This window comes from Dehalococcoidia bacterium (genome assembly GCA_035574915.1).
In the GTDB taxonomy this organism is placed as follows: domain Bacteria; phylum Chloroflexota; class Dehalococcoidia; order DSTF01; family WHTK01; genus DATLYJ01.
In genome coordinates this window covers 1-48,888 of record DATLYJ010000071.1, presented here as the reverse complement: position 1 = coordinate 48,888, position 48,888 = coordinate 1, and the positions used below count along the sequence as shown (strand labels likewise).

Annotated in this window: 46 protein-coding genes and 2 tRNA genes; 25 read left to right on the top strand and 23 right to left on the bottom strand. The window is 67.8% G+C overall.

Translation table 11 applies throughout. The annotated features are described in order from the left end of the window. Window positions 1–379: hypothetical protein (locus tag VNN10_06765; protein ID HXH21712.1), on the top strand; the 379-nt coding region annotated here is incomplete at its 5' end. Between the two features lie 357 nt (window positions 380–736). Here VNN10_06765 and VNN10_06760 read toward each other — a convergent pair. Continuing rightward, window positions 737–1,519, bottom strand: coding sequence for a fumarylacetoacetate hydrolase family protein (locus tag VNN10_06760; protein ID HXH21711.1), 783 nt, complete (start codon window positions 1,517–1,519; stop codon window positions 737–739). 260 nt (window positions 1,520–1,779) lie between these two features. Between VNN10_06760 and VNN10_06755 the strand changes: the two genes are divergently transcribed. Then, window positions 1,780–2,349, top strand: coding sequence for a hemerythrin domain-containing protein (locus VNN10_06755; GenBank protein HXH21710.1), 570 nt, complete (start codon window positions 1,780–1,782; stop codon window positions 2,347–2,349). Window positions 2,350–2,441: 92 nt separating this feature from the next. On the opposite strand, the gene VNN10_06750 is transcribed toward VNN10_06755, so the two are convergent. Next, window positions 2,442–3,143 carry an SRPBCC family protein gene (locus tag VNN10_06750; GenBank protein HXH21709.1) on the bottom strand — a complete coding sequence of 234 codons (702 nt, stop codon included), beginning with the start codon at window positions 3,141–3,143 and terminating at the stop codon, window positions 2,442–2,444. A 234-nt stretch (window positions 3,144–3,377) separates the two neighbouring features. Between VNN10_06750 and VNN10_06745 the strand changes: the two genes are divergently transcribed. Next, window positions 3,378–4,529, top strand: coding sequence for a PAS domain-containing sensor histidine kinase (locus tag VNN10_06745; protein HXH21708.1), 1,152 nt, complete (start codon window positions 3,378–3,380; stop codon window positions 4,527–4,529). Window positions 4,530–4,537: 8 nt separating this feature from the next. Here the strand turns inward: VNN10_06745 and VNN10_06740 are convergent, their stop codons facing one another. From VNN10_06740 to VNN10_06725, 4 genes are all read right to left on the bottom strand, one after another. After that, window positions 4,538–5,068, bottom strand: coding sequence for a DinB family protein (locus VNN10_06740; protein HXH21707.1), 531 nt, complete (start codon window positions 5,066–5,068; stop codon window positions 4,538–4,540). Window positions 5,069–5,148: 80 nt separating this feature from the next. Then, window positions 5,149–6,960, bottom strand: a complete 1,812-nt coding sequence (locus VNN10_06735) for an ABC transporter substrate-binding protein (GenBank protein HXH21706.1) — start codon at window positions 6,958–6,960, stop codon at window positions 5,149–5,151. Between the two features lie 100 nt (window positions 6,961–7,060). Then, window positions 7,061–8,104 (bottom strand): LacI family DNA-binding transcriptional regulator, encoded by a 1,044-nt coding sequence (locus tag VNN10_06730; GenBank protein HXH21705.1) that lies wholly within the window; start codon window positions 8,102–8,104, stop codon window positions 7,061–7,063. A gap of 134 nt (window positions 8,105–8,238) precedes the next feature. Further along, entirely contained in the window at window positions 8,239–9,516 is a 1,278-nt protein-coding gene (locus VNN10_06725; protein HXH21704.1) for a PLP-dependent aminotransferase family protein, read from the bottom strand. A gap of 257 nt (window positions 9,517–9,773) precedes the next feature. Between VNN10_06725 and VNN10_06720 the strand changes: the two genes are divergently transcribed. The 5 genes from VNN10_06720 to VNN10_06700 all read left to right on the top strand — a co-directional run bounded on the left by VNN10_06720 (window position 9,774) and on the right by VNN10_06700 (window position 13,729). Beyond that, window positions 9,774–10,259, top strand: a complete 486-nt coding sequence (locus VNN10_06720) for a flavin reductase family protein (protein ID HXH21703.1) — start codon at window positions 9,774–9,776, stop codon at window positions 10,257–10,259. 187 nt (window positions 10,260–10,446) lie between these two features. Next, window positions 10,447–10,522, top strand: a tRNA-His gene (locus tag VNN10_06715). A 35-nt stretch (window positions 10,523–10,557) separates the two neighbouring features. Next, window positions 10,558–11,595: a hypothetical protein gene (locus VNN10_06710; GenBank protein ID HXH21702.1), complete on the top strand. Its 1,038-nt coding sequence runs from the start codon at window positions 10,558–10,560 to the stop codon at window positions 11,593–11,595. 161 nt (window positions 11,596–11,756) lie between these two features. Further along, window positions 11,757–11,833: transfer RNA gene (locus VNN10_06705), tRNA-Arg, on the top strand. Window positions 11,834–11,941: 108 nt separating this feature from the next. Further along, window positions 11,942–13,729 (top strand): DUF2207 domain-containing protein, encoded by a 1,788-nt coding sequence (locus VNN10_06700; protein HXH21701.1) that lies wholly within the window; start codon window positions 11,942–11,944, stop codon window positions 13,727–13,729. Window positions 13,730–13,786: 57 nt separating this feature from the next. Here the strand turns inward: VNN10_06700 and VNN10_06695 are convergent, their stop codons facing one another. From VNN10_06695 to VNN10_06675, 5 genes are all read right to left on the bottom strand, one after another. Further along, on the bottom strand, window positions 13,787–14,143 hold the full coding sequence (locus VNN10_06695; GenBank protein ID HXH21700.1) for a septum formation initiator family protein: 357 nt from the start codon (window positions 14,141–14,143) through the stop codon (window positions 13,787–13,789). A gap of 78 nt (window positions 14,144–14,221) precedes the next feature. After that, on the bottom strand, window positions 14,222–14,797 hold the full coding sequence (locus VNN10_06690; protein ID HXH21699.1) for a hypothetical protein: 576 nt from the start codon (window positions 14,795–14,797) through the stop codon (window positions 14,222–14,224). 25 nt (window positions 14,798–14,822) lie between these two features. Beyond that, a complete protein-coding gene (locus VNN10_06685; protein ID HXH21698.1) occupies window positions 14,823–15,344 on the bottom strand; it encodes a hypothetical protein in 522 nt (173 codons plus the stop codon). A gap of 65 nt (window positions 15,345–15,409) precedes the next feature. After that, entirely contained in the window at window positions 15,410–16,105 is a 696-nt protein-coding gene (locus tag VNN10_06680) for a hypothetical protein (protein HXH21697.1), read from the bottom strand. A gap of 101 nt (window positions 16,106–16,206) precedes the next feature. After that, the gene (locus VNN10_06675; protein HXH21696.1) at window positions 16,207–16,590 is read right to left on the bottom strand and encodes a limonene-1,2-epoxide hydrolase family protein; all 384 of its coding nucleotides are present in this window, start codon (window positions 16,588–16,590) and stop codon (window positions 16,207–16,209) included. A gap of 412 nt (window positions 16,591–17,002) precedes the next feature. Between VNN10_06675 and ileS the strand changes: the two genes are divergently transcribed. Continuing rightward, on the top strand, window positions 17,003–20,299 hold the full coding sequence (ileS, locus tag VNN10_06670) for an isoleucine--tRNA ligase (GenBank protein ID HXH21695.1): 3,297 nt from the start codon (window positions 17,003–17,005) through the stop codon (window positions 20,297–20,299). 63 nt (window positions 20,300–20,362) lie between these two features. Here the strand turns inward: ileS and VNN10_06665 are convergent, their stop codons facing one another. Continuing rightward, window positions 20,363–21,418, bottom strand: coding sequence for a hypothetical protein (locus tag VNN10_06665; GenBank protein HXH21694.1), 1,056 nt, complete (start codon window positions 21,416–21,418; stop codon window positions 20,363–20,365). A 201-nt stretch (window positions 21,419–21,619) separates the two neighbouring features. On the opposite strand from VNN10_06665, the gene VNN10_06660 reads away from it, so the two are divergent. Beyond that, complete coding sequence (locus VNN10_06660; GenBank protein HXH21693.1) at window positions 21,620–22,585, top strand: adenosine deaminase family protein; 966 nt, start codon at window positions 21,620–21,622, stop codon at window positions 22,583–22,585. A gap of 17 nt (window positions 22,586–22,602) precedes the next feature. On the opposite strand, the gene typA is transcribed toward VNN10_06660, so the two are convergent. Beyond that, window positions 22,603–24,441: a translational GTPase TypA gene (typA, locus tag VNN10_06655; GenBank protein ID HXH21692.1), complete on the bottom strand. Its 1,839-nt coding sequence runs from the start codon at window positions 24,439–24,441 to the stop codon at window positions 22,603–22,605. A gap of 352 nt (window positions 24,442–24,793) precedes the next feature. Between typA and VNN10_06650 the strand changes: the two genes are divergently transcribed. Together VNN10_06650 and VNN10_06645 are read left to right on the top strand one after the other, a co-directional pair. Next, window positions 24,794–25,336, top strand: coding sequence for an AAA family ATPase (locus tag VNN10_06650; GenBank protein ID HXH21691.1), 543 nt, complete (start codon window positions 24,794–24,796; stop codon window positions 25,334–25,336). An 86-nt stretch (window positions 25,337–25,422) separates the two neighbouring features. Beyond that, window positions 25,423–25,788: a hypothetical protein gene (locus tag VNN10_06645; protein HXH21690.1), complete on the top strand. Its 366-nt coding sequence runs from the start codon at window positions 25,423–25,425 to the stop codon at window positions 25,786–25,788. A gap of 222 nt (window positions 25,789–26,010) precedes the next feature. Here VNN10_06645 and VNN10_06640 read toward each other — a convergent pair whose 3' ends face one another. Then, a complete protein-coding gene (locus tag VNN10_06640) occupies window positions 26,011–26,172 on the bottom strand; it encodes a hypothetical protein (protein HXH21689.1) in 162 nt (53 codons plus the stop codon). A 77-nt stretch (window positions 26,173–26,249) separates the two neighbouring features. On the opposite strand from VNN10_06640, the gene VNN10_06635 reads away from it, so the two are divergent. Continuing rightward, window positions 26,250–26,984 (top strand): hypothetical protein, encoded by a 735-nt coding sequence (locus VNN10_06635; protein ID HXH21688.1) that lies wholly within the window; start codon window positions 26,250–26,252, stop codon window positions 26,982–26,984. Between the two features lie 202 nt (window positions 26,985–27,186). On the opposite strand, the gene VNN10_06630 is transcribed toward VNN10_06635, so the two are convergent. Beyond that, complete coding sequence (locus VNN10_06630) at window positions 27,187–27,411, bottom strand: DUF6458 family protein (protein HXH21687.1); 225 nt, start codon at window positions 27,409–27,411, stop codon at window positions 27,187–27,189. Window positions 27,412–27,597: 186 nt separating this feature from the next. Between VNN10_06630 and VNN10_06625 the strand changes: the two genes are divergently transcribed. Continuing rightward, a complete protein-coding gene (locus VNN10_06625) occupies window positions 27,598–27,900 on the top strand; it encodes a hypothetical protein (protein HXH21686.1) in 303 nt (100 codons plus the stop codon). Then, window positions 27,866–28,378 carry a hypothetical protein gene (locus VNN10_06620; protein HXH21685.1) on the top strand — a complete coding sequence of 171 codons (513 nt, stop codon included), beginning with the start codon at window positions 27,866–27,868 and terminating at the stop codon, window positions 28,376–28,378. Before VNN10_06625 ends, VNN10_06620 begins: the two co-directional genes overlap by 35 nt. Window positions 28,379–28,408: 30 nt before the next feature. Here the strand turns inward: VNN10_06620 and VNN10_06615 are convergent, their stop codons facing one another. From VNN10_06615 to VNN10_06605, 3 genes are all read right to left on the bottom strand, one after another. Further along, window positions 28,409–29,332 carry a LysR family transcriptional regulator gene (locus VNN10_06615; GenBank protein HXH21684.1) on the bottom strand — a complete coding sequence of 308 codons (924 nt, stop codon included), beginning with the start codon at window positions 29,330–29,332 and terminating at the stop codon, window positions 28,409–28,411. Window positions 29,333–29,436: 104 nt separating this feature from the next. Next, a complete protein-coding gene (locus tag VNN10_06610) occupies window positions 29,437–29,730 on the bottom strand; it encodes a 4Fe-4S dicluster domain-containing protein (GenBank protein HXH21683.1) in 294 nt (97 codons plus the stop codon). Beyond that, window positions 29,727–30,050 carry a 2Fe-2S iron-sulfur cluster-binding protein gene (locus tag VNN10_06605; GenBank protein ID HXH21682.1) on the bottom strand — a complete coding sequence of 108 codons (324 nt, stop codon included), beginning with the start codon at window positions 30,048–30,050 and terminating at the stop codon, window positions 29,727–29,729. Before VNN10_06605 ends, VNN10_06610 begins: the two co-directional genes overlap by 4 nt. Window positions 30,051–30,192: 142 nt before the next feature. On the opposite strand from VNN10_06605, the gene VNN10_06600 reads away from it, so the two are divergent. The 5 genes from VNN10_06600 (at window position 30,193) to VNN10_06580 (ending at window position 39,166) form a co-directional block, all read left to right on the top strand. Then, the gene (locus tag VNN10_06600; protein HXH21681.1) at window positions 30,193–32,163 is read left to right on the top strand and encodes a patatin-like phospholipase family protein; all 1,971 of its coding nucleotides are present in this window, start codon (window positions 30,193–30,195) and stop codon (window positions 32,161–32,163) included. After that, the gene (locus VNN10_06595; GenBank protein ID HXH21680.1) at window positions 32,160–34,586 is read left to right on the top strand and encodes an ATP-binding cassette domain-containing protein; all 2,427 of its coding nucleotides are present in this window, start codon (window positions 32,160–32,162) and stop codon (window positions 34,584–34,586) included. Before VNN10_06600 ends, VNN10_06595 begins: the two co-directional genes overlap by 4 nt. A gap of 81 nt (window positions 34,587–34,667) precedes the next feature. Further along, complete coding sequence (gene fabF, locus VNN10_06590; GenBank protein ID HXH21679.1) at window positions 34,668–35,918, top strand: beta-ketoacyl-ACP synthase II; 1,251 nt, start codon at window positions 34,668–34,670, stop codon at window positions 35,916–35,918. A 78-nt stretch (window positions 35,919–35,996) separates the two neighbouring features. Then, complete coding sequence (locus VNN10_06585; protein ID HXH21678.1) at window positions 35,997–38,147, top strand: AAA family ATPase; 2,151 nt, start codon at window positions 35,997–35,999, stop codon at window positions 38,145–38,147. A 128-nt stretch (window positions 38,148–38,275) separates the two neighbouring features. Then, window positions 38,276–39,166, top strand: coding sequence for an ester cyclase (locus tag VNN10_06580; GenBank protein HXH21677.1), 891 nt, complete (start codon window positions 38,276–38,278; stop codon window positions 39,164–39,166). Window positions 39,167–39,178: 12 nt separating this feature from the next. Here the strand turns inward: VNN10_06580 and VNN10_06575 are convergent, their stop codons facing one another. Both VNN10_06575 and VNN10_06570 read right to left on the bottom strand, forming a co-directional pair. Then, complete coding sequence (locus tag VNN10_06575) at window positions 39,179–40,462, bottom strand: MFS transporter (protein HXH21676.1); 1,284 nt, start codon at window positions 40,460–40,462, stop codon at window positions 39,179–39,181. An 89-nt stretch (window positions 40,463–40,551) separates the two neighbouring features. Beyond that, a complete protein-coding gene (locus VNN10_06570; GenBank protein HXH21675.1) occupies window positions 40,552–41,757 on the bottom strand; it encodes a CoA transferase in 1,206 nt (401 codons plus the stop codon). Window positions 41,758–41,947: 190 nt separating this feature from the next. Between VNN10_06570 and VNN10_06565 the strand changes: the two genes are divergently transcribed. The 5 genes from VNN10_06565 (at window position 41,948) to VNN10_06545 (ending at window position 47,319) form a co-directional block, all read left to right on the top strand. Further along, entirely contained in the window at window positions 41,948–42,796 is an 849-nt protein-coding gene (locus VNN10_06565) for an alpha/beta hydrolase (GenBank protein ID HXH21674.1), read from the top strand. Next, entirely contained in the window at window positions 42,796–44,034 is a 1,239-nt protein-coding gene (gene fabF, locus VNN10_06560; protein ID HXH21673.1) for a beta-ketoacyl-ACP synthase II, read from the top strand. Before VNN10_06565 ends, fabF (VNN10_06560) begins: the two co-directional genes overlap by 1 nt. 102 nt (window positions 44,035–44,136) lie before the next feature. Then, window positions 44,137–45,747: an L-aspartate oxidase gene (gene nadB / locus VNN10_06555; protein HXH21672.1), complete on the top strand. Its 1,611-nt coding sequence runs from the start codon at window positions 44,137–44,139 to the stop codon at window positions 45,745–45,747. Further along, window positions 45,740–46,624: a carboxylating nicotinate-nucleotide diphosphorylase gene (gene nadC, locus VNN10_06550; protein ID HXH21671.1), complete on the top strand. Its 885-nt coding sequence runs from the start codon at window positions 45,740–45,742 to the stop codon at window positions 46,622–46,624. Before nadB ends, nadC begins: the two co-directional genes overlap by 8 nt. 146 nt (window positions 46,625–46,770) lie before the next feature. Beyond that, entirely contained in the window at window positions 46,771–47,319 is a 549-nt protein-coding gene (locus VNN10_06545; GenBank protein HXH21670.1) for an AAA family ATPase, read from the top strand. Between the two features lie 109 nt (window positions 47,320–47,428). Here VNN10_06545 and dtd read toward each other — a convergent pair whose 3' ends face one another. The 3 genes from dtd to VNN10_06530 all read right to left on the bottom strand — a co-directional run. Then, window positions 47,429–47,899 (bottom strand): D-aminoacyl-tRNA deacylase, encoded by a 471-nt coding sequence (gene dtd, locus VNN10_06540; protein ID HXH21669.1) that lies wholly within the window; start codon window positions 47,897–47,899, stop codon window positions 47,429–47,431. Between the two features lie 69 nt (window positions 47,900–47,968). Next, a complete protein-coding gene (locus tag VNN10_06535; protein ID HXH21668.1) occupies window positions 47,969–48,247 on the bottom strand; it encodes an FmdB family zinc ribbon protein in 279 nt (92 codons plus the stop codon). Window positions 48,248–48,422: 175 nt separating this feature from the next. After that, window positions 48,423–48,888: bifunctional 5,10-methylene-tetrahydrofolate dehydrogenase/5,10-methylene-tetrahydrofolate cyclohydrolase (locus VNN10_06530; protein HXH21667.1), on the bottom strand; the 466-nt coding region annotated here is incomplete at its 5' end.

Genomic DNA, 48,888 nt, shown 5'->3' with positions numbered 1-48,888 from the left:
AGGGCCGGCGCCCGGGGGAGCGCCAGCAGCGCAACAGGCGCCAGCGGCGCCAGTAGCCCCAGCGGCCCCAGCGGCCCCCGCTCTGGCCCAGCTGCCCGGCATGCAGATGATGTCGCCGGACATGATCGCGCCGATGGTTTGCTTTCTCTGCACGGACTACGCCTGGAACATCAACGGCCAGATATTCGGCGTTCAGGGCGGTCAGGTCTCGATCCTGAACCATCCAGTCGCCTTCAGGACCATCTACAAGCCCGGTATGTGGACCCTGGAAGAGTTGGACGAGATGGTGCCGCGCTATCTGCTCCAGGGCACAACGAACCCGGCGCCGCCGGCGCCCGACATCGAGGTCCCGGGCCGGCCGGCGGCCGCCACGGCCTGAGGCGCCAGCCGGCGTCAACGCTATCCCCGGCCCGGGCAAGCCGCCGGCCCCAGACGGGGCGAACCGCGCCACCCATGAGCGGGCTGCCGCTGCCGCTCGACGGCGTGAGGGTGGTCGACTTCTCCTGGATCGTCGCGGGGCCGCAGGCGACCCGCATCCTCGCCCCGGAGGGCGGAAGGTACTGTATCCGGCGCCCCGTACATCTTCAGCGACACGCCGCTCGAGTTCCGGTGCCGCGCACCCCTGCTCGGCGAGCACAACTTCGAGGTCTACGTCGAGGAGCTTGGCCTGCCGGCGGCGGACCTGCTCGCGCTCGCCCAAGGGGGCGTGATTTATGGCTTCAACCGCCGCGGGGCCTCAGCGCCGGTCCTGCCACGTCGGCGCTATGGGGTCTGCGGCCACCGGGTTACGCAGCACGCCGATCTCCTCCACCTCCACTTCGACAACGTCCCCGGGCTTCATGGGCCGCGGCTGGCCCGAGGTGCCGGTGAAGATCACGTCGCCCGGATGCAGAGTGCACACCTGGCTGATGAAGCTGATGGTCTCCGCCACGCTGTTGATCATCTCGCCGGTGTTGCAGCGCTGCACCTCCTCGCCGTTGAGCCGGGTGGAAAGGTGCAGGTCCGTCGGGTCGAGGCCGTCGACGATCCAGGGGCCGATGGGCCCGAAGGTGTCGCAGGATTTGCCACGGAACCACTGCGTGTCGCCGCGCTGCCAATCGCGGGCGCTGACGTCATTGCCGCAGGTGTAGCCGAAGACGTAGTCGAGCGCCTCCTCGACCCTGACCTTCTTGCATGTCCGGCCGATCACGACCACCAGCTCCCCCTCGTAGTCGACGCGCTCGGCGCCGCCGGGCAGGATGATCGGCTGCTCCGGGTCGGCAAGGCAGGAGTTGGCCTTCACGAAGATCTCCGGCCGGGGAGAGGCGGGCTGCTCGCCAAGGTGGCTCGCGTAGTTGCGCGCCACCGCCAGCATCTGACGCGGCACAACGGGCGCCAGCAGCTTCACGGCCCGGAGGGGCAACGGGGCGCCGGAGGGCCGCCGTTCGCCGAAGAGGTCGCCCTCGATCGGCGTGATGCTGTCCCCCTCGACGAGCCCGTAGGAGACGGAGCCCTGATGTTCGAAGCGCGCGATTCTCACCCTTGTCCTCCCTTTCGGCGCCCCTGATCCAGCCGGACCGCCGCGGCCGGCGGGCGCCTTCCGGCATGTTCCTGCATCGCGGACGGGCGCGCAATTTCGCCCGGCTGCCCTCTCCTTCCAGCAACGTAAGCGCCTTCGCCCTGGCCTTTATGTGTTTGGCAGAGGGCGCGGGTCACTCTGGAGCCATGCCGCCGCGCCCTGGCGAGCTCAGGGGTCTCGCGGTGCAGGCCATCCAGGAGTCCAGAGAAGGAGGCGATAGGTTGGACCCAGTCCAGATGCTGAAGGAAGACCACCAGAAGGTGCAGGCGTTGTTCCAGCAGTTCGAGGAAGCGAAGGACAGCCCTGAGCGCATGAAGGCCATCTCCGACGCGGCGATCATGGAGCTCCAGATCCACACAATGCTGGAAGAGGAGTTGTTCTACCCGGCCATGCGCCGCGGCCAGGAGACGGAGGAGATCCTCAACGAGGCCGAGGAAGAGCACCACGTCGTCGACCTGCTCATCGACGAGATCCTCAAGATGAGACCCCAGGACCCGCACTACCCGGCGAAGTTCACGGTGTTGGCCGAAAACGTGAAACACCACATCCGCGAAGAGGAAGGCGAAATGCTGCCTAAGGCCAGGCAGTACCTCGGCGCGCGCTACGAGGAACTGGGCGATCAGATGATGGAGCGCAAGCAGAAGCTCCTCGGGCAGTTCGACGGCCGGCCGCGGGCGACCAATGGCTCACGCTCGCGGTCGAAGGCGTCGACTGGCGGCCGCTCGAGCCGGGCAACGAGCGCGCGCTCCCGCACCCGCTCGTCGAGCTCGTCCCGAAGCCGGTCGCGATAGACTCTCGGGACAAAGGAAGGAAGGAGGGCGGCCACGGCCGCCCTCCTTCCTGTTCTCGGTTCGGGCCGGTTTAAGCGCGCCTCACTCGAGCCTCAGTGGTGCGTGCCGCCCGAGCCCTCGCTGCCGTAGTCGTCCCGCCGTCCGATCTCTCGCGTGTCGCCAAGCGGCGTGTCCGCGGTCTCGGGGCCGGTCCCCACGTCGCGGCGCTCGATGCTGCCGGCGCGCGGGCTTTCCTCGCCCGGGCCGCGGCCCTCTGCCGGCCCGGTGCGGGCCTCGCCGGGGGTGAATGTACCCTCGGCGCTGTAGTCCTTCTTCTCGTACGGCTCGCGGCCGGAAACGCCCTCGGGCCCGATCCGCCCGCGCCAGGCGCCGGTCTCGACGCCCCGTTCTTCGATGAACTCCTTGAACCGCTTGAGGTCTCCCTCGACCCGGCGGGCGGCGAAGCCGAGCTTGTCGCCGACTTCCTCCTTGAGGTCCTCGGGTTCGTAGTCCATCTGGACGCTGACTTCCGTCCGCGATCCGCCCAGCCGGTGGAAGGTCACGACGCCGGCGTTGGGCACGCCGCCTTCGCTCTCCCAGGCGACGACCTGGTCGGGCACCTGGCGTGTAATGCGGGCAAGCCACTCCTTCCTCTCACCGCCCACTTCGGCTACCCAGGCCAGGCGTTCGTCGTCCAGCTGGCGGACTTCACGCACGCCCTCCATGAACCGTGGGAACTCCTCGAACTGCGTCCACTGGTTGTACGCCGTCTCCAGCGGGACTTCGACCTCGATGCTCTTTTCGATCTTTGCCATCTGTACCTCCTGACGCTGAGTCCAGGACTAACCTAGACCCCCGGGCCTCAATTCCTCGGACGGCACATGGCGCCCTCTTTTACAAGACCATTGCGAATTGGCCCGCTCTTCCCGCGGTCTGGGGCGGGCGAGCGTTGTTATGGATCTGAGAGGCGCCGTCACGTGCGATTTTGAAATTAAGCCGTAAGCTTGCGAGTGAGAGCCGGTCCCATTCGAAGGGATGACCTGACCCACATGAGTTCACAGGGCCCCGGGGTGCTGCCGCCCGGCAGATCGACGCCTGACACCGCATCCCTGGACGACCTCCGCCAGGCCGTCCAGCGCTACGACTCGCTCATCGCGGCCGTGCCTACCATGGTCTACCACGCTAACCCAAGTGGCGTCCCGACCTGGTTCAGTAGCAGCTTCTACGAGTACACCGGCATCACCCCTGACACTCTGACGAACTGGCGCAAGGTGGCCGAACTGGTGGTGCACCCTGACGACGTGAGCCGGATTGGAGGGCCTCAGCTGCAGGCGGTCAAGCAGGGCGTGCCCTTCGAGGCTGAGATACGCCTCCGCAGCCGGACAGGGGAGTATCGCTGGCACCTTAACCGCGCTGTGCCGGTGCGAAACCAGGCGGGCGAGGTCGTCGAGTGGGTGGGCACGACGACTGACATCCACGAGCGCCGGGTGATGGAGGACGACCTCCGTCGCTCCAACCAGATGAAGGACGAGTTCGTGGGCTTCGTGTCACACGAGCTGCGCTCGCCTCTCACCTCGATCTACGGCAGCGCCCGCCTCCTCCAGGCGCGCGCGGACCGGCTGAACGACCACGAGAAGCAGGAGCTCCTCGCGACAGTCGTCGATGAGTCCGAGCGGCTGAAGGAGATCATCGAGGAACTGCTTACAATCGCCCGGACCGAGCTCAGTGGCGAGATCGAAAAGACCGCCGTCGACGTCCGCGATGTCGTCCAGTCGCTGGCGGATGACCTGAAGCTGAGCGGGCGGAGGATCGACCTGGACTGCGACGAGAGCACCGTGCTCGCCGAACCCGTGATGCTGCGCCAGGTGCTCGCGAACCTGATCTCGAACGCGCACAAGTACAGTCCCCCCGAGTCGCCGATCGACGTCAGCGTGGCGCGGAGGCAAGGGGCTTACGTCGTAGAGGTAGGCGACCGCGGACCCGGCGTGCCCGCGGAGGACCTCGACCGCATCTTCGAGCCCTTCTTCCGCTCGCCGGAGAGCGCGCGCGGCGCCAAGGGCAGCGGCCTGGGCCTCGCCGTGTCCCGGCGGCTGGTGGAGGCGCAGGGCGGCTCGGTCAGCGCCCTGCTCCGCCCTGGCGGCGGCCTCCTGGTAAGGATCGAGCTGCCGCTGGACGGCGCCGCCCCGCGTGCGGCGTGCTGAGGGGGCGGCTAGTAACCGAGCCCGGGCTTGCCTATGAGGGCGCGAGCCAGGTCGCAGCGCCCGAGGTGGCCGTTGCCGTGGGCGATCAACACCTGCGAAATCGCCTCCATGCGCGGGATCTCGCCCCAGGGCGCGATGCGCACGAGGGAGGAGAGGTACGCATCGCTCATCGCCGCCACCTTCGGCACGACGGCCTCTGAGACTGCCTGTATGTAGCGCTGAAACTCTGACGGCTCGGGAAAGCGCAGCGCGAAAGCTTCCTGCGGCTCCATGCCCGTGCCCTGAGAGACCCTGGGCAGGCCCCATTTCTCCTGGAAGCCGGCGCTCAGCCAGACCGGCTGCTCGCGCTCGAACACGAAGTGAATGACGTTGTCCGCCGTGCGGACAACGTGCCAGACGTCGAAGGCGATGCAGTTGGCCCGCCCGCCGTGCGTGTCGTGCATCTCCTCCACCGTCAAGTCCGCGATGGCCCGCCCGCAGGTGGCGAGCAAGCGCGCGAGAAGGTTAGAAAGCTGTCCGGCGTGGGTTGGCTCCGCCATATCGCTCTGCCCTCACAAGCGCAGAATGGGGCCCGGGCGGGATGTCTCCGCCCGGGCCCGGGCCGTACCGCTGGCCGCCCTCAGGCGCCTTTTACCTTGTCATACGTCACCTTGTCGAACCAGAGGTAGGGGTAGGTCTCGGTCGGCGGGACGTTGCCGCCGCGCACGGCGCCGGCGTTGCCCACCCAGGGCCAGCTCAGGCCAAACCCGGCCGCCTGGTAGTGGAAGGGCACCGCGATCATCGTCGTCACCATGTAGCGCTGAATGTCCTTGATCATCGCGATTCGCTTGTTTACGTCCGTCTCCCGGATCTGGGCGTCGATCATCTGGTCCAGCCTGGGGTCTTCGCCCTTGGGCTGGCGTGAGGCGTTGCCGCCGGAGTGGTACTGGGCCAGCAGTTGGTGCCCGGCCTCGTCGCCCTGGGCGGCGGGCGTCACCGCCATGCCATCCCAGGCCCCGATGGCCTGGCCGCCGAAGTGGATGTTCGGGATGTAGTCGCTCTGGTAGTCCAGGGGGTTCAGGCGGACGTCGAAGAGGTTGCTCTCCTGGATGATCCCATGGAGCAGTTGGACGTACTGCTGATAGACCGTGCCGTAACCGTTGTGCGGGTAGAAGAGCTTCGTGCTGAGCTTGCCCGTTATGCCCGCGGCGTTCAGGAGCTTGCGGGCCTCGGCGAGGTCGAGCCGGAAGTACTTCGCGGCGTCGCCCATTTCCTTGCCCGTCGGGTCAAGCCAGTAGCCTTCCCAGCCGGCGCCGATGAAGTTGTTGAGGCGGATGGTGCTGGGGAGGCCGGCGGCCTGGAATTTCGCCGAGTCCGATTGCGTGTCGGCGAGCAGTTGGCGGTCGATCGCCATGGAAAGCGCCTGGCGCACGCGCGCGTCCTTGAAGGGCCCCTGGAAGCCGAAGAAGACGGCGGGCGTACCGATACCGTAGTCGCCTTTGAAGAGGTTCAGGGCCGGGATGTCCTGCTTTACGGAGAGGATGTCCTCCTGCCGGACAACGCCGCCCCAGATGTTGCCGGCGCGGAACTGCGCCAGCTGTGTGGGGTACTCGGGGACGATGGGCGCGCTCCACCCTTCGAGGAAAGGCCGGCCCTTCACGTACCAGTCGGGGTTTCGCCGGAACTCGATGATGGTGGAGGCCTGGTAGTTGGACACCATCCAAGGGCCGGCGCCGCGCACTTCGTTCTTCGGGTCAAACTTGCCGTCCGACTCTCGGGGCATGATCTGGATGTTCAGGGCGCGCGACAGGGTAGCTATGAGCGGCACGTAGGGGAACTTCAGCTTCATGACGACCGTGCGGCTGTCCGGCGCCGAGAGCGAGAGGATAGGCGCAGCTTCGCTCTTGGAGTTGAAGAAGTTGTTCGCGTTCGGGCTCAGGCGCAGGAAGCGGTCGGCGCTGAAGAGCACGTCCTCGGCATCCACGGCCCGGCCGTTTGTCGGCGCGCGCCGGTCCCAGATCGCACCCTGGCGGAGCTTGAAAGTGAGGGTGAGCCCGTCCCCGGAGAACTCCCAGCCTTCGGCCAGGTCGCCCTCTTTCTCTTCCGTCCGGGTGCCCGTGAAGCTGGTCTTGGTCTTCACGAGCCGCGGGTAGCAGAAGTAGGAGACGAACTGGGCCCGGGCGGAGCTTCCTCCGTAAGGGTCCATGCCCTGGATGTCGTTCGCCTCGAAGGACTGGTAGACGCCGCCCGGCACCGCCCGGCTGGAGGAGTCCTCAACCTTCGCCAGGAGGCCGGACTCGCCTTGAGTGCTTGCGCCGCCGTCGCTGCCGCCGCCGCAGCCGGCGAGCGCCAGCGCGGCGCCAGCACTGAGGCCTGCCCCGGCCGCCAGCGCCCGCCGGCGGCTCAAGCGGCGCGCGAGAGTCTGCGTCCAGTAACCCTGTCCTGAAGACATATCTTCGCTCCCTTCGACGCGGCGGCGCTCCTGGAGTCCACCGCTGGAATCGTTTCCCGGATTCTAGGCGTAGCTACTCGCCGCGTCAACGACGATCAGGTTAACGCGGCGCCGGCCCGCACGACCCGCGGTCGATGAATTCCGCCGGCAGGCGGCGCAAGGCGGCCGCCGGCATGCCGCACAGCGTGTCGAGCACTGCGTTTACGGCCGTGGCCCCGGCCTCGTAGTAATCGAAGCGGACGACGGATATGGGAGGGTTGTAGGCGAAAGCCCAGGGCGAGTCGCCGAAGCAGATGAACGACACGTCCCCTGGTATGCGCAGGCCGCAGTCGCGGATGGCCGCGAGAAGATAGGGCGCCATCAAGTGCACGCCGGCGATGTATGCCGTTGGCGCCTCCGGGCCGTGACAGAGGCGCTCGACGAGGCCGCTGCACTGGTCACCGTCCCGGACGATACTCAGGACAGCCGTGGACGGGTCCGCGCCGGCCTCACGCAGCGCGGACTGGAGCGCGCCGAACCGTTCGGACATCTGGGGGTTTCGCCCGCGCGAGACGAAGCAGATGCGCCGGTGGCCCAGACTCACGAGGTGCCCGAAGGCAGCCCTGTTCGCCGCGGTCTCGTCGCGCGGGTCTTCGAGGTTGCGCTGGGCCCAGTCCTCGCCCAGCGGCGGGTAGATCGGGACGCCTTCGTCGATGAAGCCGCCCAGCGAGTCTGTCGCCATTATTGGCCCGCGGAGGATGAGCGCGTCGATGCGGCGCTCGTAGAGATTCTGGAGCATGCGGGCCTGCACCTCGCGCGAGTTCTGGCCGTCGGCGATGAGCAGTTCGTAGCCCCGGGCCTCGGCGGCGTGCTCGGCGCCGCGCAGGAAGTCGGTGTAGATCGGGTTCGCCAGGTCGCTGAGGAGGACGCCGATGGTATGTGTGCGCGAGCTCCGCAGGCCCCGGGCGCTGGGATTGGCCTTGAAGTTCAGGCGCTGCGCCGCGGCCAGCACCTTCTCGCGCGTCGCCTCGCTGGTGTAGTCGGAGCCATTGAGGACGCGCGAGACCGTCGAGACGGCGACTCCGGCGGCCCGGGCCACGTCCTGGATCGTGACGCGGCCGCTGCGTCTGTTCGTCCGGTTGTCCAGCGGGCGTCCTTCTTGCATCGGCACAAGCATTAACGTCCAAGACGAAGTGTTCAAGACCCCGAATGTTTCAGCAAATCGGTCTGGCCCCGGATGGCCAGGGATGAGCTTGGCCGAAAAGGTGTGCGGCAGGGGGCTCCCGGGGCGAGCGAGGCTCAGCGGCGGGCGCGCTCCATGGCCCTGGCAAGGCGGCGGATACCCTCCGGGATGTCCTGCTCCGCCGTGTAGCTGTAGGCCAGGCGGATATGGTCCGAGTGCCCCTGGCTCCAGAAGCGGGTGGGGGCCTCACCGGCCGTGAGGTCGGCGAAGAAGCCGCGCCCGCCGACAAAGGCGACGCCTTCTTCGCGGGCATACGCCGCCAGCGCGACCGGGTCGATCTGCTCCGAGAGCTTCATCCAGAGGAAGAAGCCGCCCCGCGGGTCCGTCCAGCGGGCGAAGCTCGAACAGCGCTCCCGCAGTTCGTTCAGCATCACGTCCCGCTTGCGCTCGTAGAGGGCGCGCATCTGGGCTATGTGGTCGTCCAGGCGGCCATCGGCAGCGTAGCGGTTGATGGTGCGGATGACGAAAGGGCTGATGCCCATGTCGAATCGCGTGGCGATGAGGGCGTCGATCACGGGCTGCGTCGCCTGGCACCAGCCAACCCTAAGCCCTGTGGCGAGGATCTTGCTGAAGGTGCCGATCTTGATCACCCCGCGGCCCTGCGACATCGAGTAGAGGGACTGGGGAAGCCGCTCTTCGAACCCGATCTCGCCGTAAGCGTCGTCCTCGACGATCAGGATGTCGTGCCGCTCGCAAAGGTCGAGGAGCCTGTGGCGCCGCTCGACCGACAGGGTGGAGCCCGTCGGGTTGTGGTAATTCGGGATGGTGTACAGCATCTTGGCGCGGCGGCCGCGGCGGTCCAGGTCTCGAACGAGCTCCTCGAGCGCTTCCACGATCAGCCCGTCGCCGTCGACCGGCACGGACTCGATATCGACTCCCATGGCGCGTATGGCGCGGATCGAGCCGGGGAAGCTCGGCGCCTCCACGATCACGATCTCGCCCTCGCGCAGGAAGGTGTTGCAGACGTTCTCGAGGGCGTGCGCGCTGCCGTTGGTCAGGGTGTAGTTCGCAGCGGTCAGGGGCAGCCCGTCAATCCTCGTCCAGTGGTCCGCCAGCCAGTCGCGCAGGCCCTGGAATCCCTGGGCGCCGCCGTACTGGAGCGCCACGGTGCCCTCCTCGCGCAGCACGCGCTCGGAGGCGGTGACCAGGTCCTCGATGGGCAGGTAAGCGGGGTCCGGGATGCCGCCGGTAAAGGCGATGGGTGGCCGCGCCACCTGGGGGACGTCGTTGCCAGAGCCGGGGCCGGTGTAGGCAACGCCCGCGCGCTTCGCCCTCTCGGAGAGGCCGTTAGTCAGCAGTTCCTCTTCCCAGTTGGCGGCTCGGGCGATCGTCATCGGGTGCCCCCTGTCTGGATGATGGCAGGTATTGTACAACCCCGCTTTCCAGCGAAAGTGCGCGGCCACCGGCGCCGGATTAGCGGCGCCCTTGGCCCACTCCGTCCTGCGATGGGCGGCGGCGAACGGTCCAGGCATGAGAGCCCAGCGTCCCGACGCGCATCCGCCGCGGCCGTGAGGGGCCCGGGCGCGCTGATCCGTGCAAAGCCGCATGTACAATGGGGCACCAGATACGGGCCGGTTGCAGGAGCGAGCGGGTGAGCGTCGACAGCGTTGTGTTTCGGCATGCGGTGAGCACCTTCGGGACGGGCGTGACCGTCATAACCACCGGGCGAGATGGGAACTACCACGCGATGACCGCCAACGCCTTCATGTCGCTCTCCCTGGAGCCGATTACCGTCCTCGTCTCGATCGAGAAGACAGCCAATACCTACCCCATTATCCTGGCCGCCGGCGTCTTCACCGTGAACATCCTCGCGGAGGACCAGGAGGAGGTGTCCCGCACCTACGCCAGCAAGGCCATGCAGGACCGCCACACCCTGAAGGACGCCGAATTCACCATCGGCCGGAACGGAGTGCCGAAGCTCGCCGGCTGTCTCGCCTACATCGAGTGCCACACGATCAAGACCTACGACGGCTTCGACCACACGCTGTTCGTCGGCGAGGTCGATAGCGCCGAGGTGGCCCGGGACGTGCCGCCGCTGATGTACTTCCGCAGCGCTTACCGGCGTCTGGCTCCGTGAGCCCGCCGCTCCGGGTCTCCGGGGACGGTCCCGCGCCCGCCGTCCGGGGCGCTCAGCTCCCGCGTGTATAGGATGTCCTGGTCCCCGCACACGGCGGTTTTGACCGCCTCTGGGGCGCGTGCTATCGTGCATTGGGCTGCATCGGAAGCTCCCCGAAAGCCCCGGGGTGTTTTTTGTTTGTGGCATGGTGGGCGTAGCGTAGCGGTTAACGCGCCTGGTTGTGGCCCAGGAGATCGAGGGTTCAAATCCCTCCGCTCACCCCAAATCTCAAGTCCCTCCTCAGGGCGGCGGTTAGACAATGAGTGAGTTCTCGCCCGCGCAGGCGGACCCTCCACCCCCCGCATCGAGTGAACCCCCGCCGCCCGCGTCCGAGGCGGAGCCAGCCTCCAGCCCGCCTGTCCAGGCGGCCCCGGCCGGCCGCGGCCTGCCGTCCTGGCTGCCGTACTTCCTGCTGGCAGTGGTGCCCGCGGTCATCACCGGGCTCGTGGTCTACGCCGCGGGCGGAGGCGGAGGGGGCGGCGGCTCCGACGCAGCGGCGATAGTCGACGGCCTCTTCCGCTCCGGCGGTTCAGACGACGACATCCAGTCGTTCAGGGGAGAATTGCCGCCGGGCTTCCCCGCTGACCTGCCGCGCTATCCTGGCGCGAAGGTCCTCGTCTCATTCCTCGTCCGCTCGTCCGAAGGCGCGAACTACTTCGTCATCTACGAGAGCAGCGCTGATGTCGACGAGATACTTTCCTTCTACCAGCAAAAGCTGGACGAGGAGCCCTGGCAGGTCGAAGGAGCGATCTCCAGCGAGCAGATCAGGGCGGTGGCCTTCTCGCGCCCGGACGACGCCGACGTGGAGGGCAACGTCACGGTCGCGAGCTCGGAACTCGGCGACAAGGCCGCCATCTATGTCTCCTTCCAGGACGTTACGCCAACAGGCCTGCGGCCCATCGAGCCGAAGCCCTTCGTCCTGCGCCCGACCCTCGCCCTGCCGCCGGGCTTCCCCAGCGACGTGCCGATCTACTCCGGGAAGGAGAAGTCCACGGTCACCTCGACCAGGTTTCAGCGGGGCGGTGGCACCACCAGCTATCAGATCGCCTTCGTTACCAAGAACAGCGACGTGGACGTCATCAACTTCTACCGTAGCGAGTTCCAGAAGCGCGGCTGGATCGTGACGGACGGGCAGCCGCTCAGCACCCGCGACTTCTCGATCAGCATCGACTTCCGCGACGGTCCGCGGCAGTTGCTGCAGGGCAACATACGGGCCGACGCCCACCCCGACGACGGCGCCTACACGCTCGTCGTCCTCTCGGTGGACGTAAGCGCCTCTCGCGGCCGCGGCAACTGACGCCCCGGAGTCTGTCGCCCCGGGCGAAGAGCCGATTCCCCGGTCTGCACCCTCGGGCAGCAAATGCGTCAGCGGCGGCCGTCCCTCAGTGTCGGCCTGAACCCTCCCGCTTCCTCACGAACCCGGGTCCGCTTCGCGTGCTAGGATTGATTGGCGCCTGAGCCCCCGTAGCTCAATTGGACAGAGCGTCTGACTTCGGATCAGAAGGTTGCGGGTTCGAGTCCTGCCGGGGGTGCCAGTCAGACCTGAAAGGGCCGCGGGCGTGGCCCTTTTCCGTTAGCAGGCCTTGGTTGGCCCCGAGTGGCCACCAACCGCCGGATGGAGGCATGCGGTTACAATCGCTGCGGTGCCTCGGGTCATTGTCGCCCTCCTTGTCGCCGTCCTGGCCGGCTTCGCCGCGCTGCCCTTCGTGGCGAGCGCAGACGAAGGGTTCGTCATCAAGTCCTTCGGCACCAGCTACGCGGTCCGGGAGGACGGGTCCATCGATGTGATCGAGGACCTTCTGGTGGAGTTCACGGCCCGCAAGCACGGCATCTTTCGCGATATCCCGGTGCTGTTCGCGTACGACGCCAGGCACGACCGCGAGTACAAGGTCGACGTGCGCAGCGTCACCGACGGCCAGCGTGCCTGGCGCTACGAGGTGAGCCGCGAGGGCGCGATCGTGCGCATCAAGATCGGCGACCCGGACCGCTTCGTGACCGGCCCGCAACGCTACGTGATCAGCTACAGGCTGAGCGGCGCGCTCAACTCGTTCCCAGACCACGAGGAGCTGTACTGGAACATAACCGGCGTGTGGGGCGTCCCCATAGAGCGCGCCAGCGCCGCGGTTACCGCGCCTTCCATCACGGCCGTCGAATGCTTCCAGGGCTTCGAGGGCTCGCGCGAGCGCTGCCAGACGGGGATCAGCCCCTCGCGGGCAGACTTCGTGACCGGGCGCGCGCTGAGCCCGGGGGAGCAGCTCACGATCGTTGTCGGGCTGGCTAAGGGGTCCGTGGCGGAGCCCCAGCCGATCCTGCGCGAGAGGAAGACGCCCGGCGAAGTGATCCGGGACTTCCTTGGCCTGAAGCCTCTTCCGATTGCCGCGGCCGCGGCTGTAGGCGCGATCGCCTTCGGCGCGGTCATCCGCCTCTGGTGGCTCCAGGGCCGGGACCGCTGGTACGGCGACGTCCAGTACCTGTCCGGCGCGACGGCCGAAGAGCCGAAGCCCCTGGGCGCCAGGGAGACCATAGTTGTCGAGTACGCGCCGCCGGAGGTGGGTAAGCCGCCGCGGCCACTGCGTCCGGCCGAAGTCGGCTTGCTGATGGACGAGGCCGCCGACACCCTCGACGTCAGCGCGACCATCGTAGACCTCGCCGTCCGCGGCTATCTCCGCATCACCGAGGAGGGAGACCGCAAGTACAGCCTTACTCGCATCAAGGAGCCGGACGAGGCCCTCCTCCCCTACGAGGCGTCGCTCCTCAGCGCGCTATTCAAGGGCACTCACGGCACGGTCAGACTGGATGACCTGAAGGACAACTTCTACGACGACCTTGCCCGCGTGAAGGAGATGCTCTACACCCAGGCCGTCAAGCAGGACCGGATGTTCCCGGCGAGCCCGCAATCGGTGCGGGTACTGTATGCCGTGGCCTCGGTGCTGGTGATGATGGTGGGAGGCGTGCTGGTCTTCGTCCTCGGGGCCGTCGGCGCCGGCATTGTCGGCGTGCCGATCGGCCTAGCCGGACTGGCGCTTCTCGCCGCCAGTCCGGCGATGCCGCGCCGCACCGCCGCCGGCCGCGAGCTCTACCGCCGCGCGCGCGGGTTCCACGAGTACATGGTCACCGCCGAGACCGACCGCGCGCGATTTGCCGAGGAAATCGGCCTTTTCGAGAAGTACCTGCCTTACGCGATCGTCTTCAAGGTGACGGAGAAGTGGGCGAAGGCGTTCGAAGGCCTCGGCGCGCAGCAGGCCATGATGTCCTGGTACACGGGGACGCGGCCGTTCGTGGTCTCGAACTTCGCCCGGGATATCGGCAGCTTCTCTTCGAGCATCGCCAGCGTCATGGCTTCGACGCCGTCGAGCTCCGGAAGCAGCGGCTTCAGTATTGGCGGCGGCGCCGGCGGCGGGGGCGGCGGCGGGGGTGGCGGCAGCTGGTAGCCGCAAGGCGAGGGTTGTACGTCGAGCGGCGGTGCTGGCGCCGGACGCCCGGCGCGGTCAGCGGCCGAAGAGGTCCTGCCACCAGCGGCGGCCGGGCTCGTCCGGGGTGGCCTCCGCTGGGGGCGGAGCTTTGACGATGACCAGCGTTTCGCCGGGCTTGACCAGCCCGAATACGCGCCTCGCCATGAACTCGACGTATTCGTCGCTGCGCAGGTACTCGCGGATCTGCTCCAGTTGCTTCTCCTGCGCCATCAGCTCCTGCACCTCGCGACGCAGGCGGTCCTCGTCGTCGGTGAGCCTGTAGTAGTCGACTGCCCGGCCGCCAGCGTGCACGAGGAGGTAGGCGATGACGACCAGCGATAGCGCGAGGATGATGCGGCCGGGTGAGAAGAGGAGGATAAGCCTCCGGAGCAACGTGGAACCGCCCTCGTACCCGCCGCGCGCGAGTCTAGCATAACGGGTAAACCACCGACAACGGCTCGCCCTGGCGCTTCAGGGCCCGCGCGACAACTCCGCTTCCCCGTCGGCGAAGGTGAGCCGCATGGGAAACGCGAGCCGGACCTCCTGAAGCTCGCGGTTCACGATGTCTTCGACCTCGCGCCGGAGGAGGCCCGGCACCGGGATGCCGGCCGCGCTGGTGTGGGACAGGTGCAGTACCGGGTGCTCTCCCGAGAGGTCCAGCGTCCCCTCCGCGCGGACGCCAATCTTGCGCCCCAGGGCCGTCTCTACACGCAGGAAGCCCGTCGCCTTGCCGTCCTCGAAGCAGAGCGCGATGCCGGAGATGCGCCCTGTCCTGCCCTCGAAGAAGCGCTCGGCGCGGGCCGTGGCCTCCTCTTCGCTGAACCCCATCTCCGCAAGCCTGCCCGCCACGGCAACGAAGGCCGCCAGCTTCGCGTCGAAGGCGACCGCGGCCACGGCCCGCTCCAGCGTAGCGGCCGCGGGCGGGGCGCAGTCCGGGCGGCTCGCGCCGCCGGCAAAGAAGAGGTATCCCGCCGTCCCGACAAGGGCGAGAAAGGCGAGCGTGAACAGGAGTGTCGCCAGTCCAAGAAGGCGGAAGATCAGGCCCACGGTCGTGCGGGCCAGCGCGCTGAGGTCACGGCGATATCCTAAGCGTTACGCCGACCCCGTTATCGGCGGCGGCCGGAGTCAGGCAAGCGAGGAAGTAGCTGCCCGCGGGCGGCGCCTGGAAGGGAAAAGTCAGGGTCTCTCGCTTCGCGGGGTCGTCCTTCTTGTCCGGCGCGTACATGTCCGGCCGCAAACCCGGCCGCGGCGCCAGCACCGTCTCGCCGATCAGCGTCGCGCGTTCGACGAAGGCGAGGTTCTTCTGGTCCTCCGTCAGGGCGTCCGGGTCCTCGTAGTAGCAGGCCACCCTGACCGGCACGGGATAGCCGTTTGTGATGCCCACGTTCACCGCCAGCCGCGACCCGGCTGGGCAGACCCAGGTTGCCCCCTGGCGGTCGCAGCGCTGCTCCTCGATCCCCGCCTGGCGGGTCAACCAGAGCGACTTGAACAGCTCGGTGCCTTCGAAGCTTCCGTTGAACCGGACGCCGCATGCCCCCAGGAGGAGCGGCGCTAACACGAGCAGGACAACGTGGCTGGCAAGCTTCGCTCCCAAACCGCGTCGATGATAGCAACGCCGCCACGAACACCCCAGCGCAGGGGGCGGCCGGCAAGAGCCGCTTACACGTTCAGGACGAAGTCGAAGCGCCCCGCCTTGCCGCCGGCCTCGTCCCGGTAGTCCTCGATGATCAGCCTGGCGTTGAAGATGCCGTCGCGGGCGTTCGCAGGCTCATTCGGGAAGTAGAGCTGGGTTGTCAGCACGGGCCGGTTGGGCGCCTGCACCTTCACATGGATGTGGCGGGTGCGGCCGGTGTAGATGCCGGGCACTATGGTCGTGAGCTGGTAGCGGCCCTGGGCGTCCGTGAACTGATGGCCGCGCAACCTGTAGCCGGCGTTGTCGTAAACGCCGGCGCTGTCGCACTGCCAGAAGTCGACCAGGGCGCGGGCGATGGGCTGGCAGTTGGTGTTCATGACCAGGCCGCTTACGACGAGCCGCGTGCCCGTGATGCCGGGCTCGAGGAGAGACGCGCGCTCGGGCGAGTTCGGCGTGAAGTACGGGCCCTCGGTCTGGGCGACGGTCGGGTCGTCATCGTCGTCGCCGCAGGCGGGCGTGGCGACGGCCTGAGGCTGTGAGGTGGCGGTGAGGGCCGGAATGGTCGAAACGGCGGTCTGTCCGCCGCTCCCCGTGCGGTCCGTCCCTCCCGCTCCGCTGCCGGGCTGGTCGTCCGAGCAGGCGACGAAGAGTGGAAGCGGTAACGCGAGGCCGAGAAGCACGAATTTGCGGCGCGACAGCCTGAGGCGCGGTGTGAGGCTCATGTCGGATGCTCCCAGAGAGGTATCCCTGACATTATGGCCACACCGGGACGGGACCGGGATTAAAGGACGGCGACAGAATTGTTAAGGGACTCGCGCCTCGGTCAACCCGAGGCCGCCGCCATCTGGCGCGTCCAGGTCGCCATGTCGAAGTAGTCACGCCAGGCCGAGATCAGGGCGCCGTCGAGCTCGAAGACTCCCGCGACGGGTAGCTCCACCGTGCGCTCGCCCATGACGAAGCGGTCGAGGCGCTCGGTGAAGACCCTGTTCCCATCGGCCGCAATCCCGAGCATCACGAACTCCACCGACTGCGCCGGCCCGAGAAAGCGCTGCAGCACGGCCCGGATCGCCGCTTTGCCCTGGACTGGAGGCCCCGGCATGTTGTGGTAGACGGCGTCCTCGGTGAAGTACGTCAGAAGCTCGTCTGGGTCGCGCCGGGCGAAGGCATCGCAGAACCTGCGTATGGTCTCGATCTCAGCATCAGACATGGTCCCTCCCTCGGAGTCGGCGCCCGGGCGCGGGCGCTATGTCTCGCCCTCCCGCCACTCCACCCCGTACATGCGCACGGCCCCTCGAAGCCCTTCATCGGTGCGGGGATTCTAGCACCGGCTTCACCGCATCTCGTTTCCACTGCTATGCTTGTCCTGATGCAGCGCACCATACCTTCGGAGAAAAGGCGAAGCCCCGGCTCATCACCGGGGCTGGTGATTAGCGCCTAGGTTCGCACCCGCGAATTTCGCCGGCGCCCGCCGCGCCGAGCACTCCGGAGGTCGATTCTCATGGACGTGAGCCCGGTTGTATTGATGGAGGCGTTGCACCTCGCCCGCTCGTCTTTGCCCCGGTGGAGAGGCGGAAGGCAGGCCCTCCTTGCCTTGACTCCGGCCGCGAGGAGGTGCCGCGGTGCCCTTTAAGCCCGTCCCCACGCGCGTCGACTTCGTCCGCCTCGAGCACGAAGTACAGGAGTTCTGGGACCGCGAGCGCATCCTCGCGAAGTACCTGAAGCGCAATGTCGATGCCCCGAAGCGCTGGTCCTTCATCGACGGCCCGATCACGGCGAACAACCCCATGGGTGTGCACCACGCATGGGGCCGCTCCTACAAGGACCTCTACCAGCGCCTGCACACCATGCAGGGGTACGAGCAGCGCTACCAGAACGGCTTCGATTGCCAGGGCCTGTGGATCGAGGTCGAAGTCGAGAAGGAGATGGGCTTCAAGTCGAAGAAGGACATCGAGACCTTCGGCATCGACCGCTTCGTCGAGGCCTGCAAGGAGCGCGTGCGCCGCTTCTCGAAGATACAGACCCAGCAGTCCATCCGCCTCGGTTACTGGATGGACTGGGACAACAGCTATTACACGAACTCAGACGAGAACAACTACACGATCTGGCTCTTCTTGAAGAAGTGCTGGGAGCGCGGCTGGATCTACAAGGGCAAGGACGCCATGCCATGGTGTCCGCGCTGCGGCACAGGCATCTCCCAGCACGAGATCGTCACCGAGGGCTACCAGGAGATCACGCACAAGTCGGTCTACCTGAAGTTCCCCCTGACCTCGTCTCCTCTCGAAGGGGGAGCGGAGGCTGAGGGCTCCCTCCTCGTGTGGACGACGACGCCCTGGACGCTCGCCGCCAACGTGGCGGCCGCCGTGCACCCCGACCTGACCTACGTCCTCGTACGCCAGGGTGACGACCTCTTCTACGTCTCGAAGGGCGCCGTCTCGTCGGCCGTGCGCGGCGACCACGAGGTCGTGCGCGAGGTGAAGGGCGCCGAGCTCGTAGGCCTCACGTTCCGCGGCCCTTTCGACGAGCTTCCCGCGCAGCAGGGCATCATCCACCGCGTCATCGCCTGGGACGAGGTCTCGGACGCAGAGGGGACGGGCATCGTGCACATTGCGCCCGGCGCCGGCGCCGAGGACTTCGCGCTCTCGAAGGAGCACGGCCTGGAAGTGATCGCGCCGCTGGAAGAAGACGGCACCTACATCGTCGGCGACCGCCCCGGCATGCGGACCGGGTTCGGCTTCCTCGAGGGCAAGTTCGCCGGCGATGTCTCGGAGGAGGTCTTCGCCAGCCTGCGGGAGAAGGGCCTCCTGTACCGCGTCCAGGACTATACTCACCGCTATCCCACCTGCTGGCGCTGCGGCTCCGAGCTCGTGTTCCGCCTGGTCGACGAGTGGTTCATCTCCATGGATGGCAGGAAGCAGGAAGCGGGCAACGGCGCCGGCCAGGCGGCGAGCCAATCAGCCGACAAGCCGCTCCGCGAGCGGATCATGGAGGTGGCCCGCAAGGCGAGGTGGATCCCGGAATTCGGCCTCGCCCGCGAGCTCGACTGGCTCAAGAACATGCACGACTGGATGATCTCGAAGAAGCGCTATTACGGACTGGCGCTGCCCATCTTCGAGTGCGAGCAGTGCGGCCACTTCGAGGTTATCGGTTCCGAGCACGAGCTGAAGGAGCGCGCCGTCGAGGGCTGGGAGGAGTTCGAGGGGCATAGCCCCCACCGGCCCTACATCGACCCCGTGCGAATCGCCTGCTCGAAATGCGGCGCGAAGGTGCCGCGCATCAAGGACGTCGGCAACCCCTGGCTGGACGCGGGCATCGTGCCGTTCTCCACCCTGGGTTACCGCCACAACCCGGACTACTGGCGCAAGTGGTTCCCGGCGGACTGGGTTTCGGAGAGCTTCCCGGGCCAGTTCCGCAACTGGTTCTACTCGCTGCTCGCCATGGGAACGGTCATGGTCGAGGGCACCGAGTTCGAAGGCCAGCCGCCGTTCAAGACGCTGTTCTCCTACGCCCTCCTGCGCGACGAGAAGGGCGAGGAGATGCACAAGAGCAAAGGCAACGCCATCTGGTTCGACGACGCCGCCGAGCGCATGGGCGCCGACGTGATGCGCTGGATGTACTTTCGCGCGCCCCCGGCGAACAACCTCAACTTCGGCTGGCACGGCGGCGACGAGATCAAGCGCGGCTTCCTCTCGACTCTCTGGAACACGTACTCGTTCTTCGTCACCTACGCCAACATCGACGGCTGGACGCCCGAGCAAGTCCAGCGGCCGCCGGCTACCACCGTCACCGAGCGGCCTGAGCTGGACCGCTGGGCGCTCTCCGAGCTGAACCAGCTTGTCAAGGACGTCACGGCTGACCTGGCCGAATACGACTCCATGAACGCCACGCGGCGCATCGAAGAGTTCGTCGAGGGGCTCTCGAACTGGTACGTAAGGCGGAGCCGGCGGCGCTTCTGGAAGTCCGAGGACGACGCCGACAAGCGCAGCGCCTACGAGACCCTGTGGACCTGCCTCGAGACCCTGTCGCGCCTTCTGGCGCCAATGCTTCCCTTCCTCGCCGAGGAGATGTGGCGCAACCTCACGCTGGCGGGAAGCGGGGAGGGGGAAGAGGGAGGCAAGGCGGCGGCCGAGAGCGTCCACCTTTGCGACTGGCCGCAAGCCGACGAGGCGCTGATCGACCGCGAGCTGCAGGATGCGGTGCGCCTGGTGCAGCGCCTGGCCTCGCTGGGGCGGGCGGCGCGGGCGAAGGCGGGCATCAAGGTCCGTCAGCCTTTACAGAAGGTGCACGTGAAGGTCCAGACGGCGAAGGAGCGCGAGACCGTGCGCTTGCTCGCCGAGCAGCTCATGGAGGAGCTCAACGTCAAGGACGTCGAACTCATCGATGACGAGGCTGAGTACTTCGAGTACCAGGTGCGGCCCAACCTGCCGGTCCTGGGGCCGAAGCTGGGGCCGCGGATCGGCGAACTGCAGCGGGCGCTGGCCGCCGCCGACAAGGTGGCGGTGGCGAAGGCGGCGACTGCGGGCCGCCAGGTAGAGCTGGACGGCTTCACCCTGGAACCGTCTGAGCTTCTGGTGACGACTCAGGGCAGGCTGGGCTATGCGGCCGCCGAGGACGCTGGTTACGCCGCCGTCGTGACGACCGAGATCACGCCCGAGCTGGCGGACGAAGGCCTGGCCCGCGAGCTGGTGCGCCGCATCCAGGAGATGCGAAAAGACGCCGGCTTCGAGATCTCCGACCGCATCCGCCTCACGTACGAGGGCCACGAGGACATCGTGCGCGTCATGCAGTCCTGGCGCGACTACATTGCCCAGGAGACGCTGGCTCAAGCCGTCGAGCTGTCACCTCCGCCTCCGGGCTCGCATTCGGAGTCGCACGACGTGGATGGCCGCCGCGTGCTGCTCGCGGTCGTCAGGGTTTAGGCGCGGCGGCGCTGGCCGCCGTGGGTCCGCTTGGGCGCCATAGCGCCGCGGCTCTTGCCAGCCCTAACGTATGAGGGCAGCGGTCAGCGACCTCGCTGCCTGGCTGTATCGAGGTAGTCGCCGGACCCGCTGGATGTGCGTCCCGAGCGCCAGTGCCACCGGCCCTGCCAGGGCCCAGGACCGGTCATCGGCGACCAGAATGCGACGAGGCCGGATTCGGCTAGCAAGCATCACTCGTAGGAGCCCTTCCTGGAGTTCCGGGTCCGTTCTCCAACTCTCGACAATCTCCGCATGGAACACGAAGCCTGAGTCAGCGTCCGTGCAAATCCAGATGACGGGGAGGTAAGGGCGTCTTCCCGCCTGGCGTACGGGCGCGGGGATCTCGAACAAGCCAACCTCCCACGTCAGCTGTGTCCGCCGAGCGATTTGACTCACTGCGGCGATCCGCACGGGATCTGGCTTAGGGGGCTTGCGCGGCGACTGGGGAGGATCCGGAAAGTCCTCCCAGAACGTATTCCATGACCCGGCTCTGTCTGGGCGACGGGTCAGCAAGAGCTCGCCAGCAGCCTGGCCGTCCTCGGCCCGTCGGTGACGCAGTAAGGTCGCTGCAACGGCCACCTGCTCCAGCGCAGTCGCAACCATCCGCGCCTCCCAGCCCACAAGGTGCCACGGGTAGTACCCCGGCCTGAAGCTCCGGAACTGTGGCCAGGCCTTGCGACCCCTTAGCTTGAGGCCAAGGCTCGCTATGGTCTGGCGGTCCGAGGCGTCGAGCGCTTCCCGGTCCTCGAAGGAGGCAAGGATTGCCAGCTGTCGCGCCAGGTCCACCGGCTCCCCCGAGGCCTGCCTGAGGTAGCACTCGAGACCCTCGCTGCCCGGGTAGACTCCGAGGCCGAATACCTCTCCGGCGTCACCGAAGACGCTGCAATAGGCAACCGACTGGCTCTCAGGATCGTGGACAGCGACGAGATCGATATCGCTCATCCAACGCCAGGGCGCCAACTCCTTGTACTCCAAAGCCGCCCTGAAGAGCCTGGCCCACTCTTCCGCGGTGGGCACCGGCTCTCCGTCGATGGTTGACGCCCGGGTGTTCGGCTTCGAGGTGCCTGAGGCTTTCGGCATGTGCCTGTCGAGAGTGATGCTTTGCCCGCTGATGATAAGAGTGCTGGGGGCGCAAATGCCAGCGGAAATGCTGCGCTTCACTCCGGCGATCGACGGGCGCCGGCCGCCGTGGGCTCGCTTCGACTGCCATCTGCCGTTTCGTAAGTCGCCGTACAGGGCGGCGGTCGACACATCCCAGCGGCGAGTGCGTAGAATCCGGCGGTGGACGCCGGCGCCGTCCCTAAGGTCGAGCTGCACTGCCACCTCGACGGCGTGGTCGACGCCGCGATGCTGCGCGGAATGCCCGGCGCCGGATTGCGGGCGCCGGTTGCGCCCGAGGCGCTCGAGGCCGTGACCCCGGCCCGCGACTTCGAGACCTTCCTGCGCTGGTTCGATGTCGCCGCCGCGCTGGAAGGCGACATCGACAACTACCGGCCCGTGATCGCGGCCCACATCCAGCGGCTGAAGGCGCAGAACGTCGTCTACGCCGAGGTGTTCATCGGGCAGAGCGAGCTGCCTGCAAGCCGCGACGATGAGGCTGTCAAGCTGCGCGACTTTCGCGCCTACGTCGACTCCCTCGAGGGTGGGAGCATCCAGGTGGAACTCCTGGCGCAGTTCAACCGGACGAAGCCCCCGGAGGTGCTGGCGGAGCGGGTCGAGAGGACGATCTGGGCGTACGAGCGAGGCCTGATCCGTGGCTTCGTGGTCGCCGGCTGGCCGGAAGCGGGATTCCCGATGTCGCGCTTCCGCTCGTCCTTCGAGCGCCTGCGCGATGCCGGCGTGCCCGTCGAAGTGCACGCCGGCGAGTGGGCGGGCCCGGAGTCAGTGCGCGACGCCCTCGACAACGCCTTCCCGCGCCGCATCGGCCATGGCGTCAGCATCTTCGACGACCCGGAGCTCGTGAAGCGCGTGCGCGACGAAGGGATTCACGTGGAGATGTGTCCCACAAGCAACGTCGTAACCGGAGCTGTCGCCCGCCTGGGAGAGCACCCGATCGCGCGGGCGCTCGCGGCCGGCGTCAGCATCAGCGTGAACACCGACGACCCGGGAGCGTTCGGAAGCACGATGGACGGCGAGTTCCGGCTCCTGCACGAGACCTTCGGCTTCGGCGAGGCGGAGTTCGCCCACATCTTCGAGGCCTCGCTCGCCGCGCGGTTTGCGTCGAAACTGAAGTACTTGCCGGACTGACCTGGCGGCGGGCCCGCTCAGCCGGCGGCAGCGGCCACGGCCGCGCGTGACTTCTCGGCACGGGCGCGGGCGCTGGGGTCGAGGTGCTTCTTGCGCAGGCGCAGCGCCTTCGGCGTCACCTCAAGGTACTCGTCCGCCGCAAGCCACTCGATCGCCTGCTCGAGGGAGAGGATGCGCGGAGGCTCCAGCCGCACGGCCTCGTCCGACCCGGCGGCGCGGATGTTCGTGAGTTGCTTCGTCTTGCAGACGTTCACGGCGATGTCGTTTTCGCGCGCGTTCTCTCCGACGATCATGCCGGCGTAAACGCGCGTGCCCGGCTTGATGAAGAACGTGCCGCGGTCTTGCAGCCGGAAGAGCGCGTACGGCACCGCCTCGCCCGCCTCCATGGCAACGAGCGCGCCCTTGCTGCGCTCCGCGATCTCGCCCTTGTAGGGCTCGTAGGAGTGCAGGCTGTGGTGCAGGATGCCCGTGCCCCGCGTCTCGGTCATGAACTCGTTCCGGAAGCCGATAAGGCCGCGCGAGGGCACCAGGAACTCGAGACGAACGTCCTCGCCGGTCGAGAGCATGTTCTTCATCTCACCGCGGCGCTTGCCCAGGTTCTCGATGACCGCGCCGACATGCTCCTCGGGCACGTCGATGACCACGTGCTCGACCGGCTCCAGGAGCGCGTCGCCGAAGCGCTTGAGGATGACCTCTGGCCGGGAGACCTGGAACTCGTACCCTTCGCGCCGCATCGTCTCGATCAGGATGGCGAGGTGCAGTTCGCCCCGGCCGCTCACCTTGAACACCTCCGGCGAGTCCGTCATCTCCACGCGCAGGCTGACATCCGAGCGCTGCTCGCGCGCCAGGCGCTCGCTGAGGTTGCGGGTCGTGACGTAGCGGCCCTCCTGGCCGGCGAACGGCGAGTTGTTGACCATGAAGTGCATCGAGATCGTCGGCTCCTCGATCGCCACGAAGGGAAGGGGCGAGGGGTCCGCCGGGTCGGCGATGGTCTCGCCAATGTCGACGTCCTCCATGCCGGCCAGGGCGATGATCTCGCCCGCGGAGGCTTCCTCCACCTCAACCCGCTTGAGGCCGTCGAAGCCGTAAATTTTCGTGACACGCGCGTCCTCGGTCCTGCCGTCGCGGTGCACGACCTTCATGGGCGCCCCGAGGCGGATGCCTCCCCGTGCGATCCGTCCGATGCCCAGGCGGCCGAGGTAGTCGTTGTAATCGATAGTCGTGATCAGCATCTGAAACGGCGCGTCCGGGTCCACCATGGGAGCGGGCACCGCCTCCACGATCGCGTCCAGCAGCGGCTCGAGCGTCGTGCTGGCGTCCTCGAGGTTGCGCCTGGCGATGCCCGCCTTGGCGACCGTGTAGATGGCCGGGAAGTCCAGCTGGCTGTCGTTGGCTCCGAGCGCGACGAACAGCTCGAAGACTTCGTCGAGCACCTCGTAAGGGCGCGCGTCGGACCGGTCGATCTTGTTGATTACCACGATGGGCTTCAGGTTGAGGTCGAGCGCCTTCTTCAGCACGAACTTCGTGCCCGGCAGCGGGCCCTCCGCGGCGTCGACGAGGAGCAGCACGCCTTCGACCATGGTCAGCGTGCGCTCGACCTCGCCGCCGAAGTCCGTGTGCCCCGGCGTGTCGACGATATTGATCTTCGTGCCCTTGTAGAGGACCGCGGTGTTCTTGGCCAGGATCGTGATGCCACGCTCGCGCTCCAGGTCGTTCGAATCGAGCACGCGGGCGACCGGCTGCTGGTTCTGACGGAACGCGCCCGTCTGGTGCAGCATGTGGTCTACCAACGTCGTCTTCCCGTGGTCGACGTGGGCAATGATTGCGATGTTGCGGATGTCTTCCCGGCGCCGCATAGCCTCTCGATTCGGGGCCACACACACAATTACTCCCACAGACGTGTTCTCCGCCTGGGGGAGTAATGAGCGAAACCCGGTATTGGCGTCGATCCACTATAGCAGCCTTCGATGCCTTGAGCTTCGCTGTAACCATGAGTGTGGCGCCCGCAGGTCGCCAGCGGGGGGCGGGGCCAACGAAGCGCTGCTGGCTCACGCCCGGCTCCACTATCCTGCATCCATGACGCGCCTCCATTCGTCTCCCACGCTCCAACCGCGCCCGCGCCTCGGAGCCCCTGCCGCGTTTCAGGGCTTCCCGGAAGATGAAGTCTGAAAACGATCCAATGTGCAGCGGCCCGCCGCGCCTGGGCCGATGAGCGACCCGAGAGTCGTCTTCGCCTTTTTCGGCCACCCCGGCGCGGGCAAGAGCACGTTGTGCTTGCGCTTTGGCGAGCTGCACGGAGTACCGGCGCTCGACACGGACCTCTTCATGACGCCGGAGGAGCGGGAGGCGGTGGAGGCCGGGCGCTACACCCAGGCAATGCGGCTGGCCAACATCGACCGCTACTGCGCCAGGGCGCGTGAGCTGCTGCGCGCTCATCCGGCTGTCGCCCTCGCCGATGGGCTGCCGAACGCGGAGTCGCGCGAACGCCTGCGCTCGGAGTTAGGCGGGGCGCGGGCGCGCGTTGTCTTCGTCCTTGTCGAGACGCCGCCGGACCTCTGGCGGCGCCGGCTGCAGGCGCGCGGCGCCAACACGGTGCGCGTCGGTGTCGCGGAGGCGGAGGCCTACGTCCGCGAGCACTGGGAGCCGGACGAAGGAGCGCTGCAGTGCGAGCGGATCGAGAACGGCGAGGACGCGAACGCGGTCGATGCGGCGCTGCGCGGGCTGTTCGAGCGACACGTGGCCGGGCGTTAGCGGCGTCGGCAAGGGCGCTCACGGCGCAGGACTCCTGAGGCCGGCCGAAGCGCCGCCATGTGTCCGCCGCTCGCTACAATCTGTGCATGTCCTACACGCGCGTCGAAGTGGAGCCGAACGCCAACACGCCCATGGCGGCGACGCAGGTCTTCAAGAACATCGGGACGCCTCACCCGGTGTCGGCGGTGCGTCTCTTCGAGGGCGAGCCGGAGGGCCGGCTATTCGACGTGACCGGCTGGTCGAGCGCGGAGGGCGGCTCGCCCGTCAGCGCATACGCGGTCCAGGTCGAGGACTCGAGCGCGGGCGCCGCCTGGCTGGTGTACGGCGGCGACTGGGGCATCCGTCTGCGCCCCACCGAGTCACTCGAGGACTGGAGCCTGGAAGACCCGGACCAGTACGGCGAAACGCACCTCGTACTCGCGGACGAGGACGACATAATGTTCGCCGACTAGGCGCCTCGAAGCCGGGCAGCTCATGATCCCCTCGGAGCGCCCCGCGGCGCGCGCGGCGAGCGTACCTGGCCCGCGGGCCCTGGTTTAGCAGAGCTTTAGCATTCCGTTAGGGCATGACTGGTGAACAAGCGCGAGGGCGCGCGGATACTTTTCCGGAAGTCGCACTCCCTGGAGGCTGCCTTGTCCTCTCGACGCGCGTTACGCCGGAACTTGATCCGCGGGCTACTCTTCGCCGGCGGAGTGCTTTCCTTCATCCCACCGTTCGTCGTCATCAGTTCGCGGGGTGCGGACGGAGAGGCATCCCAGCCGGCGGCCGTGGGCGCCGCAGGGCAGCGCCTCTTCCGGGAAGACCGAGAAGAAGAGGACGACGATGACGACGATCACGCGCTGAGGTCGGCGCCGTCGCCAGCGCCGGCGCAGCCCGTGGCGCCGGTCAGGGCACGCGCCAGGACCCGCGCCTCGTGACCGGACGCGAGACCTCGCGGCCGCAGGTGCTGGTGCCATGGGCCTCAGCCAGCGTGGCGCTTGGCGCCGTCCTGGCGGTCCTGCTCCTCGCGCCCGATGGTCACACCGTCTGGTACTTCGTCCGCGCCTCCGGCATCTCGGCGTACGGGCTGCTGACACTCACGGTGGTGGGCGGACTGGTAGTTTCGAACCGGACCCTGCCCGGTGGCCAGGCGCGCGCGGACGTCTTCGACGCGCATCAGTTCCTCGCCCTGCTTTCGCTGGGCACTTCGGGACTGCACGCCCTCGCTCTCTTGCTGGACGAGTACGTGGGTTTCTCTCCGAGGCAGGTCTTACTACCCTTTACCTCTTCGTACCGGCCCGTAGCGGTCGCGCTCGGGATAATGGCCCTTTACCTGCTTGCGGCCGTATACGCGAGCTTCTACCTCCGGCGCTGGATCGGGCAGAAAGCATGGCGGGCGGTCCACTATGCGAGCTTCGCGGTCTTCGTCCTCGCCACCTATCACGGCATCTTGAGCGGCGCCGACAGCCGCGAAATCTGGGTGCTGGCGCTCTATCTCGGAGCGATCTTCTCCGTGGTCGGCCTGACAGCGTGGCGGCTGGTGCGGGAGGCTCCCACCGTCCCCGCAAAACAGGCGGCCGCGTCTATCACGGCAACGGAGGCCCCGGAAAGCGCCTGGGCGCGTGGCGCCGCCGCCGCCCAGACGCCCTCTGCCAGCACCCGGTCGTGATACATGGCATACGCGTCAAGACCGCCATTCAAGGCCGCCTCTCGGACTATGCAAGGGTGAGGCGTGCATGAGGGGGCGTGAAGGAGACCCGAGGTTCGGGCAGGTGCCGTTGCGGCTCCCGTCGAGTCACGTCGGCGCAGACGAAGCCGGCGCGGCGAAGGCCCGCGAGAGCGGGCCTTCACCATGAGGAGGAGCCTGCGGGCTAGTAGTGGTCATGCGTGTCGCGGTGGCCGCGGTCGATGGCCTCGCGGGGGCCGAAGGGCGAGAAGCTCGCGAGGAAGAGCAAAGAGAAGATCAGCCCGATGATGCCAACCACCACGAGGATGCCGCCCACCGTCTGCAGGTCAACGCCCGAGACCTCGTAGTCAACAGCCCAGGCCAGTACCGCACCAAAGGCTATGAGCAGAAGGCTGGTCCCTACCGCCATGTCGTGTCCTCCTATCGGGAGAGCCCCCTGCCGTCCTTCCTCCTTCACCCTAAGGGGGCCGGCGTAGCGGCCGCGTTAGGAAGGGGGCCAGGCGCTTGTAAGCCGCGTTACTAATCGCAGCCGCTAGCCTGCCGGAGGCCGGATGAGCCTTCTCAGGCCGCGGCGCGGCTGCTACCGTGGTAAGCCTTGAAGGCCCCAATCAAGGTCCACGCTGGCATCGAGGACGTGCGGCTTGGCGAGACGGACGACGTGCGCGCCAGGGTCGCGGGAGTGCGCATCACCTGGCAGTCGAGGCGCGGCGCCGGCCTCTGGGCCTTCCACGCGCCCGTTGCGGTGGTCGACGAGCGCGGCGGCCGGAGGCGCCTGCGGCCGGTCGTTGACCTGAATCTCGTGCTGGTCATGGCGCTGCTGGTCCTGACGCTGGCAGCGACCCGTCAAAGGAGGGGAAGAGGAGATGGCGGACGACAGCCTGACGCCACGGCAGACTGAAGAGGAGCGGGCGATTACAGAGTCGCCGGCCGGCAGGACGGTACCGGCGGATTACGGCGGGGAAGCCGCGGCCGCGGTGGCGCGGACCGGGAGGGAGATGAGCTCGTTCATCGGGCACTTCTCGGAGGTCGCGCGGGCGGAGGCCGCAGTCGGGCCCGCGCAGAGCCTGGGTGGTCACACGCTCGTGCCGCTGGCGGCGGTGAGCGTGCAAGGGGGCTTCGGCATGGGTTTCGGCGGCGGCGGGGGCACGGACGAGAAGCAGAACCAGGGCGGAGGCAGCGGCGGCGGCGCCGGAGGTGGCGGCCGCGGTTCCGCGCGCGTGATCGCCATCGCCGACGTCTCGGAGTCCGGTGTCGTCGTGAGGCCGGTGCCGGACGTGACAATGCTCGCGCTCGGGCTGATGGCGCTGATTGGCCTGCGGATGATCAGCGGACGCGGCGCCCGCGGCCGCTTGATGCGCATGCTTCCGAGTCCCTGAAGGATCGGCGGCCGGGTGTCCTGCTGGCGGCTAAGACGATGCGCCGACGGCTGCCGGCTGGCTACGCCCGGAGACGAACATCTCCTGCACGATCTCGACGAAGGCGTGGGCAACGGGGCCGAGAGGGCGGCTGCGTCGGCTGATGAGGGCGATCTGCCGCGTCGGGGTGCGCATGCCCGCAAGCTCGATCTCGACGAGGCTGCCGGACTGGAGTTCGCGCTCGACGGCCATGCGTGGCAGCAGGGCAACGCCGAGGCCCTCCTCCACCATCTTCTTGGTCGCCTCCATGGAGTCGAGCTCCATCTGGATGCGGGGGACGATGCCGTGCTGCCGGAAGAGGCCCTGGGCCAGCGAGTAGTAGCTGGAGTTGTGGTCGAAGAAGATGAACGGGTGGTCGCCGAGCTGCTCGACCGAGATCGTGCCGTACTGGGCCAATTCATCGGACGAGTTCGCGACCAGGATCAACTCGTCCTCGATGAGACCTTTGGTCTCGATGTCCTGGTGGTACACGGCGCGCACAAGGCCGACCTGCGCCTCGTCGGAGAGGAGCATTTGCAGCACCTGCTCCGAACGCCCGGTGCGCACGGAGACCTCGACCCGTGGGAACCGCTGGCGGAACGTCTTCAGCACCCCGGGGAGGATGTATGTGCTCACGGTGGTGGCAGAGGCCAGGATCAGAGAGCCTGACTGGAGGTTCCGCAGGGCGTCAATAGCGTCCCGGCCCTCGTGCAGCGCCTGAAGGACGCGCTCCGCATGAGGGAGGAAGCACTGGCCCACCTCGGTCAGGCGTACCCCGCGCCCCGAGCGCTCGAACAGCCGCTCGCCGAGGTCTCGCTCGAGGGCCTGGATGCGGGCAGTGACGGAAGGTTGGGTCAGGAACAGCGCCTCAGCAGCGCGGCTGAAGCTCTTCTGGTTCGCGACCTGGACGAACGCCTCAAGCTGACCGAGGTCCAACTACAAATACCCTCTATACAAATCCTCGATAATCATAGCAGATACTGACGGCTTGCAGGGTCAAAAGCAAAGCCGTCGATTTTCGTATAGGCCGGGCTGATGCGTCAGGCGCGCTGGCTACGCGGCCGGAAGGCGTGCTGGCGTTCTTCCTCGCTGAGGTTCTCGAAGTAGAGGCGCTGCTTTTCGATGTAATGGCGCCACTGCTCCGGCACGTCGTCTTCGAAGTAAATGGCGGTCACCGGGCAGGCGACCTCGCAGGCGGCGCAGTCGATGCACTTTTCGGCGTCGATGTAGAGTTGTTCGTCCTCGTCCTTCCCGTAGATGCAGTCGACGGGACAAACGTCGATGCAGCTCATGTCCTTGACGCCGATGCAGGGTTCGGTGATGACGTAGGTCATGAGCTGCTTTCCGCGGGCCGCACGCCGGGCTTGATGACGGAGATGGGTCCGGCCAAGACGACTGCCTGGCAGGCGAGCCGCACGGGACGGCGGAGCACCGCCTCGCCTCGCTCGGCGGTCAGGGTCTTGCGCTCGCTGCGACCCATCTCGAGCAGGTTTCCCTCGCCGGAGACGACCTCGGCCATGCAGGTGGTGCAGATGCCCTGGCCACCGCAGGTCGTGGGCCAGTAGAGGCCGCGCGCAAGGGCAGCGCCCATCATCGTTTCGCCTGGCTCTGCTTCGAAGTCGATGCCGTCGGGGAGGACGGTGATGGTAGCCATCCGAGCGGAATTCTAGCACAGGCCAGGGTGAAGCCCCATCGCGTACGGCTCGGGCTGCCGGGCCGTCGTATACTAACGCGCTAACCTATCCACATCCCCGCCAGCGTGTGGGCCAGCCGGCTAGCCGGGGAGCAACGGGGGCTTGGACCTCAAGACACTGGACCTCAGGCCGGACCAGTCGCCTCTGCTCGCTGCGTTGAGCAGCGAAGAGCTCGATTACCTCTTGCCGCGCCTCCAGCGCCGCTCGTTCCGGGCCGGCGAGACAGTCCTGGCGAAGGGCGCCCCTTCGGACGGCCTCTATCTGATCGCCTCGGGCATGGTCAGCGTGAACTTGCGGGAAGACGCGGCGTCCGGCGAGGACATAGCGACGCTCGCGCGCGGCGAGTGCGTCGGCGAGATGAGCCTGATAAGCGGCGAGCCCTGCTCGGCGACGATACGCGCCCTCGTCGACACTGACGCCTGGTTCATTGCCAGGGACGACTTTCCCGAAGTGCTGGACCGTTGCCCCGGGCTCTGGCGCAACCTCAGTGGCATCCTGAGCCGGCGGCTCGTGCGCACCAACCGCCGGCTGGGCGAAAGCCGCACGGGCCGCGTCACGGCGCTCTACCTGCTAGCCGGGGAGGGTGTCAGCACCCCTCTGGCCCTGATCCTGGGCGCCAGCCTGGCGCGGCAGACGCGGCGGCGGGTCCTTCTGCTCGATGCGCGCCGCGGCCCCGTGGCGAGCCTGGGGGCTGCGGCTGACGAGTCCTCTGGCCGTGACGATAGTGCGCCCGGGCTCGGCGAGCTGCGAGATGTCGGGGTCGCGGGCGGTTCGCTCTGCCTGGCCACCCTTGCGGCGAAGCCAGGCGCCGCCCCGGCAGGCATGGCAGCGATGGCGGACGAACTGGCGGAGCGCTTCCATGAGATCGTGCTCCTTTGCGACAGCCCGGAGCCAGCCGCGGGGCCTCTCCTGGCCAGGGCTGCCCAGTTCCTGGTGGTGGCCGAGGATGGGCGCTTGGGCGAGGCGGCGTCCGTCGCTGAGTCTCATCGCGGGCGCCAGGAGCGTCTGGAAGTTGCCGCCCTCACGGACCTGGCCGTGACCTCGGACAACAAGGTAGGGGGCCTCTGGGACCGCTCGGTGCTTCAGAGGCGGGCCAGGATCGAAGGCCTCCTGAAGCTGGTTCCGACCGGTGGCCGGCTGCGGCTGCTGCCTGGCGACCACGGCCTGCTCTCGCGGGTTCGGGAGCAGGGGCTCGAAGGGTGGGCGGCAGACGCCGAAGGGCCCTTTGTCCAGGCTTGCGATCGGCTTGCGCGCCGAATTGGCCGCATCGAAGTCGGCGTAGCGCTTGGCGCCGGCATGGCAAAGGGATTCGCTCACCTCGGCGTCCTCAGGACGCTCATGGAACATGGCGTCCCTGTCGATTACCTGGCCGGCTCGAGCATCGGCTCGATCGTGGCCTCGACGTACGCCGGCGGCATGGAACTGGCGCAGCTGGAAGCCCTGATGACGGGCGCAGACCGGCGCTTCGTGAAGCTGACGCTGCCCATCAGGTCCATATCCAGCAACCGCGGTTTGAAGAAGATACTCACCACCTGCCATCCCCGCGCGCCGGACGCCGAGTTCTCCGAGCTCTTCATACCTTTCGCGGCCGTCGCGACGGACGTCGCCAGCGGCCGCGAAGTCGTGCTCGATGAAGCGGTCATCTGGAAGGCCGTCCTCGCCAGCATCTCGATGCCGGGAGTTTTCCCTGCGGTCGAGCATGATGGGCGCGTGCTCGTGGACGGTGGACTCACGAACCCCGTCCCCGGTAAAACCGTGAGACAGATGGGCGCCGATGTCGTCGTCGCCGTTGACCTCGCATCGTCGGCAAGGGATGACTCTGTGCCCGGCGAGGGCGCGCGCGTGCCCAACATCATCGAAGCGCTCTGGAGGACGATGGAAATCATGCTCGGAGAGATAACCGCGCGAAGCGCCGCGAGCGCCGACGTGACCATCCGCCCGCACACCGGCCGCTCTCACATCCGCGACTTTAGCCGCCGCGGCCGGGACTTCATGGTGGCCGGAGAGACCGCGACGTTGGCGGCGCTGCCCGAGATAGCCGCGCTCATCCCCTCGGTGGAGGTGCTGTCATGACCGCGGTAACGGGCGAGGGCGTCCCGGGCCTGAAGGCGGTCCCGATCTTTTCGCGTTGCTCGCCCGAGGAGCTCGCGGCCGTGGCCGCGAGCCTTGAGCTGGTCGAGTACGCGCGCGACGCCGTGATCTTCCGCGAGGGCGAGCCGGGCGAGGAGATGTTCGTCATCGCCCGGGGGCAGGTCAGGATCGTTTCAGACGCGGCTACCGAGAAGGTGGTCTTCGCTCACCTGGCGCCCGGCGACTTCTTCGGTGAAATGGCCCTGCTCTCGGGCGACACCCGCTCCGCGGCCGCGATCGCAACCACGGACGCAAGCCTTTGGCGCCTCACGCGGGAGCGCTTCCAGGCCCTGCTGGCGCAGTACCCCCAGATCAACGAGGAGATCAGCCGCGTCCTGGCCCAGCGTGTGTCGCACGGCAATGTACATCGCTTCCAGAACGAGGCCGTAGCCCTGCTGACGCTCACGCCCGAGCGTGAGGAGTTCACCATCGGGCGCTGGGCGGAGAACGACCTGCAGATCAATGACCCCCACGTTGACGGCCTCCACGCTCGCATACGCCGGCAGGATGGCCGCTGGATCATCACGGACGAAGGCTCGACCACCGGCACCTACGTAAACCGCCAGCGCATCAAAGAGGCAGAGCTGCGGGACGGAGACGAGGTGCTGGTCGGCACGAGCCGCGTTTACCTCGATGGCCTCAAAGTAAAGTCGTTCAGCCATGGCCGCGGCGTCCGGATTGACGCCATCGACCTTGGCAAGACCGTCGGAAGCAAGCGCATCCTGGATGGGATCAACCTCTCGATCGTCCCCGGCGAATTCGTGGCCCTGGTTGGCGGGAGCGGGGCCGGAAAGACCTCGCTGCTCCATGCGCTGAACGGCTTCTCGCCGGGCACCGAGGGCGCCGTACAGTTCGACGGCACCGACCTTTACGCGAATCTCCCCGTGTTCAGGACGGCGATCGGCTACCTGCCGCAGGACGACATCATCCACACGCAGCTGACGGTGGAACGGACCCTCTTCTACGCCGCGCGCCTCCGGCTGCCAGGGGACATGGGGAAGGCGGAGCTGGAGAAGCGCATCGAGGAGGTCCTGGAGACCGTCGGCCTGTCCGAGCACCGCCGGAAGGCAGTGAGCCTGCTCAGCGGCGGTCAGCGCAAGCGTTTGAGCCTGGCGGTGGAGCTACTGGCGACGCCGCGCGCCTTCTTCCTGGACGAGCCAACTTCAGGCCTGGACCCCGCGCTGGAGAGCCGGATGATGGCGCTCTTCCAGAGCCTGACCGAGGACGGTGCGACCGTCGTGCTCTCTACTCACTCCACGCAGAGCCTGGGCCTCTGCGACAAGATCGCTTGGCTCTCGCAGGGCAGGCTCGTGTTCTTCGGCTCGCCCGCTGAGTGCCTCCGGCACTTCCATTGCTCGACCTTCGGGGAGGTCTATGACCTCCTGAACGGGGAGGGTGCCACCGAGAAGTGGGTCGATTCGTTTCAACAGTCGCGCGTCTACCAGGCGAATGTGGTCGAGCGCAGGCCGGCGCTCGCGGCGCCGGCAGCCGGCGCCAGGCCTCAGCCGGTCAGCGGGCCGCGGACCCGCGGGGCCTCTGGCCTGAGGCAGCTCTTCTGGCTCACCCTCCGCTACGCCGAGGTCATGGCTCGGGACCCGAAATACCTGGGCCTGCTGCTCCTGCAGGCGCCGGCCATCGCGCTGTCTCTCCTCCTGCTCTTCCAGGCAGACATCTTCGCGCTGACCGCGGACGAGGGCGGCGACGCCCTGCTGGCCACCGCCGCGCTCAAGGGCCTTGTGCTCTCGGCGATCTGGCTGGGCGCCTTCAACGCGGCGAGAGCGATAAGCAGCGAGACCGCGATCTACGCCCGAGAACGGCTGGTCAACCTCGGCGTCGTCCCGTACATAGGCTCGAAGGTCATCGTGCTGGCGGTGCTCTGCCTGGTCCAGGCGTTCGCGCTGGTGAGCATCGTCCTGCTCCGTGTGGACGTGGGGCAGATCGGCTGGGATGTCTATCCGCTGCTCGTCCTGCTGACGTTCATGACGGCGCTGGCGGGCCTGACCATGGGGCTCCTCGTTAGCGGCGCGGTGGCGAACTCGGACCAGGCGATGGCCCTGGTGCCCATGCTGCTGATCCCTCAGCTGATCTTCGACGGCTCGTTCGTGCCTGTGGAGAAAATGCTCGCGCCGGCGCGGATGCTCTCCAACGTGGTCTTGAGCCGGTGGTCGCTGGAGCTGGGGGCCAGTATAACGAGCATGGCGGACCGCTTCGCGGCCCAACTGCCGGCGCCTTTCGCCGAGCCGTACGTGAGGGCCTTCACCATAGACGCCGTGGTGCACTGGTCTGTGCTCGCGGCCTTCATCGTCGTGCCGCTGGCGCTGACGCTGGTGATGCAGAAGCGAAAGGACCGCGTGGTGGCGCGCTAAGCCGCCCGACGGGCCCCTGTGTGAAGTGCATCCTAGGAGGCTTTCCGGCCTCGCGATAGAGTCGGCGAAAGGGTTGATCGGGTGTCTGCAAGGGAAACCCGCCGAGTCGTAATAACGGGCATGGGCGCGATCACGCCCCTCGGTAACAGCGTGGACGAGTTCTGGCGCGGCTGCACCGAAGGCCGCTCCGGTATTGGCTGGATCACGGTCGGGGACCCGAAGGACTACCCGGTCAAGATCGACGGCGAGGTCAAAGGCTTCTGCCCCACGGACTTCATGGACGGGAGCGAAGCGGCCTCCCAGTCCCGGTTCAGCCAGTTCGCTGTGGCAGCGGCGTCGATGGCGATCGAAGACGCCCGGCTGGACGTTGCCGCGGAGCGGCCGGAAAGGATCGGGGTCATCGTGGGCACCGGCGCGGGTGGCTACGCGGAGGTGGAGGCCGCGACGCGGGCGGTCATCGCCGGCCACGCCGGGTCGATCTCCCAGGACGCGGTGGCGCAGGCCATGCCCCACATGGCGACAGCGAACATCGCGCGGGCCTTCGGCCTGAAGGGATACGCGAACACGGTCTGTACGGCCTGCGCCGCCGGCACTCAGGCCATCGGCTCGGCCCTGGACATAATCCGGTCAGGGCGGGCGGACATCGTGCTCGCCGGCGGGACCGAGGCGGGCCTGTGCGAGATCGCGCTTGCCGGCTTCGTCGCGATGCGCGCCCTCTCGACGCGCGCCGACGACCCGACCAGGGCCAGCAGGCCCTTCGACGCGCGACGGGACGGCTTCGTGAGCTCCGAGGGCGCGGCCATGTTCGTGCTGGAGGAGCTCGAGCACGCGCTTGCGCGGGGCGCTCGCATCTTCGCCGAGCTTGCCGGCTACGGAGCAACTTCGGACGCCTTCCACATCGTCGCGCCCAGGCCGGACGGGTCCAGCGCCCAGGCGGCGATGTCGCTGGCGCTCGCCGACGCGGGCGTGGCCCCGGCGGAAGTCGACTACATCAACGCCCACGGCACGTCGACGGTGTTCAACGACGTCGTGGAAACGGCCGCGATCAAGGCCGTTTTCGGCGAGGACGCCTACCGCATACCAGTGAGCTCGACCAAGTCCCAGGTCGGCCACGCCCTGGGCGCCGCGGGCGCCATCGAGTCGGTTGCCTGCGTGAAGGCCATCCAGACGGGCATCCTGCCGCCCACGATCAACCACGAGGAGCCGGACCCGCAGTGCGACCTGGACTACGTGCCAAATGAGAGCCGGCTTGTGGGCGATGTGCGCGTCGTACTCAAGAACAGCTTTGGCTTCGGCGGGCAGAACGCCTGTCTCGTCTTCCGGAAGCTGTAGGCAAGCGGTCACTCCAGTCACGGGCGTTCCTGCCGCAGGCACCGCGCGCCATAATGCCGTAGGAGGCTGAAGGGGCAGGTGGCGCTGGAGCGGCAGCGAGACAAGGCGGTGCTCTCCCTGGGCGAGAAGATCGCGCAGGCCGGCAGGAGGCGCTTCGTCGGGCGAGAGGCGGAGCTGCGGCTCTTCCGCGAAGCCCTCGGCGACCCTGACACCGCCGTCATCTTCGTCTACGGCCCTGGCGGCATCGGCAAGACATCTCTGCTCGCGCAGTTCGAGGCCATCGCGCGCGAAGAAGGGCTCTCCTGCCTGAAGGTGGATGGCCGGAACGTGGAACCTTCGCCGGACGGCTTCCTCGCGGCGCTGCGTACGGCGGTCCCGGCGCCCGTATTCCCTCAGGAGAGAGCGCTCGACGCTCTCGCCCGGTATGCACCGGGCGTGGTCATGATCGACACGTACGAGGTCCTGGAGCCGCTGGACGGCTGGCTGCGCTCCGAGGTCCTCCCCTTGCTTCCGGCCTCGACGAAGGTCGTGATTGCGGGACGGAACCCGCCGTCGAGGCCCTGGAGGAGCGAACCAGGGCTTGCAGACCTGACGCGCCTTATCAGGCTACGCAACCTGGAGCCGGAGGAGTGCCGCAGCTACCTGCGAGCGCGCGGAGTACCGGAGGCGCGCCACGCCCAGGCGCTGGCGTTCACTCACGGCCACCCCCTGGCCCTGTGTCTCACGGCAGACCTCCTTGCCCTCGGCGGTGAAGGACAGACGGCGCGGCCGGAAAGCTCACCTGACATCGTTGGCGAGCTGCTGCGGGGCTTCATCGAGCGCGTCCCGGACGGAGCGCACCGCGAGGCGCTCGAGGTCTGCGCCCACGCCAGGGTCACCACCGAGGCTTTACTGCGCGCGACCGTGCCCGGCGCGGATGCCTTTGAGCTTTTTCAGTGGCTCCGGGGCCTTTCCTTCATCGAGGCCGGGCCATCGGGGCTCTACCCACATGACCTGGCGCGTGATGTCCTGGACCTCGACCTGCGCTGGCGCAACCGGGAGCGGTTTCGGGAGGTGCATGGGCGTGTGCGCGCGTTCGTCGTGGACAACATCGTGCAGGCGTCAGCGGGCGAGCAGCAGTACCACTTCATGGACCTCCTTTTCCTGCACCGCCACAACGCCTTCGCGCGACCGTTCTATGACGTCAAGTCCCTGGGACGCGCCTACGCTGAGCCGGCGTCTCCGGATGAGCACCCGCGGGTCCTGGAAGCGCTGCGTCGTTTCGAGGGAGAGGGTTCGGCCGAGATCGCGCGCCAGTGGCTGCAGCGCGCGCCTCAGAGCTTTCTGGCGATCCGGAACCAGGACGCTAGGATGATCGGCTTCACGCTCTGCCTCGTGCTCGATGAACCCGCGCTGCTGGACGCGTCCAGCTTCGACCCGGCGCTAGCCGCAGCGTCGCGGTTCGTGCAGGCGCGGGGCGGTCTCAGGCCGGGAGAGCAGGTCATTTACGGCCGTTTCGCGGTCGACCTCGAGCGCTACCAGGAGCTGTCGCCGGTATTCGACGTGCTCGCGGCCGTCTACGGCTCTCGCTGGCTAACGGACCGGCGGCTTGCCTGGAGCTTCATCGCGATGCAGGACCCGGACTACTGGCGGGCCTACTTCCTGTACATAAACCACCGGCTCGAAGAGGCCGCTGACTTCGTCGCCGGCGGACGGCACTTCGGGGTGTTCGCGCACGACTGGCGGGCTGAACCAGCGCTGGCCTGGTTGGACAAGATGGCCGAGCGTGAGCTGGCGGAGGACATGAGCCTGGAAGCGCTGCGAGATGCTCCGCTGGAACCGCTCGTGGTGCCGTCCGAGAGCGAGTTCGCCGCGGCTGTCAGACAGGCGCTTCGCGACTTCCGGCGGCCGGACAGGTTGGCGGCGAGCAAACTGCTGCGCTGCCGCCTGGTGCTCGGGAGCGCGGGTGGCAGTACCGGAGCGGAACGCTTGCAGTCACTGATCCTCGAAGCCGCGAAGTCCCTGAGGGGGAGCCCAAGGGACCGGAAGGCGTTCGAGGCCGTGCTGCACACTTACCTGGAGCCGGCTCCAACTCAGGAGGCCGCGGCCGAGCGCGTGGACATGCCTTTCAGTACCTACCGGCGCTATCTCGCCGCCGGCGTCGAACGCATTACCGCCTGGCTCTGGGAGCGTGAGCTTCACGGGAGCGCCGCGCCGGAGGCGCCGCCGGGCGCCAGGCGGCCAAATTAAGCAGCAACTGAGCACTTTTTGGTCTGGAGAAGCCATCTGCCTCCACTGACCCTTGGATGGCGGCGATAGATGAGGGCGCCAGGTGGGCGCCGGTCTTGTCGCTGACGTCGACGCGGGAGGGAAGGACGATGGAGACAGCTGCAAAGACGACGGCGCTGGGAGTGGCGGAGCGGTACTTCGCAGCCTGGAACGCGCGGGACCCGCAAGCCGTGGCGGCGGCCTTCGCCGAGGGCGGCGTCTACTGCGACCCGGTGGTGCCGCAGGGCGTGTCGGGGCCCGGGGTGGCGGGATATGCCGGCGGGCTAATCCAGGCGTTCCCGGACTTGAGCTTCGAGATCGTGAGCGCCGCGGCAACGGGCGAGCACACGGTCGCGGCGCAGTGGGTCATGCGGGGGACCAACACGGGCCCGCTGATGGGGCAACCACCGACGGGCGCGACCATCGCGCTCCCGGGCGCCGACTTCATCACGGTGGCGGATGGGAAGGTGCGCGCCGTCCAGGGCTATTTCGACCAGAGGCTCCTGGTGGAGCAGCTGGGCCTTCAGGCGATCGTCTTGCCTTACAAGATGGGGCCAGCGACCTTCGGCTATGCCGTCCACGTGCAGGGCCCGAGAAAGACCAGGCCGGGCGCCTACAGCGTAACCGCAGTCCAGGTGCGTGACGACCGCGAGAAGCAGCAGGTAATCGACTACACGCGCCGCATCTGGCCGGAGATGATGGCGCTCCCGGGCTTCATAAGCACGATCAACGCAGTTATTGGCAACCGCATGTTCACGATCACGGCCTGGGAGGATGCCGAGAGCTCGAAGGCGCTGGTCAAGGGCGGCACCCACAAAGAAGCCATGGGCCTGGTCTTCGACGGCAACTTCGCCGAAGGCGGCATGAACAGCGTCTGGACGGCTGACCGCCTCGACAGCCACTGGTCGCGCTGCGGGCAATGCGGCAGGCGGAACTACACCGGCAGGGGCGCCGTCTGTCAGTGCGGCGCCGAGGTCCCGCAGGACTTCCCGTACTTCTAGAGCCCGCTGGCGCTAGTGTATGCGGCGGATCGTCGGCACGAAGGCTGCTACCAGGAGGGTGCAGGCGAGGCAGATCGAGGCCATGATCGTGAGCGCGTCCTGCGGCCCGAGCGCCTCGGCCAGCAGCCCGCCAACCGTGGCGCCGAGCGGGATGAGCCCTCGGTCCAGGCTGAAGAGGCTCATGATCCTGCCCTGCAGCTCGGGCGGCGTCCTTCCGAGGACGAAGGCATTGTTCAGGGACATGAAGGACGTCTGCATGGCCCCGGTCAGGAGCAGGGCCGGTACCACGAGCAGTAGGACCTCTGCCCGCGAGAACAGCAGCAGGCCAAGGCTGAAGAGCGCGATCTGCCCGAGCATCACGAGGCCGCGCCGCCCCAACGTGTCGCCGGCGGTGGCGATAGTCAGCGAGCCGAGGAGGGCGCCGGCGCCGGTCAGCGCGACGAGCAGCCCTGCGCCGGCATCGCCGAGCTCCAGCGCGCGTTTTGCGATCAGCGGCACGAACACCGTCTGATACGGAAAGCCCCACACGAAGAGGATCAGGCTCAAACCCAGGACGTAGAGGATGACGCTGTCACGCCTGACCGCGGCGAAGCCCTCGCGGAGGTCCGCGAGGGCGGAAGTCTGCTGCCTCCGCGTCGAATCCTGCTCACTGCGCCGGAAGTTGATCTGGAAGAGTGAAGCCAGGACGCCGACGTAGATCAGCGACTGGAGCAGATAGAGTTCCCCGTAGTCGAATACCGCCAGGACCAGGCCGGCGGCGGAAGCGCCGGCGATGCGCATGACGTTCATCGCCGCCGAGTTCAGGGCGACAGCGTTGGCGATGCTCTCGCGCGGCACGAGGCGCGGTATCAGCGATTGGCGGGCCGGTTGGTCGAAGGCCATCGCGGAGCCGCCGATGAAGGTCGTCACGAATACCATCCAGGGCTCGATGACGCCAGTCAGGATGACCGCGGCCGTGGTGAGGTGCGTCAGAAGCGTGACCGACTTCGTCACGAGCAGGATCTGGCGTTTGTCAGCGCGGTCCGCGATCACTCCAGCCCAGATGCCGACCAGCAGCATCGGCACCATGCGCGTCGCGGTGACCAGGCCGACGAGGAAGGCCGAGTCCGTCAAGGAGAGCATGAGCAGCGGCCGCGCAAGCTGCTCCATCCACAGCGAGGCTGCCGCGCCGACCTGGCCGAGCCAGAGAAAGCGATAGTCCCTGTAACGAAGGGAGTGGAAGGTCTTGAACTTTGCCTGAGCAGCGGTATCCGGTGGGAGTGCGGCGGCGTCTCTTACCGCCACTTCTTGAGCCATGCCCCGATGCTATGGCGCTACCGGAACACGGTCAAACATGGCGCCCGCCAGACTGCCGGTGCGGCGGCGGCGCACCGCGGCGCGGACGCTCAGGTCGGTGGCAGGCCGATGGCCCCGATCTCGCGCAGACTCGCGATCTCGTCCCAGGTATATCCGGCCTCGAGCAGCACCTCCTCGGTGTGCTGCCCCAGTTCGGGCGCCAGGCTGCGGATGCGCCCGGGCGTCTTGCTGAAGATCACGGGCAGGCCCACCATTTGCACGGGAGGCCCGTCCTCCCGCTCCACCGTCGTGATGTAGCCGTTCTCCAGGTTCTGGGGGTCTCGGGCGACCTCCGCGTAGTCGTTCACGCGCGCGGCCATCAGGTCTGCCCTCGAAAAGAGGGCCACCCACTCGTCAGCGGTCTTCGTCGCGAAGATAGCGTCGAACTCGGCGATGAGCGCTTCGGCGTTCTGAGCCCGGGCAGCGACGGTGGCGAAGCGTTCGTCAGTGAGCCACTCTGGCTTGTCGAGCGCGGCGCAGATGCCTGGCCACCAGCGCTGGCCGTTCATGCCGATGACGAAGTACTTGCCGTCGCTGCCCTTGTAGACCTGCCATGTGGGGCTGTTGCCAGCGCGCGGGCGGCGAGGCGGGACGCGGTTTTCGTTGAACAGACTGGCGGTGATGTTGAAGGACTGGATGCAGAGTTGCCCGCCGAGCAGCGAGGCATCGACTTCCTGGCCTTCACCCGTGACCTGGCGGTGGTAGAGCGCGACCATTAGCCCGAAGGCCATGCTCATGGCGCCCACGTGGTCCGCTGCCGGCACGCCGATCGGCTTTGGCCAGCCGTCAGGGTCGCCGGTGACGCTCATGATGCCGCCGCGGGCCTGGGCCATGATGTCCATGGAGCCGAGGTCGGCGTCTGGCCCCCTGGGGCCGTAACCGGAGGCGCGGCCGTAGATGAGGCGCGGGTTCACCCTCGCGAGCGTCTCGTAGTCGGCGCCGAGCTTGCGCAGGGCGCGCCGCCGCATGTTGCTGACAAAGATGTCCGCCGTCTCGACCAGGCGGTGCAGCACCTTTTGAGCCTCCGGCTTCCGCAGGTCGATGCAGATGGCGCGCTTACTGCGGTTATGGGCATGGAAGTAGGCGCCAAGGGGCGTCCGCCCGTCAGCCGTCAGGCCGCGGCCGGGGTCAGGAGCGTCCGGCCCCTCGATCTTGATTACATCGGCGCCCAGGTCTGCGAGCATCGCAGTCGCGTAGGTGCCTTGCTGCCAGATCGTCATGTCGAGGACGCGGATACCCTCGAGCGGGAACCCCATAGCCTGCCTCCCTCGTTGGCGCGCTTGGGCCAGATTATTCGCCGCCGCCTCCGGGGCAAGCAAGGCCGCGCACGCAAGACGCGCCAGCCTCGACACTCCGGATGGTCCGCGGTGCGCTTGGCGATGGCAGCGGGAAGGGTGCCGGTGATGAAGTTTGACCCACCCCATCCCTTCCGTTACGTTCGACCAAATGGGTGACACCTGGGTCGAACGCGACGGCGTGCGGCTTTTCGTACGGGACCTTGGCGGCGATGGACCGCCGCTCCTCATGCTGCACTCCACGGGCTTCGGGCACTGGATGTGGCAGCCCCACGCGCGCGAGCTTTCGCGCCGGTTCCACGTCTACGCGCCGGACCAACGCGGGCACGGCGACAGCGACAAGGTCGAAGGCTTTGCTTTCGACAACCTGGCCGCGGACATGGAGGCGGTGTTCGCAGCGCTCGGCCTGGACGGTGTCTACGCCATCGGCCACTCCGCCGGCGCCACTACGCTCGCCTACCATGCCGCCCTGCATCCGGGACGGATCCGCCGTCTGCTAATGGTCGAGCCCGTGACGCCGACCGGGCGCGGGGGCCACGCGGCTCCGGCCGGCATGCCGGGGCCGAACGCCATGGCCGACCGGACGCGCAGGCGGCGCGCGTCGTTTGCCAGCCCTCAGGAGATGTTCGAGTCCTTCCGCGACAGGCCTCCCTTCGACAGCTGGACGGAGGAGAGCCTGCGCCTGTACTGCGAACAGGGCACCCGTCCCGCCGAGGGCGGTGTCGTGCTGAAGTGCCCGCCGGAGCTCGAGGCGCGCTTCTACGAGGCGGTGGCGGAGTCCGATGTGTCGGCCCGCTTCGACGCGGTGCGGATACCGGTGCGTGTCCTCTGGGGCGAGCACGGCCACGCCGGAGGCGTCGGGCTCGGTGGGCGGACTGGTACGCTGGTACCCGGCGGTGAAGCCCGTACAATTCCCGGGACGACGCACTTCATACCGATGGAGAAGCCTGAAGTCGTGGTAGCCGAGGCGCTGGAGTTCTTTGGAAAGGACGCGAACTGATGCCGGACTTCCCGCGGGTCGTAGTGACGGGCGTTGGCATCGTCTCCCCTCTCGGCCTGGATACCGGGTCGACATGGGCAGCGATGCTCGCTGGGCAGTCGGGCCTAACGCGCATCACGCACTTCGACCCCACCGGCTTCGACGTCCAGATCGCCGCGGAAGTGAAGGGCTTCGACCCCGACAACTACATGGACCGCCGCACGGCGCGCCGCTCCGGCCGCCACACGCAGCTGGCCGTGACCGCCGCGAACGAGGCGCTCGCCGCGGCAGGGTTAAGGATCGACGACTCGAACCGCGACGCCATAGGCGTAGTCCTCGCCAGCAGCGGCACTCTGTTCACGATCGGTGAGCAGGACAGGGTCATCGAGGAGCGCGGGCCCCAGAGGGTCGACCCGCTCACGGTGCCTCGGGTCGGGCAGTACAGCGCCTCCGCGCGCGTCGGCCGGCTGCTCGAGGTCCGCGGGCCGAACTCGAGTGTGAACAGCGCCTGCGCTTCCGGTGGCGACGCCATCGGCCAGGCCCTGAACATGCTGCGCCTCGGATACGCGCAGTGCATGCTCGCCGGAGGCTCCGAGGCGATCATCACGCCCGTGGCTATCGCGGCCCTCGGGAACCTCGGCGCGCTGAGCAAGACGTGGAACGACGAGCCCCAGCGGGGCTCGCGGCCCTTCGACGCCAAGCGCAGCGGCTTCGTGCTGGGCGAGGGCAGCGCCGTGTTGGTGCTCGAGACCGAGGAGTTCGCGCGGGCCAGGGGCGCGCCGATCATCTGCGAGCTTGCCGGCGCGGCCTGGTCCTTCGACGCAACCGATGACGCCGCGCCGGACGTCGACGGCCAGGCGCTGGCGATGGAGCGCGCGCTGAGGGACTCGCGGCTGGACGCGGAAGAGATCGACTACATCAACGCCCACGGCACATCGACCCAGCTCAACGACAAGACGGAGACGGCGGCCGTGAAGAAAGTGTTCGGCGAGCAGGCCTACGGCATCGCCATGAGCTCCACGAAGTCGATGACCGGCCACCTGGCCGCCGCCGCCGGCGCCCTCGAGGCGGCCGTCTGCGTCCTCACCCTGCGCGACCAGGTGATCCCGCCGACGATCAACCAGGAGTTCCCGGACCCTGACTGTGACCTCGACTACGTGCCGAACAAGGCGCGCAAGGCTACGGTGCGAGCCGCGCTCTCGAACTCGTTCGGCCTGGGGGGCCAGAACTCCTGCCTGGCCTTCCGCCGCTACGCCTGAACGGCGCGCGAGGGCTCCCGGACTAGACAGCAGCCGACTTAGTGTCATAATGACACTTACTGTTCGCGCTTCGGGCCCGCTGGCGGGCCGGATCGAGGTCTGATGCGCTTCTTCGACTACGTGATCGTAGGCTCTGGCATCGCCGGGCTCTACGCCGCCCTCATGGCCCGCGACCACGGCAGCGTGTTGGTGCTGACGAAGGGCAGCATCGACGAGTGCAACACCAAGTACGCGCAGGGCGGCATCGCCGCGGCGGTCGGTCCTGACGACAGCGCCGAGTTGCACTTCGAGGACACGATCGAGGCCGGCGCGGGGCTGGTGGATGAGGAGGCGGCGCGCATCCTGACCTCGGAGGCTGCGGACCGCATCGCCGACCTGGTGCAGTTCGGCGTCCCCTTCGACACCGTCGATGGCGAGGTCGCGCTGGGGCGTGAAGGTGCGCACAGCCGCCCGCGCATCCTCCACGCCGGGGGCGACTCGACCGGGGCGCACATCGAGCTGACGCTGAGCGAGGTCGCGCGCCATTCGCGCGTGACTATTCTCGAGCACAGCCTTGCCCTCGAGGTCGTGATACGAGATGGCGCCGCCCGGGGCATCGTGGCCCTGGACACGCGCGCGAACACCACGGAGGAGTTCGAGGCGCGCCATGTGGTGCTCGCGACCGGTGGCTGCGGGCAGCTGTACAAAGTCAGTACCAACCCGCCCGTCGCGACCGCCGACGGCGTGGCGCTCGCCTACCGCGCCGGCGCCGAGGTCATGGACATGGAGTTCATCCAGTTCCACCCTACCGCCCTGCGGCTGCCCGGCGTACCCGTCTTCCTGATCTCGGAGGCAGTGCGCGGCGAGGGTGGCCGCCTGATCAACAGCGAAGGCCGGCGTTTCATGCCCGACTACGACGAACGTGCCGAGCTCGCGCCAAGGGACATCGTGGCGCGGGCCATCGTCAGCGAGATGGCGAAGACGGGCACGGACCGGGTGTACCTGGACATCACACACCTGCCCGCCGAGCGCACGGCGGCGCGGTTTCCCCAGATCCGCCGCTATTGCGCGCAGTACGGCCTCGACATAACACGCGAGCCGATCCCTGTCTCGCCGGCGGCCCACTACATGATGGGTGGAGTGAGGACCAATTCCTGGGGCGAGACGAACGTGGGCAACCTCTATGCCTGCGGCGAGGTGGCCTGCACGGGCGTGCACGGCGCGAACCGGCTGGCCAGCAACTCGCTCCTGGAGACGGTGGTCTTCGCGAAGCGCGTGGTCGAGCGCACGCTCAGCGGGACCGCCACACCAACGCCTCCTGCCGCTGACGCCCGGCCGCTGCCGGACGCCTCCACGGAGGACCTGAAGGCCGGCATCTACCGCCCGGGAGGCGAGGCGCTGCCGCGTATCGGCGCGCCGGCGCGCGCTTTGCCCTTCGCCGAGACACCGCTTAGCCTTGCGGCGCTGCAGGCGCTCATGTGGGACAAGGTGGGGATCGTACGAAGCGGCGAAGGCCTCGCGGAAGCCGCCCTGACCCTGGCAATGTGGGAGCGCTCTGCGCCGCCACCATCGGACCGCCCTTCACACGAGCTGCGCAACCTCCTCACGGCGGGACGGCTGGTCACTGAGGGCGCGCTCATCCGCCAGGAGAGCCGGGGCGCGCACTATCGCGTCGACTTTCCCCACCCGGACGACGCCTGGAGGCGCCACATAATCTTCCGTCGCGATGCGTGACAGGTTGGACGAGATACCATTCCCCGACCCCGGCCAGGTGTACGACCTCGTCCGGGCGGCCCTGGTCGAGGACGGGGCTTTCCGCGACGTCACTACCAGCGCGATCGTGCCGCCTGACCAGCAGGGGCGGGGCAACTTCCTGGCCAAGGAGAGCGGCGTTATCTGCGGCCTGACCGTCGCGACGACAGCCTTTACGGCAGTCGACCCTGAGATCGAGCTGCGGACGCGCGTGGTGGACGGAGACTGGGTGCACGCCGGGACGGAGTTCGCGTCCGTGGTGGGGCCTCTGGGGGCCATCCTGTCGGCCGAGCGCGTGGCGCTGAACTTCTTGCAGCGCCTCTCCGGCATCGCCACTACCACGCGGGCTTTCGTACAGGCGGTGGCGGGACTTCCGGTGCGCGTGCTCGACACGCGCAAGACGACGCCCGGCTTGCGCGTGCTGGAGCGTTACGCCGTACGCATGGGCGGCGGCTTCAACCACCGCTTCAACCTCGCGGACGGGGTCCTGATCAAAGACAACCATATCGCCGCGGGCCGCTCGCGCGGGCTGAGCATCCCCGATGTGATCAAGCGGGCGCGGGACCTCTCGCCTCATACGCTGCGGGTGGAGATCGAGGTCACGACCCTGGAGGAGGCTCAGCAGGCGATCGAGGGCGGAGCGGACATCGTGCTCCTGGACAACATGCCGCCGCCCTTGATGGCGCAGATAGTGGAGATGGCGCGCGGGCGCTGCCTCTTCGAGGCCTCGGGCGGCGTGACGCTGGAGAACATCCGCGAGATCGCGGAGACGGGTGTCGACTTCGTCTCCTCAGGCTCCCTTACTCACTCGGCGCGAGCGCTGGACATCAGCCTCGAGGTGATGACCGCCGAGCTCTGACCAGCCCTCAGGGTCGAGGCGCCCGCGTGGCTTCGCCAACACCTGTTGGCGAGACCTGCAGGCTGCCCGCGCTTGCCGCATCCGTTGCCCGGCCGGTTCCGGATGGCCCTCGACGCCGCGGACGGGGCCGCTCATGATGGAGCCGTATGGCCGACATCCTCATCCTCACCGGCCCGCCGGGCTCCGGCAAGTCCGCGGTCGCCGAGGCGCTCGGGGAGCGCTACGACCGCGTGGCGCACGTCGAGGTCGAGGTGCTGCGGCGCTTCATCACGCCGACCGGGTTCGCGAAGCCTCACCACCCGGAACGGGAGCACCAGTACCGGCTCGGCATCCGCAACGCCTGCGCCATCGCCCGCAACTTTATCGAGGAGCGCTTCGGCGTGATCATCGATGACATCGTGCCGGACGCGAGCGCGCTCGAACTCTATCTCGAGGGGCTGAAGCCTGCCGGGGTACCGGTGCACTTCGTGCGGCTGATGCCGTCGCTGGAGGTCTGCCTCGAGCGCGACCGCCAGCGAAAGGAGTGGCGGGCGCCGCCCGGCCGTGTCGAGAAGGTCTATCGCGAGATGGAGGCCGCTGGCCCTTTCGCCGGCGTCACAATCGACAGCAGCCAGCAGTCAGTGCAGGAGACGGCGGACAGCGTGCAGGCGGCGACAACCTCCGGCGCGAGCATAGTCTGGCCGCCGCACGCCTGACTCACTCCAAGCGCACCACCTCAGACAGCCAGGGCCCGGTCGAGGAAGGCCGCCTCATCCGCGGCAGCCCCATCCCGCGTGATATCCAGGCCTTCGAGGCGGGCGGCGTTCAGGCTTTCGAGCGCCGCGGCCGATCGAGGTCTTCGCTGTCGAGGATGATGGTCACCGGGCCGTCGTTGAAGACATCGACGCTCATGTGGGCGCCGAAGCGGCCGCGGGCGACCCGTACGCCACAGGCCTCGAGGGCGCTGGCGTAGGCCTCGACCAGCGGCTCGGCGATCTCGGGACGGGCGGCCGCGGCGAAGCTCGGCCGGCGGCCGCGGCGCGTGTCGGCGTGCAGGGTGAACTGCGAAATGACGAGGGCCTCGCCGCCGGCCTCAAGCAAGGACAGGTTGAAGCGGCCCTCCGCGTCGGAAAAGATGCGCAGCTCCGCGGTCTTCGTTGCCAGGCGTCGGGCATCGGCGGCAGCGTCACCTTCGGCGACGCCGACGAAGGCGACGAGGCCAGGGCCGATAGCGCCGACTGTCTCGCCGCCAACGCGGACGGCGGCGCTCGTCACGCGCTGGAGGACTACCCGCACGGCCCGGCGCCAGGGGCGCGAACGAAGACGCACGAGTCGTCCTCGTGCGTTGGGAGGGCGGGCGATCGACTAGTCCTCGGCGCTGGTTGAAGCTGCCGCAGGTTCGCTGCTGCTGCTGGGTGAGGAACCATCCTTGCCGTCATAGCCGCCTACGGTGGCGGAATCGCCGTTCTTGCGGCTGTCCGTGACGTAGAAGCCGCTGCCTTTGAAGACGATTGGCGGCGCGAACAGGACACGCTTGGCCCGGCCGCCACAACGGGGGCAGGGGTGGGTCGAGGGCGCGTCGAAGCCCTCGCGCGTCTCATAGCGGTTGTCGCAGTCTGCGCAGCGGTACTCGTAGGTCGGCACTTCCCGGGTTCTCCTGCGGTAGTTCGTGGGATTATCGAGCCTAGTGTAGCCAAGGGGCAAGCTGTTAGCAATCAAAGGGCGAGAGTGCTAAAGGTTAACCCTACCGGCAGAGCGCCCGGGCGTATATCAGGGACGCGCGCGGCAGGCGTGCGATTGCGCGGCAAGGGGTGCCTACCTAGTCGCCCCGATCTCTGCTGGCTGGTCCTTCGGCGAGACGCTCGGCCGCGGCGACGGTGTTCGCGAGCAGCATCGTCACCGTCATTGGGCCGACGCCACCGGGCACGGGCGTTATCCAGGAGGCGACTTCCTTCACGGCTTCGAAGTCGACGTCGCCAACCATGCGAAAGCCGCTGCGACGTGTGGAGTCCGGCACCCGGTTGTTTCCGACGTCGATGACGACTGCGCCGGGCTTGACCATGGCGGCCGTGACGGCGTTGACACTGCCGGCGGCGACGACGAGGATGTCGGCCTGGCGCGTGTGGGCCGCCAGGTCCCGGGTTGCCGTATGGCAGACGGTGACGGTCGCGTTCGCGCCCGGCTGCTTCTGGAGGAGGAGGGCCGCGAGCGGCTTTCCGACGATGTTCGAGCGGCCGACTATGACGACGTGCTTGCCGGCGGGGTCGTTATCGGTGCGCAGCAGG

Excerpts from the sequence above, each read along its gene's own strand:
- nadB (HXH21672.1), top strand. The coding sequence starts at position 44,137 with ATGCGCTTCTTCGACTACGTGATCGTAGGCTCTGGCATCGCCGGGCTC.
- fabF (HXH21673.1), top strand. The coding sequence starts at position 42,796 with ATGCCGGACTTCCCGCGGGTCGTAGTGACGGGCGTTGGCATCGTCTCC.
- VNN10_06620 (HXH21685.1), top strand. The coding sequence starts at position 27,866 with ATGGCGGACGACAGCCTGACGCCACGGCAGACTGAAGAGGAGCGGGCG.
- nadC (HXH21671.1), top strand. The coding sequence starts at position 45,740 with ATGCGTGACAGGTTGGACGAGATACCATTCCCCGACCCCGGCCAGGTG.
- VNN10_06575 (HXH21676.1), bottom strand. The coding sequence starts at position 40,462 with ATGGCTCAAGAAGTGGCGGTAAGAGACGCCGCCGCACTCCCACCGGAT.
- VNN10_06675 (HXH21696.1), bottom strand. The coding sequence starts at position 16,590 with ATGTCTGATGCTGAGATCGAGACCATACGCAGGTTCTGCGATGCCTTC.
- VNN10_06665 (HXH21694.1), bottom strand. The coding sequence starts at position 21,418 with ATGCCGAAAGCCTCAGGCACCTCGAAGCCGAACACCCGGGCGTCAACC.
- VNN10_06610 (HXH21683.1), bottom strand. The coding sequence starts at position 29,730 with ATGACCTACGTCATCACCGAACCCTGCATCGGCGTCAAGGACATGAGC.
- VNN10_06730 (HXH21705.1), bottom strand. The coding sequence starts at position 8,104 with ATGCAAGAAGGACGCCCGCTGGACAACCGGACGAACAGACGCAGCGGC.
- VNN10_06570 (HXH21675.1), bottom strand. The coding sequence starts at position 41,757 with ATGGGGTTCCCGCTCGAGGGTATCCGCGTCCTCGACATGACGATCTGG.
- VNN10_06710 (HXH21702.1), top strand. The coding sequence starts at position 10,558 with ATGAGTGAGTTCTCGCCCGCGCAGGCGGACCCTCCACCCCCCGCATCG.
- VNN10_06750 (HXH21709.1), bottom strand. The coding sequence starts at position 3,143 with ATGGCAAAGATCGAAAAGAGCATCGAGGTCGAAGTCCCGCTGGAGACG.
- VNN10_06680 (HXH21697.1), bottom strand. The coding sequence starts at position 16,105 with ATGAGCCTCACACCGCGCCTCAGGCTGTCGCGCCGCAAATTCGTGCTT.
- VNN10_06740 (HXH21707.1), bottom strand. The coding sequence starts at position 5,068 with ATGGCGGAGCCAACCCACGCCGGACAGCTTTCTAACCTTCTCGCGCGC.
- VNN10_06545 (HXH21670.1), top strand. The coding sequence starts at position 46,771 with ATGGCCGACATCCTCATCCTCACCGGCCCGCCGGGCTCCGGCAAGTCC.
- VNN10_06565 (HXH21674.1), top strand. The coding sequence starts at position 41,948 with ATGGGTGACACCTGGGTCGAACGCGACGGCGTGCGGCTTTTCGTACGG.
- typA (HXH21692.1), bottom strand. The coding sequence starts at position 24,441 with ATGCGGCGCCGGGAAGACATCCGCAACATCGCAATCATTGCCCACGTC.
- VNN10_06735 (HXH21706.1), bottom strand. The coding sequence starts at position 6,960 with ATGTCTTCAGGACAGGGTTACTGGACGCAGACTCTCGCGCGCCGCTTG.
- VNN10_06725 (HXH21704.1), bottom strand. The coding sequence starts at position 9,516 with ATGACGATCGCCCGAGCCGCCAACTGGGAAGAGGAACTGCTGACTAAC.
- VNN10_06650 (HXH21691.1), top strand. The coding sequence starts at position 24,794 with ATGAGCGACCCGAGAGTCGTCTTCGCCTTTTTCGGCCACCCCGGCGCG.
- VNN10_06595 (HXH21680.1), top strand. The coding sequence starts at position 32,160 with ATGACCGCGGTAACGGGCGAGGGCGTCCCGGGCCTGAAGGCGGTCCCG.
- VNN10_06745 (HXH21708.1), top strand. The coding sequence starts at position 3,378 with ATGAGTTCACAGGGCCCCGGGGTGCTGCCGCCCGGCAGATCGACGCCT.
- VNN10_06580 (HXH21677.1), top strand. The coding sequence starts at position 38,276 with ATGGAGACAGCTGCAAAGACGACGGCGCTGGGAGTGGCGGAGCGGTAC.
- VNN10_06605 (HXH21682.1), bottom strand. The coding sequence starts at position 30,050 with ATGGCTACCATCACCGTCCTCCCCGACGGCATCGACTTCGAAGCAGAG.
- VNN10_06630 (HXH21687.1), bottom strand. The coding sequence starts at position 27,411 with ATGGCGGTAGGGACCAGCCTTCTGCTCATAGCCTTTGGTGCGGTACTG.
- VNN10_06645 (HXH21690.1), top strand. The coding sequence starts at position 25,423 with ATGTCCTACACGCGCGTCGAAGTGGAGCCGAACGCCAACACGCCCATG.